Here is a 43,752-nt window from a genome sequence, read left to right as displayed (position 1 = left end):
GGTGGACACGGCCGCGGCGCCGCACCGTCCGCAGGACAGCCGGCCCGCGCAAGCTGCGGACAGGCCCGTCGACGCAGCGCCCGAGCCCACCCCAAGGCGGCCCCCTGCCCCGCCGCCCGCTGCGGCCGTGACCGAAGCGCCGCCACCGGCCGGCGTGGCCACCCCGGCCATCACCGGCCCCACGACCCGGCCCGCCCCTGCCGCCTCGCCCGGCGAGAACGCACTGCTGCCGATGGCGGGCCGCTACCGCCTGCGCCTGCCGGCCAGCGCACGCCTGAGCTTCACCTCGCCGGGACGGGCGGACGGCCAGGCCTACCTCGACTGGCGCAGCGACGACAGCGGCTACAGCCTGGAATTCGACGGCATCCTCGGCCGCCTGTCCAGCCGCGGCATCAGCGGCGATACCGGCATCGCGCCGGCCCTCGCCACCGAAATCCGGGCGGATGGCAGCACAAGCACCAGCTTCGATGCGACAACGGGCGAGGTCCGCTTCCAGGGCGCCGGCAATCCCGCGCCGGGCGCGGTCGGCATGCAGGACCGCGCTTCCGTGCTGGTGCAGCTGGCCGCCATCGCGCTGGGACGGCCCGAGCAGCTGCAGAACGAGATCAGGATCGTGGTGGCCGGCGCATCGCAGGTGGGGGTCGAACGCTACCAGGTACTCGGCCAGGAAGAGGTCGACACCGGCATCGGCAGCATGCCGGCCTGGCATCTGGCGCGGCTGGCGGCGCCCGGCGAAGCCCGGCTCGAACTGTGGCTGGCGCCTTCGCAGGACTGGCTGCCGGTGCAACTGCGCCTGAGCGGTACTGACGGCAGGGTCGAGACCCAGACCCTCAGCGGGGCCGTGCGCGCGGCCCCTGCTCCCTGATCCGCAAGTCCAGCCGATGCCTTAGTTGCGCACCCGGCGCCAGCCGGCGCGGTGGGCCTCGACGTCGCTGGCGCGCGCCACGCTCGAGGTGATGGTATTGCCGTCCGCGGTGGTGGTGACCATCTTCAGGGCGCCCGAGGGCAGGCGCACGATGATGAAGCCGACCGCCGCCGAATTGCCCGACAGGGACTGGCCCGCGATCGCGCCGATGCCCTGCTGGGTGTTGACCGGCGCCGCCGTGCAGACGTTCAGCTGGTAGACGTTGCTGCTGCCGCCGACCTTGCACGAGGACGAGGACGAAGGAATATTCGACACCACGGTCAGGGTACCGGCCGCCACCTTCGGGTCGAGGTTGACGCGTTCGCCGGCGTTCTGGTCGAGATCGAAGAACCAGCCGGCCTGGCTGCCGAGGTTCACGGCCGGGCCGCTGATCGTGTAGGCCTGGGTGCCGGCCGGACGCGCCAGCGACTGCTTGGCCATCGAGGTCGAATTGCGCCAGCTGGCGGCGCCGATGCCGGTGCCGCTGTCCTTCAGCACGTAGACGCTCTGCTTGCTGGTATCCGCGATATCGGGCAAGTCGAGCAGGCGGCCGGTGCCGAACACCACGACCTTCTGCGCGCCCACCGTGGTTTGGCCGGAGGCGTCGGTCGAAGTCACCTGGCACAGGGTGACCTCGGGGCGACTGGTGACGGGCTGGCCGGTGCCGGCGTCGCCCATCTGCAGCACCGTCGGGTTGCCGCCGGCGGTAAAGTCGAAGCGCCACATCTTGCCCTGGTTGTCGCCGCCGTAGACATAGGTCACCAGCGGGTCTGTGAGCGGATTGTTGGTGATCGCGGTGATCTTGGCCAGGCCCGAGGGCGTGGTGGTGTCGCCGACATTGGTGCTGGTCTTGCTCAGCACCTGGCCGCTGGCCACGTCGACCACGTACAGGTAGCCCTTGCCGTTGCCGCCGAAGCCGGTGGACGGCACGTTGTTGTAGCCGGAGGTCAGGAACACCACCCAATGCTCGGTGCCGGAGGCATCCTTCCAGGTGCCGAACTGCGGGTTGCCGAAGCTCAGGCCGATGTCGGCGTCGAAGCGGTTGCCGGTGCAGACTTCCGCGTCGGCGCAGAGCTCCCACAGCGCGGACGGATTGGCGGGGTCGGTGACGTCGACCGCATAGTAACCGCGACCGCCTCCGTTCAAGCCGGCCACCACCACCGAACGCCAGATGCCATTGATCTTGACGTCGCCGAGTTCGGGCGAACCGTCGGTGGTGAACTGGTGGTTGGTACTGTAGGTCGTGCCGGCCTGCTGGTACAGCTTCTTCATGGTGATGCGCGGGACGTAGGCCCACAGCTCGCTGCCGTTGGCGGCATCGAAGGTGTGCAGCATGCCGTCGTTGGCGGCAACGAACACCACCGGCTTACGCGCCGCATTGTCGACCTTGAACTTGCTGTAGCCGGTGGCCGTGTAGTTCTTGCGCGGCTCGCGCTGGTAGGCCGGCTTGGACGAGGCAATGTCGCCGAGCACGATCGGCAGCACCTGCGTGACGCCGTCGTCCTTGGGGTTCGACAGCGTGTAGGCGCGCAGGCGGGTGTCGTCCGCATACTGCTGCTGCCCGCGCAGCCAGGCGACGATATTGCTGCCGTTGTTGACGACCAGGCGGTCGGCGGCCGACAGGTTGGAGCACTGCGCGAGCGCGCCGCACTTGTTGTCGAACCAGGCTTTCTCGGTGGCGTTCATCCCCGCGTACAGGAAGTCCTTGAGGCCGCCGTTGTCGACGTCCAGCATCTTGATGCTGCGGGTATCGGTAGATGCCGCCACCTTGGCGCCGACCGTATTGCTCGAGTGCCAGGCGATGGTCTTGATGACTTCCCCGCTGACCGGATCGAGCTTGCGGTCGGTGAGCACGCCGAACCATTTGACGGTGGTGAAGGTGGCCGAGAAGATGTCGTTGTCCTCGAGCGTGATGTTGGGGGTCGAGGTGGCCGATGCCGCGGCCGCGCCGACGTGCACTTCGATGTTCGCCAGTGCCTTGCCGAGGCCGGTCACGACTTCGGCCGGGTCATTGGCGCTGAAGTACTTGCCGTGGCCGTTGATCGCCGCGTGCCACAGGTCGTCGACCCGCTCCTGGTAGGCCGCGCCGCCGCTGGCATCGCCGGTGTTCGGGTCCGGCCACACATAGGCGCCCTTGTTGTTCCAGGGGCAGCCGGTGGTGACGCCTGTGACCAGCTTGTAGAAGTCCGATCCTTCGGTGGCGCCGGTGTCGTACTTCGGGTCGAAGGCCATGATCCCGTCCACGCCCAGGCCGAGCGCGTAGGTGTTCATATGCAGGTGCTGGTTGTCGCCGGCGGCGGCCGGCACCACGCCGTCCTTGCTCATGTCGTCGATATCGGGGCGCAACGAGGTGGTACTGGTGCTGGAGCCGCCGTTGTACCAGTGCAGTGCGACGTCGGCCAGCGAGGCCGCGGTCTGGGCGCGCGGGTCGACGCAGCCGAGACGCTTGCTGCAGAAGCGAGCCAGGTTTTCCACGTTGTCGCTGCTGGAGACGCTGGTGGCAGCGCCGCCGTTCCAGTAGCCGTCGGTCGTGACGAAGGCGAAGTTCTGCTGGCAGGGATACTCGATCACTTCCGAGCCGGCCGGCCGCTGGAACTTGCCGAGGTTCGCATACATCCTGCCGACCGCGTTCAGGGCCAGGCGCATCGGGGTCGAGCCGGATGCGCTCATCTTGTACAGGGCGTTGTACCAGGCGGTACGGTTGGCGCCGGTGAATTCGGCGGGATAGGTGAAGCCGTTGGCGGTCTCCGGCTGGGCCGCCGCGTTCGACAGCGAGACGATGCCGACCTTGTAGTTGCCGTTCAGCGCCTGGAAGGCCTGGCCGACCGCCGTCTTCATCATCTGGTTGCGCGTCTTGTAATAGGCGTACCAGTTGGCGAAGTTGGTCATCTCCTCGTCGTAGGTGCAGGTGCTGCCGGCGCAGTCGGTGCGCGCCGGCGCCTTCGGATAGCTGTTGTTGGTCGAGACGATGTCGGTGCGGACGAACACCGGCGCACCGGCGCCGATGGCGCTGGCGGTGGTCGGGATCACATCGCTTTGCTTGCTGGTGATGGTCTTGGTCTGGGCGCTGACGCTGACCGCCCAGCCGTTGCGGCTGCCGTCCGCCACCACCGTGCAGTCCGGGCTGTCCTTGGTGGCGCCGCTCGGGCAGACGATCGGCACGATCGCGACCACGTTGCTGGTGCCGAGGTTGATGCCGTAGGTCGAGCAGGCCGGCACCGAGGAACTGGTCGGCGCCTGCACACAGGCCAGGTACTGGTTCTTCAGGCCGGTCTTCGCGATGATCGAGGCGGCCAGCGCGGTGGCCAGGCTGGCCTGCTTGGACAGGGTGGTGGTGCCGCCGACCGCGGTGATCGCGCCGCCGGTGATGACGACGGTGCCGCCGGACTCCGCCACCGAAATGCTGTTGATGACCAGGTCGCTGGTGGTGCTGGAGGCGCCGATGGTGACGGTGCCGTAGGCCGCGGTCACCGTGCTGGCCGAAGTCGAAAAGCGTGGATAGATGTATTTGTCGACCTTCGTGTTGACGTACTTCGCCTGGCAGTCGCTCATGCTGGTGCTGTTGCACCAGCGGACCTTGGCTGGATAGGGATAGCCTGCCGGCGCCGGCGAACCGACCGCGACGCCCTTGCAGTTGATCAGGCCCGCTTCCTTGCAGTACTCGGCCACGTTGATGGTGTAGTAGTACGGCGCCGTGGTGTAAGGCGTCGAGGTCTTGTAGGTGCCGTCCGGATAGGCGTAGTTGGGATTGCCGTACAGGCAGGTCTTCGAGTTGCACCAGCCGAGGTCCGGGAAGCCGCTGGCCAGGTTCGACTTGCTCTCGCCCTGCATCGAGATATTGCTGTTGTTGATGCCAAAGCCGTCGGTCGGCACCGAGGTCCAGTTCGTGGTCTGGGTACGCGTCATCGACGCATAGGAGTTGCCGAGGTCGTCGACCGGCGGCGTGTAGCGGATCGCCGGGTTGTAGTACTGGCGGTTGAAATCGGCGCTGTTGAACGGCGGGTAGCCGGGCGTGCAGTTGGTGGTGCCGCTCGCCAGCGTGGACCCGGTGCGGCAGCTGGTCGAATCGACGATGTAGTCCGGCGTATAGGTATAGGTCATCGAGCCCGAGTTATCGTACAACAGCATCAAATTGGGCTTGACGTTGCCGCTGCCCGAGATATTCAGCAGCGGCAGTTGGGCGATATTGGTCGGGGCCGCGGACGCGCCGAGGGCGAGCACGAGCAGGAACAGGAAGGCGAAGAGTCTTTTCATGGGAGGCCTGAGCTTAAACGCCGATCAGCACGATCATCTGGTTGATCACATTGCTGCCGCGCGGACCGTTGATACGCGAGGCGATCACATAATGAAGTTGCGGCGCGCCGTCGTAGCTGGGGGCATCGGCGGCCAGGCTCTCGCCCAGCGCCACGGCGTTGCCAAGGCTGCCCTTCACCGACGAAGTCTGCACGCAGCGGTTGTCCTTGCCGTCGTAGCGGCCGTCGCGCGCGCACAGGCGGTGCACCACGTAGTCGATCTTGTTGCCGTCGGCATCGGTGACGGTCTTGGCCGAGTCCCAGAAACCAGCGTCGCGCGGGGTCACCTTGGTGTCCAGCGAGGAGTGGTAGCCGTCGGCGAGGTCGTCGGCTTCGAGCGCGGTCTTGTTGCTGGCGGCGGTCGTGCTCAGCCACTGGAAGCCCTGGTGGAGGCCGAGGTCGGCGGCGCGGTTGAGGGTGGCGTCATAGGCCAGGTTACCGGTCGCCAGCGCGGTCGAGTGGCTGGACCTGAGCAGGTACACGCTACCCAGCAGCATGACGGCGAGGATGATCAGCATCACCGGCAGTGCCGCACCCTGCTCGCGCGCGCCCCCAAGCAGGCGGTACGTCTTCTTCATTACGGCCTCCACACGAAGTTACGCAGCGGGACCACGGTCTCGAACACGCGGTAGCGGTAGCAGCGCCAGTCGACGCTGTCGCCCGGCACCGCCAGGCTGACCTTGACCGGCGCCGCGGCGGCGCTGCCGGTGGCGTTGGCGAACACCTGCAGCGGCGCCGGCGTGGCGGTGCAGCTGGCGCCGGCCGCCGGCGACTCGGGCGACTTGCTGCGCGCGACCACGGCCAGGCGCACCGCGGCGATACGCAGGTAGTCGCCGGCGCCGCCGGTCACGCCGTCGCCGTCGGCGTCGATCATGGATGCCGACCACTGCTTCACCTGCATGCCGGCGTCCGGCGTGAAGTTCATGCCGGCGCGGTTGTCGAAGCCGTATTGCGCCTTGATCGAGACGATGTCGCCGGCGACGGCTGCAGCATTGGTGCCGGCCCCATCGAGGTCGGTCGAACGCAGCTGCAGGAAGCCGTCCGCGACCGACCAGGTATGGAAGGACAGGGATTCCGGCGGGCCGAGGTTGAACACGCGCGAGACGCCGGCGCCGAAGCTGGCGCCCAGCGCCCCGCTGTTGTAGCGGTAAGCGTCGTCCTGGTTGACGTCGATCGATTGCTGGGCCGGCAGCGCCGGCAGCGCGTCGGGATCGGACGACACCTGGGCCAGCGAGCACTTGCCGCCCAGCTGCTCGGGTACGACCACGATCACGTCGCCCTGGCGGAAGCCGTAGGGCCGGCGGTCGACCACGATGCGGGTGCCGTTGGTGTAGCCGGACAGCAGGCGCAGGGTGCCGGTGCCGGTGATCGAGCTGCCGGCGTAGAAGCTGATGCGGTCGGGATTCTCGCCGTTGGTGGCGGCGTTGGCGTTGGCGCCGGCCGCCTGCGGCTCGATGATGATGGGTGCCAGCGGCTGCACGGCGGCGCCGCCGACGTTCACCGAGGCCAGCGTGTAGCCGCCGGTGTCCTTGAAAATGGTGTTGCAGCCCGCGATCAGCGGGTCGTTCAGGCCATAGCCGGCCTGGGCGGCGTCGCCGCTCATCGAGAACAGCGCCAGCATCCCGTTCTGCATCGCGTCCGAGCCGCCGACCGCATGCCGCTGGGTGCTGTCGGCGCTGGTCACCAGGCGCACCGCGAACAGCAGCGCCAGCATGCCGATCACGATGCTGACCATCAGCTCGACCAGCGAGAAACCGCCCTGCGGTGAGCGCATGTGCTTCCTCATTGCTTGCTGCCCGAGACGTAGGAGGTGACGCGGTACTGGTTGGCCTTGGCGCCCCCTTTACGGGTCCAGGCGATCGCGATATCGATCCGGCTGCCGGAGGCGTCGGTGGCCGGCGTCACCGTCACGCTGATGACGGCCGACGGAATCCGTTTGACGGTCGCGTCGAACCAGGGCTTCAGCTGGGTGCTCGGCGCGGCCCTCTCGACCACCGCATAGGACGTCAGGTTGGCCTGGTCGGTGGCCATGGTGCCAAGCAGCGATTCGGCGGCCAGCGTGGCTTCCGTGCGCATCGCCGAATCCTCCAGTGCCGAATAGGACCGGGCCTGCAGGCCCAAGGTGCCGATCAGGCCGATGGCGAGGATGACCACCGCGACCAGGGCTTCGATCAGGGCGAAGCCGCGCTGCGCGCCCGGCTTCGGCATGCGCGGGCGGCTCATCGCGGGCACCTGCGGCGGTCGGGCGCGGCCACGCCCGGGTCGCAGCGCGAGGCCACGCCGGCCAGGGTCAGCGACACCGCCATCGGCGTGAAGCTGACCGAACCGCCGGCCGTGGGCGACAAGGTGATGCGTGCGATCTGCGGCGAGATCCGGGTGTCGACCCAGCCGAGGGCAGTGAAATAGGCGGCGTTGGCGCCGGAAGGGCCGACCACCAGCGCGACCGCGCTCGACGAAGGCAGGCCGTCGGCACTGCGCACCACCGACTTGTCGCCCTGGGCCCCGCGCGGATCGCCGGCCGCCGCCGCGGTCGGGGTGGACCAACCGGTGCTGGCGTCGTCGCAGAGGTCGTCGCTGCTCGGGTAGCAGAGATCGACCCGCCACTGCAGCTGGCCGGAGGCCGGATGGTCGTCCAGCACCAGCCGGCTGGCGGTGTTGTGACTGATGGCCTGGTTGCGCGCGAAGGCGAAGCCGTCGGCGTAATAGCCGGTGGCGGCCATGGCCTTGCGTCCCACCAGCCAGCTGGACATGCTGGGAATGCCGACGCCGGCCAGGATCCCGATGATCGCGACCACGACGGCCGCCTCGACCAGGGTGAAGCCGCTGGCGCGCGGCGCTGCGGGGCTTATTGCACGCACCGGCCGTCCTTGCGGTCGATCCAGCAGGTGGTGCTGGTCGACCAGCCGGTGGGCGCCTTCGGCGTGGCCCGGTTGCCGTTCTGGTCGATGGTGAAGGAGAAACCGGTGGCCGGGCCCTTGCCCGCCGCGGTGACCACATAGCTCGAGGCGTCGCCGCTGGTCAGGACGTAGCCGAAGTTGGCGCTGTCCGGCGGCAGGCGGTCGAAACTGGCGTAGGTGTGGTTGTTCGACCAGAATTCCTCGGCATTGGTCTGCACGGTGCCGAGGCCGGAATACGCTTCCGCCAGACGCGCGCGCATCACGTGATTGTTGTAGGCGGGGATCGCGACGGCGCTCAGGATGCCGACGATGGCCACCACGATCATCAGTTCGATAAGGGTGAATCCGCGCGCCCGCGCAGTCGTACGGATGGTGCTCGACATAGGAATTCCCGGAAAAAACTTGCCCACCGACAATATTAGCGTAAGCGGGGCAATTTTGGGCTCGTCTGGCGACAAAAAACAACGAATTACGCAGGAAGATATGGAACAGACATCGCTATCCGGCATGCAGGGCGCGCGCCATGTAGAGCGCACCGTCCGGATAGCTCAGCAGCGCCCGCGCCCCCTGCCCGCCAGGCGCCAGGCCGTGGGCGGCAAAACCCAGTCCTTCCCAGAAGCGGCGCGAATCCTGCACCGCCACCAGGGCCGACCAGGCCAGGCCGCGCGACCGTCCGCGTTCCAGCAGGCCGCCGGCCAGCCGCCGCGCCAGTCCCTGGCCGAGCGCACGCGGCGCCACCGCCATGTCGTGGATGTACAGGGTGTCGGCATCGGCGGCCGACTGGAAGGCGGCATCCAGCGGCGTGACCGCGCCGCGCCGCGACGCATAGGCGAACACATAGGCGCAAACGCCCTCGGCGTCGCAGGCGACCAGGCAACTGTCCCGCGCCGCCCGAAGGCGCGCCAGCACGATATCGGCCGGCTCCTGCATGGACGGCGGGTAGCAGGCGGCCTGCACGGCCAGTACGGCGTCCAGGTCGTCTTCGGTCATCCACCGCGGCGTGGCCGGCGGCGTTGGCTTTGTCGTGATATCTCGGCGGTTCGGCATGGCCCGGCATTATGCCCGATCGGGCGCTTCACGGCAGCTCCCGGCGCCGGGCACCCGACTAAACAAACAGGGTAACGCGTCGCCGTCCGGCTTCCCCTTCGCCTTCTCTGCTCCATGCGTACTGGGTAAGCGGGACCGTGGCATGGCGTCTGCACGACATTTGTTTAGTAAACGCTATAAACAGGAGGTCCGGGATCGTGCGCTTGTTGCTGACCGAAAAAAATCGGGCTATGTTTCCGGAATAACAGCAAGGAGACACGATGGGCAAGCGCATTTCTCTCTCCGCCATTTCACTGGCGGCCGGCCTGCTATGCGCCGGCGTCGCGGGGGCCGCGGCGCCCGGCAGCCGGGTGGCGGAGGTCAACGTCTTCGTCGGCACCGGCGGCGACGGCCACACCTTCCCCGGCGCCACGCGGCCGTTCGGCATGATCCAGTTGAGCCCCGACACCCAGGTCCGCCACTTCAAGCAGAGCTATCCCTGGGCCGCCGGCTACCGCTACGAAGACGACTCCATCCTCGGCTTCTCGCATACCCACTTTTCCGGCGCCGGCCACTCCGACCTCGGCGACGTACTGCTGATGCCCACCAGCGGCGAGCTGAAACTGGAGCCCGGCTATCCGGAACGCCCCTTCAGCGGCTACCGCTCGCGCTTCTCGCACAAGGACGAGCATGCAGAGCCGGGCTACTACGCGGTCAAACTGCTCGACAACGAGGTCGGCGTCGAACTCACGGCCAGCGAGCGGGTCGGTCTGCACCGCTACCGCTTCAAGCCGGGATCCGAGGCCCGGGTCGTGCTCGACCTGCGCAGCAGCATCTACGACTGGTACGGCAAGAACCTGTGGTCGCGCCTGCGCCTGCGCGGGCAGGACACGATCACCGGCATGCGCGAGACGCGCGGCTGGGCACCGGGCCGCCAGCTGTATTTCGCGATCCGCTTCTCGCGCCCGCTCCAGTCGCACCAACTGATGAACCGCGAGGAAGGCGTCGAGTACCGCGGCTTCGCTTCGCCCGGCAAGACCCCGCTTGACAAAATCCTGGTCGAGGGCAAGGCGCTCGAGGCGGCGCTCGACTTCGGCAAGCTCGGCGACGCTCCGCTGCTGGTGAAGGTGGCCGTCTCCGCCGTCAGCGAGGATGGCGCCCTGGCCAACCTGGACGAGATGCCGGGCTGGGACTTCGACAAGGAACGCGCGAACGCCAGCGCAGCCTGGGAGCAGGCCCTCGGCGCCGTCGACATCGAGGCGCCGCAGCCGATGAAGCGCATGGTCTATACGAGCCTGTATCACAGCCTGCTGGCGCCGAGCCTCTTCATGGACCGCAGCGGAGCCTACCGCGGGCCGGACAACCAGGTCCACCAGGCGGACGGTTTCCGCTTCCACTCCACCTTCTCGCTGTGGGACACCTACCGCGCCCTGCATCCGCTGCTGACCCTGATCCAGCCGGAACAGCGCAACGCCGACTTCGTGCGCTCCCTGATCGCCTCCCAGCAGGCCAGCCCCTACGGGATCCTGCCGGTGTGGCAGTTCGCCGGACTCGAAACCTGGTGCATGATCGGCTACCACGCGGTGCCGGTGATCGCCGACGCCTACATGAAGGGCATCCGCGGCTTCGATCCGGAACAGGCGCTGCGGGCGATGACCGCCAGCGCGGAATACGGTCCCTACGGCGGCCTGCAGCACTACATGAAATACGGCTACGTGCCGATCGACCTCGAACCGGAGGCGGCCTCGAAGACCGTCGAATACGCCTTCGACGACTGGACCATCGCGCGCATGGCCGAGAAGATGGGCAAGAAGGACGTGGCCGAACGCTATTACAAGCGGGCCCAGAACTGGCGCAATGTGTTCGATCCGAAGACCGGCTTCGTCCGCGCCCGCAAGTCGACCGGCGAGTTCCGCACCCCCTTCGATCCGGTGCAGTCGAACTTCGGCAGCGACTATACCGAGGGCAGCGCCTGGCAGTATTCCTGGTACATGCCCCACGATAACGCGGGCCTGGTGAAGTTCCTCGGCGGCGACGCCGGCCTGGTCAGCAAGATCGACCAGGTCTTCGACGCCAGGGTCGATGCCAACGTCTACGCCCACATGGAAGACATCTCCGGCCTGATCGGCCACTACGCCCACGGCAACGAGCCTTCGCACCACGTGGCCTACCTGTACAACTATGCCGGCGCACCGTGGAAGACCCAGGGGCGCCTGGCCCAGATCGTGGCCAGCCAGTACAAGGATGCGCCGGATGGCCTGGCCGGCAACGACGACCTGGGCCAGACCTCGGCCTGGCTGGCCTTCACGGCGATGGGCTTCTATCCGGTGGCGCCGGGGACCAACGAGTACGTGATCGGCCGTCCCTTCGTCGAGAAGGCCACGCTGAACCTGCCGAACGGCAGGCAGTTCACGGTGCGCGCCGTGAACCTGTCGGACGCCAACGGCTACGTCGGCAGCGTCACCCTGAACGGCAAGGCGCTGGCGCGCAGCTATCTGCGCCACGAAGACATCCTGGCGGGCGGCGAGCTGGTATTCACCATGCAGCCGACCCCGAACACCAACTGGGGCAAGGACAAAACCGCCCGCCCCTACACGCAAACGGCCTACCAATGAAACCGACTCTCTTCGCCGCCGCACTCGGCCTGGCTGCCATCGCCAGCTTCCACGTCCAGGCCGCCCCGCTCGACCATGTGAACCCGCTGATGGGCACCGACAGCAAGCCCGAACTCTCGAACGGGAATACCTATCCCTCGGTCGGCATCCCCTGGGGCATGAACTACTGGACGCCGCAGACCGGCAAGATGGGCAATGGCTGGGCCTATACCTATACGGCCGACCGCATCCGCGGCTTCAAGCAGACCCACCAGCCTTCGCCCTGGATGAACGACTACGGCCAGTTCGCCATCATGCCGGTGACCGGCGCCAAGCGCTTCAAGGAAGACGACCGCGCCAGCTGGTTCTCGCACAAGGCGGAGCTGGCCAAGCCGGACTACTACCGCGTCTACCTGGCCGACAGCGACGTCACCGCCGAGCTCACGCCCACCGAGCGCGCCGCCCAGTTCCGCTTCACCTTCCCGAAGACCGAGCAGGCCTGGGTGGTGATCGACGCCCTCGACAAGGGCTCCTACGTAAAACTGATCCCCGGCGAGCGCAAGATCGTCGGCTACTCGACCCGCCACGCGGGCAAGCCGCTCACCAACTTCCGCAACTGGTTCGTGATCCAGTTCGACAAACCCTTCAAGAGCGGCGAAGTATGGGACGGCGACAAGATCCTCGCCGGCGCCCAGGAAGCGAAGGTCGACCATGCCGGCGCCATCGTCGGCTTTGCGACCGCCGACGGCGAAAAGGTCGGCATGCGCGTGGCTTCCTCCTTCATCAGCCTGGAACAGGCCGAGCGCAACCTGGCGCGCGAGATCGGCAGCGACGATTTCGACGCCACCCGCGCCAAGGCCGCGAAGCGCTGGAACGAGGTGCTGGGCCGGGTCGAGATCAAGGGCGCCAGCATCGACCAGCAGCGCACCTTCTATTCGAGCCTGTACCGCATGGTGCAGTTCCCGAACAAGCTGTACGAACTCGACGAAGCCGGCAAGCCGGTCCACTGGAGTCCCTACAACGGCCAGGTGCTGCCGGGCCGGATGTTCGCCGGCACCGGATTCTGGGACACCTTCCGCGCCCTCTACCCCTTCCTCAACCTGATGTACCCGTCGGTCAACCGCGAGATGCAGGAAGGCCTGGCGAACGACTTCAAGGAAGGCGGCTGGCTGCCAGAATGGTCGAGCCCCGGCTATGCCAACGTCATGGTCGGCAATAACTCGGCCTCGGTGGTGGCGGAAGCCTGGCTCAAGGGCCTGCGCGGCTACGACATCGAGACCCTGTGGCAGGCCCTGGTCCACGGCGCCAACAACGCCGGACCGATGGAAGCCGTCGGCCGCGCCGGCGTCGAGGACTACAAGCGCCTCGGCTACGTGCCCTACGATTCCGGCATCAAGGAAAACGCCGCCCGCACCCTCGAATACGCCTACGACGACTTCGCCATCTACCAGCTCGGCAAGGCGCTCGGCAAGCCGCAGTCCGAGATCGGCGTGTATGCCGAACGGGCCCGCAACTACCGCAAGCTCTTCGATCCGGAAACCGGCCTGATGCGCGGCAAGAACAAGGACGGCAGCTTCCAGGCGCCCTTCAATCCCTTCAAGTGGGGCGATGCCTTCACCGAGGGGAACAGCTGGCATTACACCTGGTCGGTGTTCCACGACGTCGTCGGCCTGATCGAACTGATGGGCGGACGCCAGGCCTTCGTCAACAAGCTCGATGCTGTGTGGACCATGCCGCCCGTGTTCGATGACAGCTATTATGGCCAGGTGATCCACGAAATCCGCGAGATGCAGATTGCCGGCATGGGCCAGTACGCCCACGGCAACCAGCCGATCCAGCACATGATCTACCTGTACGACTATGCCGGCGCCCCCTGGAAGACCCAGTACTGGGCGCGCGAAGTGATGAACCGCCTGTACCGCGCGACGCCGGACGGCTATTGCGGCGACGAAGACAATGGCCAGACCTCGGCCTGGTACGTGTTCTCCGCCCTTGGCTTCTATCCGGTCACGCCGAGCAGCCCCCAGTACGCGCTGGGCGCGCCGCTGTTCCCGGAAGCCGTGCTGCACCTGGAGAACGGCCGCAAGGTGAGCATCAAGGCGCCCGGCAACAGCGACACGAAACGCTACGTGGATGCCCTCAGCATCGACGGCAAGCCGGTCAGCCGCAACTGGATCGGCCACGATGAGCTGATGCACGGCGCCCAGCTGGAGTTCCGCATGTCGGACAAGCCGAACCAGCGCCGCGGCACGGCCGCCGCCGACGCGCCCTACTCCTTCTCGCAGGATCCTTCGGAGAAACGCTGATGACCGTCACCGTCCGCGATCTGGCGCACCTCACCGGCTGCTCGATCGGCACGGTGTCGCGCGCCCTGAAGAACCAGCCCGGCCTGGGCGAACCGACTCGCGCGCGGATCCTGTCCGCCGCGCGCGAGCTGGGCTACGACTTCAACCGCCTGCGCCTGGGCGCGATCCGGCGCATCGCCTTTTTACTACACGAGCAGCACAACACCCTGTCGTCCAGCCCCTTCTACTCGCCGGTGCTGCAGGGCGCCGAACAGGCTTGCCGGCGCGCCGGCGTGGCCTTGTCCTTCTACGTCGTGCACCCGGGCGAAGCGGTGGCCGAGCTGGTGCGCGCCCAGCAGCCGGACGCCATCCTGTGCGCCGGCTACTTCGAACCGGAGCTGGTGGCGGTGCTGCGCGACAGCGGAAAGCCCCTGGTGCTGGTCGACATGCACCTGCCCGGCTTCACTTCCGTCAATCCCGACCACCACCTGGGCGGCTACCTGGCCACCCGCCACCTGATCCGCACCGGCCGCCGCCGCATCGCCATGATCGCCGGCTCGCTGGCCCACTACAGCATCCACCAGCGCGAGCGCGGCTACCGCAAGGCCCTGTTCGAGGCCCGCATGCTGGCCGATCCGGAACTCGAAGTCCACGTGCCCGGCTGCGCCGACCCGGCCGAGGGCGTGCGCCAGGCCATGCTGAAGCTGCTGGCCATGAAGCCGCGCCCCGACGCCCTGTTCTGCTACAACGACAGCGCGGCCCTGACGGCGATGCAGACCTGCCTGGACGCCGGCCTAAAGGTCCCATCCGACATCGCCATCGTCGGCTTCGACGACATCAGCGCCGCCGCCCAGGCGATCCCGCCGCTGTCCAGCATCGCAATCGACAAGGAAGCCCTGGGCGCCGCCGGGGTCGCCCTGCTGCTGGACAAGCAGAACGCCGAACAGACCCTGCCCGTGCAGCTGATCGTGCGCGAGAGCAGTTACGACGACTGAGGCCGCCCGGCCAGCTTCGGCAGGGAGCCCAGCTTGTCCGGGTTGCGCACCACGTAGATGCCGGCGATGCGGCCCTCGCGGATCTCCAGTGAGGTGACCGAATCCGGCTGGCCGTCGCGCCAGGTCAGCAGCCCCGGGGCGCCGTTCACTTCGATCAGCTGGTGGTGGCCGCGGTCCGTCCACTTGCGTTCGATGCCCACCACCAGGCGCGCCACGCGGTCGGCGCCCAGCACGGCGCGCACCGTGGTCTTGGCCTTGCCGCCGCCGTCGCCCATATAGCTCACATCCTCGGTCAGCAGTTCCTGCACGCGCGCCGCCTCGCCCGAGCGCGAGGCCTCGACGAACCTGGCCAGCAGCGCCAGGTGCTGCTCGCGCCCGACCGCGAAGCGCGGGCGCTCCGCCCGCACTCGCTCGCGCGCCCGCTGCAGGATCTTGCGGCAGGCCGCCTCGGTCTTGCCGACCATCGCCGCCACCTCGTCATAGCCGAAGTCGAATACCTGGTGCAGCAGGAACACGGCGCGCTCCTCGGGGCCGAGGCGCTCCAGCATCAGCAGGAAGGCGGTCGAGATATCGCCGGCCGCTTCCAGCGCGGCCTCGGGCGACTCGGCGCTGTCTTCGACCAGCGGTTCCGGCAGCCAGGGGCCGACATAGCGCTCACGCTCGAGCATGGCGCCGCGCAGGCGGTCGATGGCCATGCGGGTCACCACCGTCACCAGCCAGGCTTCCGGAATCCGGGCGGCGTCGATGCCGCCGTGCTGCCAGCGCAGCCAGGCTTCCTGCACGATGTCCTCGGCGTCCGCGCGCACGCCCAGCATGCGGTAGGCGATGCCGAACAGGCGCGGGCGCAGGCCCTGGAAAATGTCGATTGTCGTGTCCATGATCATTAGACGGTACGGGCCGCAGGTTTGTGACAGCAAAAAAACTGTCACAAACGGCGCGACCGCTTCGACTAAGGAGTGTAAGCCAACCAAACTGAAGGAGTACACCATGCAACGCCTCGATTTTTACAAAGCCTCGCCGTCCGCCTACAAAGCCCTGCTGGGCGTCGAGAACTATGTCCGCGAGTCCGGGCTCGAACACAGCCTGCTCGAACTGGTCAAGCTGCGCGCTTCCCAGATCAACGGTTGCGGATACTGCGTCGACATGCATGCCGCCGATGCGCGCAAGGCCGGCGAAAGCGAACGCCGCCTGTACGCGGTGGCCGTGTGGCGCGAGACGCCCTTCTTCAGTCCGCGCGAACGCGCCGCCCTGGCCTGGACCGAAGCCCTGACCCGGTTGTCGGAACAGCCGGCGCTGGATGCGGATTATGCGGCGCTGCGGGAACAGTTCAGCGAGCGCGAGATGGTCGACCTGAGCCTTGCCATCGGGGCCATCAACAGCTGGAACCGCCTGGCGATCGGCTTTGGCGCGCAGCCGGCGGCATAAAGGGGGAGAATGCGGGTGGCTCAGCTGCCCGCGATCGGGCTGCCGAAGATGCCGACCGCGAGTTCGGCCCAGACCAGCATCAGGGTCAGCAGCAGGCCGCCGCCGATGGCGCGGCGTTGCGTGGCGGTGCGAAGCTTACGGGTCAGCAGGACGTAGAGGCTGCCGATGCCGGCCAGCAGCACGCCGGCGACGGCGAAGTCCAGCACGTCCCAGTTCACCTCTGCGGTGAAGCGCATCGCCACCAGCGGCACCAGCAGGATCGCGCCGGTGCCCAGCAGCACCCGGCGCAGGTCTCTTGCCACAATGCCCTCGTCCCGGGTGCCGAATTTTCCGTTGCGTGCGCGCATGTCCGCTTCCCCGTAATGTTGTTGTGGCATGGTTCTGTCAGAGCGGCGCGGATTGGACCAGGCCGAGGCCCGACTTGGCCAGGGCCATGGCTACCGGGAGGGCGCACAGCACCAGCACCACGCCGATGCGGACCCGGCGGGCGCGCTGTTTCTGCTGCGAAAGACGGGAGAGGCGGAAGCCTTTATCGGTGGTCATGGAATCCCTTTCATGTGCGTTTGAGTATCCTTAATGATAATACGCGCGCTCCGGAACCCGCGACACGAATGGATTGCTATATCCATATGCATTGTTTCAGCGCATACAGCCCTGTCTCCCCGTCACAACAGCGATTTCGTGCAGGATCGCTCAACCGAACCTTGCCCTCAATCATCCTGCGCTAGAATGCATTTCTTTTAACGCGTCGGCGCCTCATCGACGCGAGTGCCGGAGCGACGATGGGCAATACGCAGGACCGCTTGAACCTCGAAAGCGTGAAGGACGTGCTGGCCCTCGCCGTCCGCGGCGCCCCGTTCGACAGCCTGCTCGCCAGCCTGCTGCAGGCGGCCTGCCGGCTGACCGGCGAAGCGACCATGGCGACGATCCATGTGGCCGAACCAGGCAGCGGTGAACTGACGCTGGGGGCGTCGATCGGCATGGACGCAGCCCTCAGCGCCGCCCTCGCGCTCATCCCGATCGGTATCCAGGAAGCCACCTGCGGCCGCGCCGCCCACCTGCGCGAGTCCGTGATCGTGCCCGACATCGCGGCCGAGCCGCGCATGGCGCCCTGGCTTCCGCTGGCAAATGCCCACGGCATCCGGGCCTGCTGGTCCTACCCGCTGCACGCGCCCGGCGGCGGGGTGATCGGCACGATCGCCCTCTATCACCGTGCGCCCTGCTCGCCCGCCCGCGCCCTTGGCGACGACATCGCCTATTTCGCCGACCTGGCGGCGCTGATCGTGCAGCGCCACCTGCGCGAACGCGACAACGATCGCCGCGGCCGCCTGTACGAGGCGATCCTGTCCGCCACGCCCGACCTGGTCTATGTGTTCGACCTGCAGCACCGCTTCGTGTATGCCAACGCGGTGCTGCTGCAGATGTGGGGCAGGTCCTGGGATGAGGCGATCGGCAAGAATTGCCTCGAGCTGGGCTACCCGGACTGGCACGCCGCCATGCACGACCGCGAGATCGAAGAGGTCAAGGCCACCAGGCGCCCGATCCGCGGCGAAGTGCCCTTCAACGGTACTTTCGGGCGCCGCATGTACGACTACATCTTCGTGCCGGTGCTGGGTCCGGACGGCGAGGTCGAGGCGGTGGCCGGCACCACCCGCGACGTCACCGAGCGCAAGCAGTTCGAGGACGAGCTGCTGGCAAGCGAGCAGCGCGCGCTTGAAGCGGCGCGCGAGGCCGAAGAGGAAAGGCAGCGCTTCCGCACCATCACCAACGCGATGCCGCAGATGGTCTGGACCGCCCTGCCGGACGGCAGCATCGATTACCACAACGACCGGTTCTACGACTTCGTCGGCCTGCGCCGGGGCGACGCCGAAGGCGCGATGTGGGCCGACGCGGCACTGCACCCGGACGACCGCCAGGCCGGCCGCGAGATCTGGGCCCGCAGCGTGGCGCGGGGCGAGCCCTACGAGATGACCTACCGGCTGCGCCACCACAGCGGCGAATTCCGCTGGATCCTGGCGCGCGCGCTGCCGCTGCGCGGCGCCGGCGGCGGCATCGTCAAGTGGCTGGGCACCGATACCGACATCCACGAAAAGAAGCTGGCCGAGGATGCCCTGCAAGACGCCAACCGGCGCAAGGACGAATTCCTGGCGATGCTGGCCCACGAGCTGCGCAATCCGCTGGCGCCGATCAGCGCCGCCGCCCAGGTGCTGCGCATCGCCCCCGCCGATCCGGCCAAGGTACGCAACTTCGCCGAGGTGATCGGGCGCCAGGTCAACCACATGACCTCACTGGTGAACGACTTGCTGGACGTCTCGCGGGTCACCCGCGGCATGGTGCAGTACGAAAAAGCGGAAATCGACCTGCGCAGCGCGATCCTGAGCGCGGCCGAACAGGCGAATCCGCTGATCGAAGCGCGCCGCCACGACCTGTCGCTGGCGCTCGGCGCGGACGGCGCCCCGGTGCTGGTGCTCGGCGACCGCGCGCGCCTGATCCAGGTGTTCGCCAACCTGCTGGCCAACGCCGCCAAGTACACGGCGGCCGGCGGCCGCATCGGCGTGACGCTCGAGGTGAGCGGCGGCCACGCGCGGGTCCTGGTGAGCGACAACGGCAGCGGCATCGACGCGGCCCTGCTGCCGCAGGTGTTCGACCTGTTCACCCAGGGCACGCGTACGCCCGACCGCGCCCAGGGCGGCCTCGGCCTGGGCCTGGCGCTGGCGCGCACCATCGTGCTGGCCCACGGCGGCCGGATCCACGCCCACAGCGGCGGCCCGGGCCAGGGCAGCTGCTTCACGGTCGAAGTGCCGCTGGCGGCCAGCGCCGCCGCCGGCCACGACGGCGGCCAGCGCCGCCGCCGGCCACGACGGCGGCGAGGATGGCGCGGCGTCGGCCGCCGGCGCACCGCTGTCGCTGATGCTGGTGGACGACAACGTCGATGCCGTCACCATGCTGGCCGCCCTGCTGGCGGCCGCGGGCCACCGGGTCGAGAGCTTCAGCGATCCCCGCAGCGCGCTGGCGGCGGCGCCGGCGGCCGCCCCGGACGCCTTCATCCTCGACATCGGCATGCCGGGCATGGACGGTTACGAGCTGGCGCGGCGCCTGCGCGCCCAGCCGGGCTGCAGCGGCGCCCTTTATGTCGCCCTGACCGGCTACGGCCAGCAGGGCGACCGCGAACTCTCGCGCGAGGCCGGCTTCGACCACCATTTCGTCAAGCCGGTGGACGCCGGCCGGCTGCTGGCGGTACTGCGCCAGCGCGCGCCGCGCACCGGCTAGCGCAACCCGGCGGGTCAGCTGCGGTCGACGATCCTGGCGATGCCGGACGCGCCGAAGGCAAACTCGGAGCGGCCCTTCATTTCGAGCAGGGTGCCGGCGGGCGGACCGCCGGGAACGTCGGCCGCCAGCCGGCCGCGCCAGGCGATCTCCACCACCAGCAGCTCGCCCACGCGCACCATGCCGGTCACGCGCTGCTCGCGTTCCGAAAACAGCCCTTTCGACTGCTCGGCGAGCTGGCGGAAGGCCGCGATGCCGCTGCTCTCGGCGGTGAGCTGGCCGCCCGAAAAATTCTCGAAGCGGATGCCGGGCTCGAGCTGGGCCAGCATGGCCTCGATGTCGAAGGCGTTATATGCCGCCAGGTAGCGTTCGATCAGTTCCTGCTGCCCTGCTTCACTCATGGCTTCCTCCTCGTTGAAAAGACGATCAGCAACGCCAGGCCACGGCCGAGGCGTCGTCGGCCTGCTTGACCGCCAGCCCGGTGCCGGCGCCGCCGCTGCGCTCGTGGGCACGCAATTCGGCCAGCAGCGTCTCGAGGCCGTCGCGCGCGCAGGCGCGGGCCAGGCCGGCGTCGGTGTACAGCGCATAGGTGTCGGACAGGCGGTAGAAACCGTCGGTCATGGCCAGCAGCATGGACCCCGGTTCGGCGCGCAGCGCATGGCGGCGCGCGGCAAACGGTCCGGCGGGTTCCAGGCACAGTCCGGGCGGCTGCAAGGCCGTGTTCTGTTCCTCGCGGCGGCGCCTGAGCATGGGCAGCAGGCGCTCGCGCCGCGCCGCCGGGTCCTGCACGCCTTCGCGCGCCAGCGCGGCGACGGCATCCTGGACCACCGCCTCCTGCGGGTTCACATAGGGATCGAGGTCCTGCACGCCGCCGTCCGGGCGCAACAGCAGGGTCTTGCAGTCGCCCAGGCAGTAGAGGATCAGTTCGGAGGCGCCGCGTCCCGGCATGATGCGGATCCAGGTCATGGCCGCGATCGGCCAGGCATACACCGGCACCGCCACGCCGTCGGTACGCGCATGAAATTCGGCGCGGACCTCGTCCAGCGCCGCGCGCACCACCTGCTCCTGCGACCCGCTCCCCGTCAACGCCCTGCCGAAGGCCGCGCCGAAGCGGCGCACGAACCAGGCGACGTCGCCGTTCTCACTGTCGATATAGTCTTGCTGCGCCACCGAACTGGCGCCGTCCAGCACCACGATATCGGTCACCTCGTCCCGCTCGAATACCGCCACATGATCCTCGTTGCCATGGCCGTCGGCCGCCGAGGACACTGATGTCCACCTCATCCATCTCTCCACCGGATACATTGCCTCAACTATAACTCAGCCGCCCAGCACGGTCACCACCACCCGGCGGCGGTGATGTCGCGGGTGCCGCGTCCGGCGGTCTTGAATTCGAGGGTGGTTTGCCAGGTCATGGGGCCTCCGGTCGTCAGTCGCGCCGCAGCGCCGCCAGCAGCCCGCGCACCTGCGCGGCCTGGGCGAAGCGCATGTCGCCGGCCGCCAGCGCTTCCAGCTCCTTGCGCGCGCCGGCACGGTCGCCGTTCTTCGCCAGGGCCGCCGCCAGATGGTAGCGGACGTCGCGGGCCTTCGGCGCAAGCAGGTGGGCCTTGCGCAGCAGCGCCAGGCCGCGCTCACGCTCCGCGCTGCCGGCGCCGTTCTCGACCAGGATCCAGGCCAGGGTGTCCATCACGTCCGGCTGTTCGCCGGCGCGCAGGTAGGCCGCTTCGGCGGTGGCCTGGGCGCGGGTGTCGCCCAGTTCCTGGTAGGCCAGCGCCAGGTTGTTGAGGACGACCGGGTTGTCCGGCTGGCGCTTCAGCACCGCCTCCAGCTGGCCGGCCGCCTGCCGGAACTCGCCCGCGGCCATCAGGGTCTGGGCCTTGTAGGCCAGCGCGCGCACGTCGTCCGGGTGGGCCGCCAGCCAGCGTTCGAGTCGGCCGCCGGCTTCCGGGACGCGGCCGGACTGGCGCAGCGCATCGTCGATCTTGATCGCCAGCTCGGTGCCCGGCTTGAGCTGGAAGGCGCGTTCGTACAGCGCCAGCGCCTCGGCAGACTGGCGCTTGGACATCAGGATGTCGCCCTGCAGCTGGTAGCCGGCCGCGGCTTCCGGATGGCGGCGCTGGAGCTGGTCGGCGACCAGCAGCGCAAGGTCGCGCGAGCCCTTGCGCACATAGATTTCGGCCAGCGCGACCTGGGCCGACGGAAAGTCGGGCTGGATCGCCAGCACACCCTTCAGCGCGTCCTCGGCCTGCGCCGGCAGGTTCTGCACCAGCGACAGGGCCGCCACCTGCATCAGCGCCTGGGCCGAACGCGGCAGCGCCAAGGACAGCTTGCGGTAGGTCTCCAGCGCCTCGCTTCGTTCGCCGTTCGCGAGCTGGCTCTTGCCCAGCAGGTCGAGCAGGTCGGGATTGTCCGGGTGTCCGACCTGCAGCGTGCGCGCCAGGTTCAGTGCCTTCTCCTGGCGGCCGGTACGCAGGTACTGGCCGATCAGGTTGACGGCCGGGCCGACCGCGTTGGGGTCGACGGCGGCGGCCTGCTCCAGCCAGCGCGTCGCCTCGTCCTGCCTGCCGGTGGCGTCGGCCAGCGAGGCGAGCATGGTCAGCGCCGGCACGCTGGCCGGGTTCCTGGCCTGGAAGTCGAGCATGAGGGTGCGCGCCAGGCCGGGGTGCTTCTCGTCCAGCGCCAGCTGGGCCAGGTCGGCCGCGGCCGCAAAATATGCCGGGTCGAGAACCAGCGCGCGCTGCAGCGAGGCGCGCGCCGCGCCGGGGTCATGGCGGGCGATCGCCACCAATCCCTTGAGTTCCTGGACGACCGGTTCGTTCGGCTTCACCCTTTCGAGGGCCTGCACCGCCTGGCCGGCGGCGTCGAACTGGCGCAGCCGCAGTTCGGTGCGGATCAGGGTCACCGCCGCGTCGAGCGAGGCGCGGTCCAGCTCGACCGCGGCCTGCAGCTCGCGCAGGGCGCGCGCGGTGTCGCCTTTCTCCAGCCTGGACAGGCCGAGCGAGGTGCGCAGGCTGCTCGAACCCGGATCGAGTTCGCTCGCCTTCTCGAACATGTCGGCGGCCCTGGCGAAGTCGCGCGCGCGCATCGACGATTCGCCGGCCAGCGCCAGCAGCTGGGCGTCGCCGAAGCCGCTGGCCTGGGGCGTGAGCAGCATCGGTTCCAGCGCTTCGCGCGCTTCCTGGCTATGGCCGCTGCCGAGCAGGCTCGATGCCAGCATCTTGCGCGCGTACAGATTGTCGGGATTGCGCTCCAGGTAGTGGCGGAAGTGGTGCTCGGCCAGGTAGTAGGAGCCGAGCCGGTAATTCACGACGCCGGCCAGCAGCACGCTGGGCATGTGTTCCGGCGCGACCCGCAACACCTTCAGCAGCGCATCGTGGGCGGCCTGCGTGCGCCCCCGCGAATAGTCGAGCAGGCCCTGGGTATAGGCCACCAGCACGCTGCCCGGCGCCAGCTTGAGCGCGGCGTCCAGCTCGGCCTGGGCCATGTCGTAGCGTCCCAGGCCGATGGCGGTATAGGCCTTCTCGACGTGGGCCGAACGATGCTGGGGCTGCAGCTTCAACACCTGGTCGTAGATGTCGAGCGCCCGCCGCCCCTGGTCCCCGGCGCGCAACAGCTCGGCCTTGAACATCAGGGCGTCGATCTGCGCGGGTTCGCGCGCCAGGATGCGTTCGGCCCAGGCGCCGGCGCCGTCCGGATCGCCGTTCAGGTAGGCCAGCCGGCCCATGCCGATCATGGCGGCGGCATCGAAGGGCCGCGCCTGCAGCGCCCTTTCGTAGAGCGCTCGCGCACGATCCTGCTTGTCGAGGGCCAGCCAGGCGTCGGCGCGCGCCGCCAGCAGCCCGCCGGCGGCGTCACCGTCCTTGCCGGTGTCGTCCAGCGCCCTCTGGAATTCGGCCTGCAGCGTGAGCGACTTCGCCAGCAGCGCCAGCGCCGCCTCCTTGGCATAGCCCAGGTTCAAGGCCTGGCGCGCCTCCTTCTCCGCCGTCATGCCGTCGCCCGTCTCGAGATAGGTGGCGGCAAGCAGGTAGCGGGTCTCGGCGTTGCCGGGTTCCGCCGCCACCGCGTTCTTCAGCGTGATCACTGCGCTGCGCTGGTCGCCGTGCTGGCGGAACTGCCTGGCCCTGGCGCGCAGCTCGGCGCCCGACTCGCTCTGGCAGGCGGCCAGCAGGATGGGCAGCACCAAGGTGCACAGCAGTCTGGAAGTGCTGAGGAAAGCAGGCATCGTCGACACCGTTCGAGATCAAAAACGTATTGTCGCGGTGCCATCAACGGGCAGGCAAGAAAAATTTCCTAATCGAACTCCTTTCAGCGAGGCGCTGGTGACGGGAAGTTTTACAGTTGCGTAGATCGCACAAACCGACCCAAAGTTAAATGCCTGATTTACAATGCATGTTTATTTGTGGCATGATTTCTGCTTAAAAAATAGTGACAACAAGACCACTGGGGGATCCGTGAAAAGCCTGCTCAAGCTCGTCCTCGGCGCTATCGCGCTCGCCGCTGCCATGAACGCCCACGCCGGCGGCATCAGCGATACCGGCGTCAACGCCTATTGGGGATCGGACAGCCACGGCTACGGCGACGTCATCGGCGGCAGCACCTACGACATCCAGGGCGCCACTATTTCCCGGGTGGGGAATGTGCTGACCATCGCGATCGCGACCAGCTTCGCCGGCCACGCCGGCATGGACTCGAACATCGTCCCCGGCGGCATCGGCTACGGCGACCTGTTCCTGGCCCAGACCTGGAACCCCTACGGCAGCGACGCCAACCACGTCAAGGACAACGACAATAACGGCACCCTGTGGTCCTACGGCTTCGCGCTGGACGACCGCTTCAGCAACAGCGGCGGGAGCTTCAAGCTGTACCAGTTGAACGGCAAGACCAACGACGCCAACGTGCTCGACTCCGACTACTTCATGAACTGCTACCGGGGCAGCAACTGCGTCTACCGCAACGGCCAGGCGACCGCCGTCAACACCAAGAGCAACCCGAACGTGTCCTACACCGGCATGACCGGCAACTGGACCGTGACCGCGAACAAGGAACTCAAGTTCACCATCACCCTCGCCTCCTCGTCCGACCTGCTGAAGTACTCCTCGCTGGCCATGCACTGGGGCGAGACCTGCCAGAACGACGTCATCGAAGGCCAGGTCAGCCTGGTGCCGCTACCAGGCGCGCTGCCGCTGACAGGCCTCGGCCTGCTGATGCTCGGCCTGTCGCGCCGGCGCCGTTTCAAGCGCCCCTGACATAGTCCAGCAGGCCCTCGGCCAGGGCGTCGAAGGCGGCCTTGCAGCGTGGACTGCCGCGCAAATCCTCGTGCATCGCCACCCAGGTGTCCAGCGGCAGCGCCAGCGCGTCCGGCAACAGCCGCACCAGCGAGGGAGTACGCCTCGCCAGCGGCGCCTGGCAGACGCCGATGCCGGCCCCGGCCCGGATCAGCGCCAGCTGGGCCAGGTCGCTGTCGGTGCGCAGCGAGAACAGCTCGCGCCCGATGCCGGGCAGCCGCGCGAGCGCCTGCCGCACGAAGGGCGTCATCCGGTCGAAGCCGATCACCGTATGGCCGGCAAGATCGTCCAGGTTTAACGGGCTGCCGTGCCGCGCCAGGTAGGCAGGACTGGCGTGCAGACCCAGCTCGATCGTGCCGATGCGCCGCGCCACCAGCTGGTCCTGGTGCGGCGGCGCCATGCGGATGGCGATGTCGGCTTCGCGCTGCAGCAGGTCCTGCATCTCGTTGGACAACACCAGCTCCACCTTCAGCGCCGGATAGCGCTCGCGCAAGGCGCCGAGGATCGGCGGCAGCACCTCGACACCGATCACTTCGCTGGCCGTCACCCGCACCACGCCGCGTACGCCGTCGCCGAAGCCGGCCGCCGCCCGCTCCAGCGCGGCGGCCGTGCTCTGCATCGCTTCGGCATGCGGGCGCAGGGCCTGGGCGGCGTCGGTTGCCAGCAACCCGGTCTGCGAGCGGGTGAACAGGACCAGGCCGAGCGCCGCCTCGAGCGCCGCGATGTGGCGGCCCACGGTCGGCTGCGCCACGCCCAACAGACGCGCGGCGCCGGACAGCGAGCCGGTGCGCAACACGCCGAGGAAGGAGCGGTAGAGCTCCCATTCGATGGTCGGAGTCATGCATAAATGTATACCGGATATGCCATCTCATGCAATTCCATTTATCCCGGCGATCGCGCACACTGTGCCGCATCTTCAAGCGAAAGGCACGACGGGAGGGCATATGGAAGGCGGAAAGACGGCATTGGTACTGGGGGCTGGCGGCGGCATCGGCGGAGAAGCGGCGCGCCAGCTGCGCGCGGAAGGCTGGACGGTCAAGGCGCTGAAACGCGGCCTGGCCCGGGAAGGGCGCGGCGCCGATGGCCTGGACTGGATCGGTGGCGATGCGCTGAAGGCGGCGGACGTGTTGCGCGCTGCGGCCGGCTGCGCCGTCATCGTCCATGCCGTCAATCCGCCCGGCTACCGCGACTGGGACAAGCTGGTGCTGCCCATGCTGGCGAATACGATCGCCGCGGCGCAAGCCGGCGGCGCGCTGGTCGTGCTCCCGGGGACGGTCTACAACTACGGTGAAGACGCGTTTCCGCTGCTGACGGAAGACGCGCCCCAGCACCCGGCCACGCGCAAGGGCGCGATCCGGGTGCGGATGGAGGCGGAGCTGCGCGATTTCTGCGCCCGCGGCGGACGGGCGCTGGTGCTGCGCGCCGGCGATTACTTCGGCCCACGCGCCGGCAACAACTGGTTCGCGCAAGGCATGGTCTCAGCCGGCCGCCCCGTCACCCGCATCCTGAATCCGGCGCGGTTCGGCGCAGGCCACCAGTGGGCCTACCTGCCGGATGTGGCCGCGGCGATGGTGGAACTGATCGGCCGGCGTGAACGCCTTGAATCCTTCGCGTCCTTCCACATGGGCGGGCATTGGGATGAAGACGGCACCGGCATGGCGCAGGCAGTGGTGCGCGCGGTCGTGCGCGCGGGAGGAAGGCCGCCGCGCATCGCCGCATTCCCGTGGTGGCTGGCGCATATCGCCGCGCCCTTCCACGCCACCATGCGCGAGCTGCTGGAGATGCGCTACCTGTGGCAACAGCCGGTCAGGATGGACAATGCGAAGCTGCTGGCGGTGCTTGGCAAGGAAGCGCACACGCCGCTGGACCAGGCGGTGGAGGCGACGCTGGCGGGACTGGGCTGCCTGCCGGCGCCGCCACTGGCCGAACGTCCCGCCTGATCGGCTTACTGGAGCAGGCGCGGCGCCGCCGACTTGCGGAATTCCGCCAGGTGGGAGGACGGGATCAGGTTGATCTCGGCCGAATGGAAATGCTCGCACAGCGGCCGCACGGCGCCGCCTTCCGGCTTCCAGCAGGCGGCCTGCTCGCCGTCTTCGTAGATGTCGACGGTCCAGCCGGAGCCGCCGATGGATTGCACGATGCCGCTCACGCCCGACTCGTAGCCGGCCGGCAGGTCGAAGGCGATCCGCAGCACGGTGGCATCCGGCAGGCGCGGATACGGCGTCGTGTAGAAATCGTAGAGTTCGGCCACCGGCCAGAACAGGGCCAGCACCTGCTGCAGCACGGTCTGGGAATTCGCGCTGCCACGTCCGGTGACGACGATGCGCACGCCCAGGCGCAGCCATTCGTCGGCCGCCGCTTCGGGACGTTCCAGGGTTTCGACTGTCAGCATGGCATTCGGGCTCCGGTAGGTTGACGCTCGTCATACTACTACCGCTACCCCTAAAGAAGCTCTCCAAAAATCACAGGATCGCGATTCTCCCTTCTGCCGGTTGCAGCTACGCCACGGAAGGCAATTTCGGCAACAGCTTGTCGAGGGTGACAGGATAATCACGTACCCGCACCCCGGTGGCGTTGTAGATCGCATTGGCGACCGCCGCGCCGACCCCGCAGATCCCTAGTTCGCCCACGCCCTTGGCCTTCATCGGCGAGGAAACCGGATCGGTCTCGTCGAGGAAGACGACATCCTGGTGCGGGATGTCGGCATGCACCGGCACCTCGTACATGGCGAGGTCGTGGTTGATGAAACAACCGATGCGCTGGTCGACCACCAGTTCTTCCATCAGGGCCGCGCCCACGCCCATCGTCATCGCACCGATCACCTGGCTGCGCGCCGACTTCGGATTCAGGATGCGGCCGGCCGCGCACACGGCCAGCATGCGCCGCACCCGCGTCTCGCCGGTGACGGCGTCGACCCCGACCTCGACAAAGTGGGCGCCGAAGGTGGATTGCTGGTATTTCTTGTCGAGCTCACCATACTCCATCTTGTCCTCGGCATTCAGCTCGCCGCCCTCGGCCGCCTGGCGCAGCGGGAAGCGTTTTCCGCCGGCCGACACCATGCCGTCGGCAAATTCGGCGCTGGCCGGATCCAGCCCCAGCTTCTGCGCCACCAGCTCGCGTAGGCGCACGCAGGCCGCGTAGACGCCGGCGGTCGAGCTGTTGCCGCCCCACTGCCCGCCCGAACCGGCGGACACCGGGTAGTTCGAGTCGCCCAGCCGCACCACCACCTGCTCCAGCGGAAGGCCCATCATCTCGGCCGCGGTCTGGGCGATGATGGTGTAGCTGCCGGTGCCGATGTCGGTCATGTCGGTTTCCACGGTCACCTGGCCGTCGCGCTCCAGGCGCACCCGCGCCGCCGAGCGCATCACCAGGTTGTTGCGGAAGGCCGCGGCCATGCCATGGCCGACCAGCCAGCGGCCGTCGCGCACCTGGCCCGGCACCGGATTGCGCTTGTTCCAGCCGAAGCGTTCGGCGCCCTGGCGCAGGCAGTCGACCAGCCGGCGCTGCGAGAATTTGCGCTCGCGCTTTTCCGGATCGACGCCGGTGTCGTTGATGATCCTGAAGGTCACCGGATCCATCTTCAGCTTTTCCGCCATCTCGTCGATCGCGATCTCGAGCGCCATCATGCCCGGCGCCTCGCCCGGCGCGCGCATCGCGTTCGCTTCCGGCAGGTCCAGGGTCGCCAGGCGCAAGGCCGTGTAGCGGTTCGGGCCCGCATACAGCAGGCGGGTCTGCTGCACCGCGGTTTCCGGCTTCCCGTCCGGCAGGTCGCCCGACCAGCTCTCGTGGGCGATGGCCGTGATGCGCCCTTCGCGCGTGCAGCCGATGCGGATGCGCTGGATGGTGGCCGGCCGGTGGGTCGTATTGTTGAACATGATGGCGCGCTGCAGGGTCACCTTCACCGGCCGCTTCGCCGCCTTCGCGCCGAGCGCCGCCAGCAGGGCTTCGGAACGCAGGAACAGCTTGCCGCCGAAGCCACCGCCCACGTAGGGCGAGACCAGGTGCACGTTCTCCTCGGCGATGCCGAGGGTCCTGGCCATGTCCTTCATGCCCCAGTTGACCATCTGGTTCGAGGTGAAGATGGTCAGCTTGTCGCCTTCCCATTTCGCGATCGAGGCATGCGGCTCCATCATCGCGTGCGACTGGTCGGGGGTGGTGTAGATGGCGTCCAGCTTGACCGGGGCCGCGGCCCAGGCGCCCTTGAAGTCGCCGGTGCGGGTCTCGGGCTTGTCTTCCTTCTTTGCGAGGCCGGCGCCGTCCTTGGCCCTGGCCAGGTCGTACTCGCCCTTGGTCTTCGCATACTCGACCCTCACCAGGGCGGCGGCGGCGCGCGCCTGCTCGAAGGTCTCGGCCACCACCAGCGCCACCGCCTGGTGGTAGTGCTCGATCTGCGGCCCGCCCAGCAGGACCGCGGTGTTGAACTTGCCCTTGCCCAGCTTGCCGGCATTCTCTGCCGTGACGATGGCGATCACGCCCGGGGCGCGCTTCGCCGCCGACAGGTCCATGGCCACGATGCGGCCCTTGGCGATGCCGGCGCCCACCACATAGCCGTAGGCGGCATCCGGAATCGCCTTGTTCTGTTCATAGGCATAGGGCGCGGTGCCGGTCGTCTTCAGCGGACCGTCGATACGGTCGGTCGGGCGGCCGACCACCTTCAGGCGGTCGATCGGATTGGTCCCGGCTGGCGTCGTGAATTTCATGCTTCATGCCCTCCTTGCTTCGAGCAGGACCCCGTCGATCGTGCGCTGCACGAGGGGCACCTTGAATGCGTTGTCCTGGGTGGTGCGGGCGCCGGCCAGCAGCTGCTCCGTCACCGCCCTGCCGCCGCGCGCCAGCTGCTGTTCGGCGCCGGGGATGCGCCAGGGCTTGTGGGCGACGCCGCCCAGCGCCACCCTGCCGCTGCCGTCCGCCTGCACCACCGCCGCCACCGATACCAGCGCGAAAGCGTAGGAGGAGCGGTCGCGCACCTTCTGGTAGAAATGGCGCCCGCCCAGCGGCTTCGGCAAGGTCACCGCCGTGATCAGCTCTCCCGGCGCCAGCACGTGCTCGAGGTGCGGCGTGTCGCCCGGCAGCCGGTGGAAGTCGGCGATCGGGATCACGCGCCTGGCGCCGTCCGCGCGCACCGTCTCGACCTGCGCATCCAGCAGCCGCATCGCCACCGCCATATCGCTCGGATGGGTGGCGATGCAGGCTTCGCTGGTGCCGACGATGGCGTGGTGGCGGTTGAAGCCGCCGATCGCCGAGCAACCGCTGCCGGGATGGCGCTTGTTGCAGGGCTGGGCGGTATCGTAGAAATAGGGACAGCGGGTGCGCTGCAGCAGGTTGCCGGCAGTGGTCGCCTTGTTGCGCAACTGCGGGGAGGCGCCGGCCAGCAGGGCCCGCGACAGCACGGCGTAGTCGCGCCGCACGCGCGGATCGGCCGCCAGGTCGGTGTTGCGCACCAGGGCGCCGACCCGCAGGCCGCCGTCGCCGGTCGGCTCGATGCGGTCCATGCCGGCGCCGTTCACGTCGATCAGGTGGACCGGCGTCTCGATCTCCAGCTTCATCAGGTCGAGCAGGTTGGTGCCGCCGGCGATGAAGCGCGCCCCTTGCGCCGCGGCGGCCGCCTGCGCGGCCTCCACCGGAGTGCCAACGCGCTGGTAGGTGAAGGCTCTCATGCTTTGGCTCCCACGCCGGCGACTTCCGAAATCGCCTCGATGATGTTGGAGTAGGCGCCGCAGCGGCAGATATTCCCGCTCATGCGCTCGCGCATCTCCATCGGCGAAAGCAGCGGGCGGGCGTCCAGGTCGGCCGTGACGTGGCTCGGAATGCCCTGCCTCACCTCGTCCAGCATCGCCGTGGCCGAGCAGATCTGGCCGGGCGTGCAATAGCCGCACTGGTAGCCGTCGTGCTTCACGAAAGCCGCCTGCAGCGGATGCAGCTGGCCCGGGCTGCCCAGTCCCTCGATCGTGACGATCTCGGCGCCCTCGTGCATCAGCGCCAGGCTGAGGCAGGAATTGATGCGTCGGCCGTCGGCGATCACGGTGCAGGCGCCGCACTGGCCCTGGTCGCAGCCCTTCTTGGTGCCGGTCAGCTGCAGGTGTTCGCGCAGCAGGTCGAGCAAGGTGGTGCGCGTATCGACTTCCTTCTCGTAGCGCTGGCCGTTGACGCGCAGCGCCACTCTGGACAGCACCGGCGCCGGGGTCGATGCCTCGGTCGCCTTCGCCACCGCCGGCGCCTGGGCAGCGGCGCCGGCCGGCAGCGCCGCCGCGGTGGCCGACAGCGCCCCCGCGATCAGCAGTTCGCGCCGCCCGCTGTCGATACCGGCGCCCTCGATCCTGAAATGTTCGTTCATGCCTGCTTCCTTTCCGGAGATTCGCGTCGCCATCTTAAGTCGATTCCCGCCCTGCACCGCACACTGTTCGGCCTGGACGAATTTGCACCAGATCGATGCAAGCCGAATCGCTGCATTTCCCGAAGCAAGTCGTGCCCTGAAGCATCACCAACCCCGGGCCCGCGGCCGAGGCGTGCGGGCGGCGCCAGCAATACTTCGGTACAATCCTTCGTTTGACCCGACCGGATCCGCCCACGATGAACCACCGCGATGCTTTCCTCGCCAACGGCGGCGACGCCGGTGCGCGCACCCTTGCACGCGACTGGAACGCCCATCCGCTCGGACCGCTAGACGGCTGGCCGGCCTCGCTGCGCATGTCGCTGGGCATGGTGCTGGGCTCCTCCTTCCCGACCTTCCTGGCCTGGGGCGAGGAGCTGTTCGTCTTCCACAACGACGCCTATGCGCCCATGCTGGGCAACAAGGTCGAGGGCGCGATCGGCACTCCGCTGCCAAGGCTGTGGTCCGAAGTCTGGGACACCATGGCCCCGCTGGCGCGCCGCGTACTGGAAGGCGAGGCCCTGTTCTTCGAGAACTTCAAGCTGACGGTGGGGCGCAATGGCTACCCGGAACAGGCCTGGTTCACCTTCTCCTACAGCCCCCTGCGGGACGACAGCGGCGTGGTGCGCGGCCTGCTGTGCACCGTGGTCGAAGTCACCGACAAGGTCCTGGCTCTGGCGCGCCACAAGGAAGCCGAGGAACGCTACGCCCTGTGTATCGAGGCGTCCGGCAATATCGGCACCTGGGCGTATGAACTCGATACCGGCGCCACCTTCGTCGACGAGCAATTCGCGCGCCTGTTCCAGGTCGATGCGGCGCTGGCGCGCGCCGGCACCGAGCTCGAACGCTTCACCGATATGATCCATCCGGACGACCGCCCGCGCGTGGTCGCCGCGATCCAGCACGCGATCGCCACCGATACACCGTACAACATCGACTACCGCATCCCGCAGCTGTCGCGGCCGGATGCCTGGGTCAACGCCCGCGGCAAGGTCTTCCACGACCTCGTCACCGGCAAGCGCCGCTTCGCCGGTGTCGCCGTCGACATCACCGAACGCAAGAACGCCGAACTGGCGCGCGACGAGAGCGAGCGGGTCGCCTCGAAGGCGCTGCTGCGCGAGCTGGAAAACCGGCGCCGCCTGGACGTGCTGCTGGACGCGGCCCCGGTCGGCATCGTCTACGTCGACGCGGCCGGCGACCTGATGGCGGCGAACGCCACCAACCGCGAGATCTGGGGCAGCCATCCGGCGCCCGGCGAGACCGAGGGTTACGAAGAGTGGAAAGGCTGGTGGCCGGCCGGCGATCCGCGTGCCGGCCAACGCATCCGCGCCGACGAATGGCCGATTTCGCGCGTGCTGCGCGGCGAAGATGTCAGCGGCGGCATCGCCGAGATCGAACCTTTCGGCGCACCCGGCACCCGGCGCACGATCCTGATCCGCACCGCCGCCATCCGTAACGAACGCAACGAGATCGTCGGCGCGGTGGCCGCCAACCTCGACATCACGGCGCGGATCGCGGCCGAGCGCGCGATGAAGGACAGCGAAGCCCGCTTCCGTTCGATCGCCGACCTGATCCCGCAGCTGGTCTGGTCGGCCGACGCCAGCGGCACCAACGACTACCTGAACATGCGCTGGCGCGAGTTCACCGGCATGCCGGAGGAAGAGCTGGGCGGCCATGGCTGGGGCAAGATCGTCCATCCCGACGACCTGCCCGGCCTGCGCGAGGCCTGGGCCCTCAGCCTGGCGGCGGGGTCGCCCTACGAGGTCGAGCATCGCCTCTACCACCACAGCGGCGAATGGCGCTGGGTGCTGAACCGCGCCCTGCCCGTCACCGGCGAGGACGGCGCCATCGTGCGCTGGATGGGCGCCCTGGCCGACATCCACGACAAGAAGCGCAACGAGGAAGAACTGAAGGCGGCGGCGCGCCGCAAGGACGAATTCCTGGCGATGCTGGCGCACGAGCTGCGCAACCCGCTGGCGCCGATCAGCAGCGCCGCCCAGCTGCTGGTGCGCGCCGCCGCCGACGAGAAGCGGGTACGCCAGTCGAGCGAGATCATCATCCGCCAGGTGCGCCACCTGACCGGGCTGGTGGACGACCTGCTGGACGTCTCTCGCGTCACGCGCGGCCTGGTCGAGCTGCAGCACGAACGGGTCGACCTGAAGGCGGTCGTGGCCAGCGCGGTCGAGCAGGCGCGCCCGCTGATCGAAGCGCGCCGCCATCGCCTCGACCAGGCCATGGACGCCGCCCCGGCCTGGGTCGACGGCGACCGCATCCGCCTGGTGCAGGTGGTGGCGAACCTGCTCAACAACGCCGCCAAGTACACGCCCCAGGGCGGCGCGATTGCACTGTCGCTGGAAGTCGGCGAAGGCAGCGCGGCGATCTCGGTGCGCGACAACGGCATCGGCATCGGGCCCGAGCTCCTGCCCCAGGTGTTCGACCTCTTCACCCAGGCCGAACGCACGCCCGACCGCGCCCAGGGCGGGCTGGGCCTGGGCCTGGCGCTGGTGAAAAGCCTGGCGGTCCTGCATGGCGGTAGCGTCGAGGCCGACAGCGCGGGCGCCGGCCAGGGCAGCCTATTTCGCATCGTGCTGCCGCTGGCGGAGGCGGGACGCAATCGCGCAGCCGGCGACGGCCGCCCGGTGGCGCCGGAGGAGCTGCCCGACCTGTCGATCCTGATCGTCGACGACAATCACGATGCGGCCCAGTCCCTGGCCGAGATCCTGCACGCCCTCGGCCACCAGGTCGCGGTCGCGCACGAACCACAGGTCGCGCTGGCGCTGGCGGAACAGGACTGGCCCCAGGTCTTCATCCTCGACATCGGCCTGCCGGACATCGACGGTTATGCGCTGGCGCGGCGCCTGCGCGCGATGGCGGAACAGAAGCCGCACGAGCGCCGTGCGGTGTACCTGGCGCTGACCGGCTACGGCCAGGCCCACGACAAGGTGCTGTCGAAAGCGGCCGGCTTCGACCGCCACTTCGTCAAGCCGGTCGACCTCGAGGCCCTGCTGGCGGCGCTGGGGGAAGCGCCCGCGGCGAAAAGCTAGCGCGGCGCCAGCGCCCTGAGCGCCTTCAGCACGTCTTCGCGGGCGGCGGTCCAGCCCTTTTCCGCCAGCAGCGGCGCGCACTGGGCGCAGGGCTCGAAGGGATTGCAGGCGTGGTCGATCTCGACATAGCGGCTGCCGGTCACCAGCTTGGCGGCGCGGGCATCGCGGTCGGATGGCGGCTCACCCTCCTTCGGCATCCAGCGGGCGAAGGCGTCGAGGGCGACGCCGGGCGGCACATACCAGCGCTTGCGGCTGGGATTCCAACGTGCGCCGAGTTCGCGGGCCTGGTCTTTTTCCGCGTAGGGAACATTCAGAAACGTCATGCCGCCATCATACCATCGGCGCCGCCAGGCCGGGCCTCAGCCCAGCCGCTCCAGCACGCCCTCGAGGTCTTCCAGCCGGTAGGGCTTGGCGACGATCCAGAACGGGAAGCCGACCTCGTCGCGGTCCGGCGCGCCGTAGCCGGACGCGAACGCCACCCGCAGCGCCGGCTGGCGCTCCACCGCGATCCGCGCCAGCTCGACCCCAGACGCGCCGGCCAGGTCGATGTCGGTGAACAGCAGGTCGAAGCGGATTTCCTCCAGCAGGCTGGTGGCCGCGCCGAAGGTGCCGGCGCCCTTGACGTCGTGGCCGAGGGCGTCGAACAGGCTGCAGGTGGTCCGCATCAGGTCCGGATTGTCTTCGGCCACCAGGATCCGGCGCCGCGCCGCGGACGGCGCCGCGCTGCCGGGTACCGGCGCCGCCGGGATGGCGCGGTTGGCCAGCAGGTGGCGTACCTTGCGCGCCAGCTGCTCGCGGCCGTAGGGCTTGGACAGCAGCTCGACACCGGGATCGAGGCGGCCGCCGTGCACGATCGCGTTCTGCGTATAGCCGGAGGTAAACAGCACCGCCAGGCCGGGCAGCAGTTCCTTGGCCTGGCGCGCCAGCTCGGGGCTGCGCAGCGGTCCGGGCATGACGACGTCGGTGAACAGCAGGTCGATCGGCATGCCGCTCTTGACGATGCACAGCGCGGCGGTGGCGTTGTCGGCCTTCAGCACGCTGTAGCCCAGGCTGCCCAGCATCTCGACCACGGTGCGCTGCACCGCCGGATCGTCCTCGACCACCAGCACGGTCTCGCTGCCGCCTTCCACCGGGCCGCCGGTCAGGCGGGTGGCCGTGTTCTCGGCCTCGAAGCTGCGCGGGAAATACATCTTCACCGTGGTGCCTTCACCGGGCTCGCTGTAGATCTTGAAGTGGCCGCCGGTCTGCTTGACGAAGCCGTAGGCCATCGACAGGCCGAGGCCGGTGCCGACGCCTTCCGGCTTGGTCGTGAAGAAGGGTTCGCAGGCGCGCTCCAGCACTTCGCGGCCCATGCCGCTGCCGGTATCGGACACCGCGATCATCACGTACTGGCCGGGCGTGATGTCCGGCTCGGCCGCCACGTAGGAATCGTCCAGCAGGGCGTTGCCGATCTCGATGGTAAGGCGGCCGCCGCCCGGCATGGCGTCGCGCGCATTGATCGCCAGGTTGAGGATCACGTTCTCGAGCTGGTTGGGGTCGACCACCGTATTCCACAGGCCGCCGCCGCGCACGGTCTCGATCTGGATGGTTTCGCCCAGCGCGCGCCGCAGCAGGTCGTCCATGCCGCCGACGATGCGGCCGGGGTTCACCACCACCGGCTGCAGCGGCTGGCGGCGGGCGAAGGCCAGCAGCTGCGCGGACAGCTTGCCGCCCCGCTCCACCGCCTGCAGGGCGGAGCCCAGCAACTGCCGGCCCTCGCCGTCCGGCAGGCGGCGCTGCAACAGTTCGAGGTTGCCGCCGACCACCTGCAGGATATTGTTGAAGTCATGGGCCACGCCGCCGGTCAGCTTGCCGATCGCTTCCAGCTTTTGCGAGCGCTGCAGCGCATGCTGGGCCGCGGACAACTCCTCGGTGCGGGCGCTGACCAGGGACTCCAGTTCGAGCTGGTGCCGCGCCAGTTCGTCCTGCGCCAGCTTTTGCTCGGTGACGTCGCTGCCCTGCACGAAGATGCCGATCACGGCGCCCATCGGATCCAGCACCGGCTGGTAGATGAAGTCCAGGTGGCGGGTCTCGCTGCCGCCGTCCGGGCCGTTGTCCAGCACCACCGGCACCGAACGCCCGATGAAGGGCTTGCCGCTGCGGTAGACCTGGTCGAGCAGGTCGCCGAAGCCCTGGGCCACCACTTCAGGCAGGGCCGCGCGGATGGTCTTGCCGATCAGTTCGCGGCCGCCGGTGAGGCTGCGGTAGGCGGCGTTCGCCAGTTCGTACACATGCTCGGGCCCGCGCAGCACGCAAATGAAGCCGGGTGCCTGCTCGAACAGGCGCTGCAGGTGCATCTTGTCGCCCTGCAGCTCGTTGGCCAGCTTGAGGGCGGCATGGGCCTCGGCCAGGGCCGCGGTGCGCTGCTCCACCATGCGCTCGAGTTCTTCCTGCTTGCGGCGCAAGCCTTCCTCGGCCAGCACCCGCTCGGTCACGTCGTTCCCCTGCGAGAAGATGCCGACCACGCTGCCGCCGTCGTCGACGATGGGCTGGTAGACGAAGTCGATGTAGCGCAGGGTCGCCTCGCCGCCGCCGGCGGGAATCACGCCCAGCGGCAGCGCGGTGCCGACGAAGGCCTGGCCGCTGGCGAACACCTGGTCGAGCAGCTCGAAGAACTGCTGGCCCTCGAGTTCCGGCAGCGCTACCCTGACCGGCTTGCCGATGATGTCCTTGAAGCCGGCCAGTCGGTGATGGGCATGGTTCTGCAGCTCGTACACATGCTCCGGCCCGCGGAAGAAGCAGACGAAGCCGGGTGCCTGCTCGAACAGGCGCAACAGCTCGCGGTAGGGGCGGCTGATCTTGGCCTGTTCGAGCGCGGATTCGGTGGCGAGGGCGGGCGGGTGCTGGGCGATGGTGTTGACGGGCTGGCTGGTCGGCGAAGGGCTCATGTCGCGGAGGATACCTCAAGCAGGGGCCGCTTCAGGAAGAATGCAAACGGCAATTTCCTCAATTTTAACTTTTTGCCGTCACCCCGACAAGAAGATGTCTTCAAATTAACACATTCAGCCCTGCATGCCCCAGCGCCTGACCGTCAGGCGTTCCACCGCGTCGAACACGATATGCTCGAACAGCAGGCCGATCACGATCACGGTGGCGAGTCCGGCAAACACCTTGTCGGTGAACAGCTCGTTGCGGCTCTGGAAAATGTACCAGCCGAGGCCGCCCTTGCCCGAGGTGGTGCCGAACACCAGCTCGGCCGCGATCAGGGTGCGCCAGGCGAAGGCCCAGCCGATCTTCAGGCCGGACAGGATGGCCGGCAGCGCCGCCGGCACCAGGATCTGGGTGACGATCCGGAGCCCGCCCAGGCCGTAGTTGCGGCCGGCCATGCGCAGGGTCTGCGGCACCGCACGGAAGCCGGCGTAGGCGTTCAGCGACAGCGGCCACATCACGGAGTGCACCAGCACGAACACCAGGCTGCCCTTGCCCAGCCCGAACCAGAGCAGGGCCAGCGGCAGCAAGGCGATCGCCGGCAGCGGGTTGAACATGGCGGTCAGGGTCTCCAGCAGGTCGCGGCCGATGCGGCTGCTCATCGCCACGGACGTCAGCAGGAAGGCACCCGCCACGCCGGCCAGGTAGCCCTGCAGCAGCACGCCCAGCGACACCCCCACGTAGCGTGGCAGCTCGCCTGACACCACGCCGTCCACGAACGCGCGCGCGGTCTGCAGGAAACCCGGCAGCAGCAGGTCGTTGCCGGCCACGTGGGCCGCCCATTCCCACAGCGCGGCCAGCAAGGCCAGCAGCACGGCCTTGCGCAGCCAGCCGGCTTGCAGCAGGGTCCGGCCCAGGCGTTCGCGGGCCGTGGCGGGCCGCGCTGCCGCCTCGAGCGGCGGCGGTGGCAGCAGCGGCAGCTCGTATTCCGGCCGCACCGGCGGTTCAACGCGGGCGTTCATGAGCGCACCGCCAGGGTCGGCACGGCCACGGTGACGTCCTCGTCGGGCCGGGACGGATCAAGGCTCTGTTCGCCGAACAGCAGGCGGTGGATGCGCTGGGCCGCGGCCTGGAATTCGGCGCTGCCGCTGCTGGCCAGGCCGAACTGGTGGCTGTCGATCTCGGCCCGCACCCGGCCCGGATGCGGCGACAGCAGCAGGATGCGGTTGCCGACCACCAGCGCTTCCTCGATCGAATGGGTGACGAACAGCATGGTGAAGCGGGCCTCTTCCCACAGCGCCTGCAGCTCTTCCTGCATGCGGCGGCGGGTGAGCGCGTCCAGCGCCGCGAAGGGTTCGTCCATCAGCAGGATGTCGGGCTGCATCGCCAGCGCGCGCGCGATCGCCACCCTCGCCTTCATCCCGCCCGACAGGGTGTGCGGATAGCTGTCGGCAAAGCGCGCCAGCCCGACCGTCCCGATCCAGTGCAGGGCGCGGGCCTCGGCCTCCCTGCGCTTCACGCCGCCCGCCAGCAGCGGGAACATCACGTTCTGCCTGACCGTCTTCCACGGCGGCAGCTGGTCGAATTCCTGGAACACGACGATGCGGTCGCGGCCCGGCCCAACGATGCGGCGGCCGCGCAGCAGCAGGCCGCCGGAGGTCGGCTGGACGAAGCCGGCGGCAGCCTTCAGCAGGGTCGACTTGCCGCAGCCGGAAGGCCCGAGCAGCACGAAGCGGTCGCCCTCATGAACGTCGAAACTGACCTCGTGGGTGGCGCGCACCCGGGCGCCGCCGCTCGTGTAGTCGATGCTGAGGTCCTGGGCCCGCAACAGGGGCGCCGGCGCCTGGAAAGGATAGATGTTCATGCTGCGCCCTCCCCTTCAGCTGCCCGACGCCAGCGCCGGATGCTCGAAGAAGTAGTCGCGCCACGACGCCGGCTGCTTCCTGATCGCGCCGGCCTGGTGCAGGAACCGGGCCAGGCCCAGGGTATTCTGCGGCGCCACCTTGAACTGGATCTGCGGATTGCCGATCACCTTCAGGAGGAAAGCGCGGTCGGTCCTGGCCTTGGTCACGCGCAGGTAGGCGTCGGCGGCCAGCTCGCGGTTGGCGCTGATCAGCTGGGCCGCTTCGTTCAGTGCGTCGATGAAGGCGCGGTAGGTCTTCGGGTTTTCCTTCACCCATTTTTCGGTGGCGTAGAGCACCGTGGACGACGCCGGGCCGCCCAGCACCTCATATGAATTCAGCACAATGTGGGCCTTCGGATTGCCGGCCAGTTCCTGTTCCTGGAAAGGTGGCTTTGCAGAACGAAATTATGTCCACAAGGGGTGGGTGGGTGGCACAGGAACCAGTTAAATCAACGAATGGATGCAAATCTGGCCCGAACAGCAGGACATAAAGTGTCCACAATTATCGTCCATAAGGATCCAAGAGTCACTCCCGGGGGCTCCGCCCCCTACGATACCTCGCGAACGACTGCGTTCGATCCTCGGGCGGCAAGGGTAAAACCACACCCCTGCCACCACTCGGTGAGCGTGGGCCGCTACGCCAGCGTCAAGGGTGAGCTGCGCGGGTGCTCGCCAGTCCCAGCGCCGAAGGCGCTGGGACTGGGGATACAGGCGGCGCTGACTGGACAGGTCATGGCCCAGGTCTCGTCGCTATTGGCCGCGGGGCTGATCCGTGCCGGCCGACTCGTACCCGTGCTAATTTGGCATGTGGCGAGTCACCAGATGTCCGCAAGGTACGCCAACCGTAGTGTGGCGTACTCAGCATGCGCGTGAACTTGAAGTACGTCGACGGACCGCTGACGGTCACAGGATCCGCTCTGTGATTTAAATTCGACTAACGACAGCCTCGTTATGAGGCTAAATGAGAGCTGCGGTAGGTGCACAAACCCATTACGAAATTTCCAAATTATAGGAAGTATGAGTGGACGAACACGATTAAGGGTCTCATACACTCGATGTGACCGTCGAATCATTGATTGTTAAATCCTTCGAGCCTTTTGAAACTTAATTCGCCGATCTGGCTACCTCGCGAGTGCGCCCGGTAGTCCAAGCGGGCGCGCATCATCTAGAGTAATTAGATGATGCCAAATAGCAATCCTCTCAGGGTCGGAATCGTCGGCGCTGGCACTGCCGGCTTGGCAGCCGCTATTGCGCTTCCCCGTGCCGGGCACCACGTCACAGTTTTTGAAAAGCACGCCGGTATGGCGTCGCTCGGCGCCGGCGTGTTGATACAACCGCAGGGCATTGCCGCATTTGAAATGCTCGGCGTTGGCAAAGCCTTCCATGACGCCAGTGTTCCTGTTACAGGCCTGCTAGGGACCTGTCATCGCAACTAGACCCTGGTCGATTTCACGTATGAGGAAGTACCAGCGCGGAGCGTGAGTCGCCTGGCCCTGTCGCAAGTGCTGCTCGACGCTGCACTTGCCCTTGGCGTTCGCATCAGTTATTGCAACATCTAACGCCATACGGCTTTCTTTATGAGTAATCGAAACCGCGTGCTTTACTTACGGTCACAGCGATCGCTAAGTTCGAGCCATTTTTGTCGATCGCTTGTCATCAGGTTTCTGCTCGCTGTCACATCTCGCAAGACGCTACATTCATCTGGCGAACTATGTTTGAGTTCGGAGTACTGCACATCCGTGCGGTTGTACGCTGATTTTGGTCGCGAGGCCGGGGTAAACACTGACGAACTTGACGACTCGTTATCACTTCCAATTTTTTTCATGGCGTTAAGCGAAGTGTACAAGTCATTGGTCAACGCTTGGTGATAACGAGAGAGCTCGTCAAGGGAGCTTTTCTGTATTTTAGCTATCACGGGATTAGAAGCCACAGAGCCAGTGGCTCCGGTCTGAAGATATCGATATAGTTCTTCACCCAAGTCAGCGCGCACCTCGCCGCTGTCTCGTTTAAACAACATTTTTGAAAGCGGTGAATTTGGTTTCAGCGCTTCGGTAAAGAATTTCGTCGGGTTTGACCATATTTCCTTTGCGGTCGAGAACTGTTCGGTCCAGTCATTTGCTTTTTTTAGTCGCTCCGCGATGCGACGATTTTCTTCTGATTCGTTTTTGTCTTGCCGCTCGCGATTGACGCGTGACGCCGCCGCCGCTGTACACTGCTGCCTTCGTTCAAACATCAAATTGCGTAACATATTTGCCCGCGCATCCAGCGCGCAGCATTGAGTCCATGCTGTCATACCCGAATTAGCGCAGCGACCAAAGTGTGGTGGCTGACGCATACATTGCATCGTCTCGTCCGATGCTTTTGAAACGATCTTTGTCATTTCTTCTGACGCGCCGGCACAATCTAAATAAGTTGGGTTAATTGGAACGTCCGGAAGAGTCTCTGCCGCAGTTTGGCTGGCTAGCGAAATTGAACAAAGGATCGCCATGGCGACCGTGCATCGTTTCAAGAACACCATGATCCTCACCTTTCTCAATCACTTGGTAGAGCAAAATTGCTATGAGTCGCGCACATCGAATGACGTCATCCACCGGTAGAGCATTTTTGTAAAAGTCATCTTTCGCGCTGCGCCATACATGAAACGATGATCGCCATTTCCCTCATCGCCACAGCGCCGTAATACATGTTAACGTAGCTCGCAGCACAGCTATCGGCAATACCCCGTCCGGTAAAACGATATGTCCCGTTTTCCAATGCTGCGCGCATCTGGTCCGCATTATTGGTAACGGTACGCATACATTGCATGGCAACAACTCGTTGCTTTTCCGATTCGTTAGCATTTTTCAAGAAAGTCCGTGCGGCAGCACCCGGCGAAATTTGTTGCGAAAGCAACCTCTGATAGTCCGCTTCCACATCCTCAATCAAAATTTGATTTCGAACCGCTGTGAGCTCGGAGTGTGAATACTCTGGCAGTTGAGGTGCGAGATGCGCTAGGGTGGTCGGGCATTCTCCCGACGCACTAGGATTGCTTAAGGTATTTGCCTTTTGGCGCGTAATCTCCTCAGATTGAGCCGCTGAATGAGAAGATGCCGCCATGCGGATTGCTAAACGAGAATTGACATCGCTACCCGCTGTAGTTGGACGATCGTTGGACCCGAAAGGATTGTCGAGCGATTCGCGGTACTTAGCTTCATTAGCTTGCCGAATTTTTTCGCTCGCATCGGCAAGCGTTCGAGAACGCTGTTCCTTCAGCGCAGCTTGCCGTTGCTCCTCCCTGGCCACAGCTGCAGCCTGGGCTTCTGCACGAAGCGCGCGCTGTTGGGCTAACGAACTATCGTCATCGTCAGACGACGTCGAGGAAGTTAAGATCTGCTGTATTAAAGTTGCCGCTTGCTGAGCCGCTGCTGCCCGTGAGTTGCTTGATGAGCCAGTACCACTTTGGACAGGCGCGCCGGTTTGTCCAGTCCCGTTTGATCGTAAACGCGTTTGACGAATAATTCTGGGCGCTTCTGCTGCCATTCCTTGAGTGCGAGGATAGGCGTTTTATTGTCGATGGCGCGTTGTGGAATGTGGTGGTTGTACAGCTTCAAGTAGTTCAGCAATGTGGTCTGCAGATCGGCCCTGCTGTCGAAGCGGGTTTGCTGTAGCAGTTCGTTGATCCGGCCGTTGAAACGCTCGACCATGCCATTCGTTTGAGGATGACGCGGCGGTGCTAGTCGATGCTCGGCAGGTAGGGCTGCGCAAGCGACGTCGAAGGCGTGCTTGCCGCTGGGCTTCTTGTCTTTGGTGACGAAACGGTCGGTGAACTGTGAGCCGTTGTCGGTCAGGATCTTGCTGATCTTGATGGGCGAAGCCAGCTTGAGCCGACGCAGGAAGTCGACGCTGCTCGCTTCGGTCATGTCGCTGTAGATGTGCATGAAAACCCAGCGCGTGGCGCGGTCGATGGCGACGAACAGATAGCGCCGCGAGGTCTCGTCGGGCATCTGCGGCAGGTACTTGATGTCGATGTGGATGAAGCCTGGCTCATAGTCCTTGAAGGTTTTCTTCGGTACGATCGTTTCGCCCTCGGCCTTCGGAATTACATCCTCCAGGCGCGCCATGCCTTCGCGCTTGAGAAGACGGGCGATACCGGAGCGGGACACATCGGCATTGATGTACTGCTGGGTGATGAACAGCAGATCGTCGAGCGGCAGGTAGAGCGACTGACGTAGAGCCAGGACGATGGCCTCCTGGGCCGTGCTCAAGGTTGTGTGCAGTGTGTGGGCACGATGGGAGCGATCCTGCACATCGTCTCGCCCCAGCCACTTCTGTGCGGTGGCCCGTGTGACGTTGAACACTCTGGCCGCTTCCCTGGACGACAGGCCGGAATCCTTGATTTCCTGGCGGATTTTCGGCGTGGTTCGGGCTTGCGGATGGATGCGTGAACTCATGCTGCAAACTGCTCCTGGTGGGATTGATCACTGGGACTGCTGAACCCAGCAATCAAGTCAGCCAGCATAGCCTTTGCACGAAACAAAGGCCAGCTACGACGCGGAACATGATCACACGAAACTAAACA

35 protein-coding genes and 2 pseudogenes are annotated in these 43,752 nt (G+C 67.1%); 11 read left to right on the top strand and 26 right to left on the bottom strand.

Annotated features, from left to right (window positions below; all coding sequences use genetic code 11):
- Nucleotides 1-865, top strand: an 865-nt coding sequence (locus AB4Z32_RS25055) for a DUF3108 domain-containing protein (RefSeq protein ID WP_442124574.1), incomplete at its 5' end; no start/stop codon positions are given.
- A gap of 21 nt (nucleotides 866-886) precedes the next feature.
- Here AB4Z32_RS25055 and AB4Z32_RS25050 read toward each other — a convergent pair.
- The 7 genes from AB4Z32_RS25050 to AB4Z32_RS25020 form a co-directional block, all read right to left on the bottom strand.
- Nucleotides 887-5,158: a pilus assembly protein gene (locus AB4Z32_RS25050; RefSeq protein ID WP_442124573.1), complete on the bottom strand. Its 4,272-nt coding sequence runs from the start codon at nucleotides 5,156-5,158 to the stop codon at nucleotides 887-889.
- A 13-nt stretch (nucleotides 5,159-5,171) separates the two neighbouring features.
- Entirely contained in the window at nucleotides 5,172-5,774 is a 603-nt protein-coding gene (locus AB4Z32_RS25045) for a pilus assembly PilX family protein (protein WP_442124572.1), read from the bottom strand.
- Nucleotides 5,774-6,970, bottom strand: a complete 1,197-nt coding sequence (locus AB4Z32_RS25040) for a PilW family protein (protein ID WP_442124571.1) — start codon at nucleotides 6,968-6,970, stop codon at nucleotides 5,774-5,776. Before AB4Z32_RS25040 ends, AB4Z32_RS25045 begins: the two co-directional genes overlap by 1 nt.
- 8 nt (nucleotides 6,971-6,978) lie before the next feature.
- A complete protein-coding gene (locus tag AB4Z32_RS25035) occupies nucleotides 6,979-7,419 on the bottom strand; it encodes a type IV pilus modification PilV family protein (protein WP_442124570.1) in 441 nt (146 codons plus the stop codon).
- A complete protein-coding gene (locus AB4Z32_RS25030) occupies nucleotides 7,416-8,054 on the bottom strand; it encodes a pilus assembly FimT family protein (protein WP_442124569.1) in 639 nt (212 codons plus the stop codon). Before AB4Z32_RS25030 ends, AB4Z32_RS25035 begins: the two co-directional genes overlap by 4 nt.
- On the bottom strand, nucleotides 8,042-8,476 hold the full coding sequence (locus tag AB4Z32_RS25025) for a type IV pilin protein (RefSeq protein WP_442124568.1): 435 nt from the start codon (nucleotides 8,474-8,476) through the stop codon (nucleotides 8,042-8,044). Before AB4Z32_RS25025 ends, AB4Z32_RS25030 begins: the two co-directional genes overlap by 13 nt.
- Nucleotides 8,477-8,591: 115 nt before the next feature.
- The gene (locus tag AB4Z32_RS25020) at nucleotides 8,592-9,083 is read right to left on the bottom strand and encodes a GNAT family N-acetyltransferase (protein WP_442124567.1); all 492 of its coding nucleotides are present in this window, start codon (nucleotides 9,081-9,083) and stop codon (nucleotides 8,592-8,594) included.
- Between the two features lie 317 nt (nucleotides 9,084-9,400).
- Between AB4Z32_RS25020 and AB4Z32_RS25015 the strand changes: the two genes are divergently transcribed.
- The 3 genes from AB4Z32_RS25015 to AB4Z32_RS25005 are packed head-to-tail and all read left to right on the top strand — an operon-like array spanning nucleotide 9,401 to nucleotide 14,993.
- Nucleotides 9,401-11,734, top strand: coding sequence for a GH92 family glycosyl hydrolase (locus tag AB4Z32_RS25015; protein WP_442124566.1), 2,334 nt, complete (start codon nucleotides 9,401-9,403; stop codon nucleotides 11,732-11,734).
- Complete coding sequence (locus AB4Z32_RS25010; RefSeq protein WP_442124565.1) at nucleotides 11,731-14,019, top strand: GH92 family glycosyl hydrolase; 2,289 nt, start codon at nucleotides 11,731-11,733, stop codon at nucleotides 14,017-14,019. Before AB4Z32_RS25015 ends, AB4Z32_RS25010 begins: the two co-directional genes overlap by 4 nt.
- The gene (locus AB4Z32_RS25005; RefSeq protein WP_442124564.1) at nucleotides 14,019-14,993 is read left to right on the top strand and encodes a LacI family DNA-binding transcriptional regulator; all 975 of its coding nucleotides are present in this window, start codon (nucleotides 14,019-14,021) and stop codon (nucleotides 14,991-14,993) included. Before AB4Z32_RS25010 ends, AB4Z32_RS25005 begins: the two co-directional genes overlap by 1 nt.
- Here AB4Z32_RS25005 and sigJ read toward each other — a convergent pair.
- The gene (gene sigJ, locus AB4Z32_RS25000; RefSeq protein WP_442124563.1) at nucleotides 14,981-15,871 is read right to left on the bottom strand and encodes an RNA polymerase sigma factor SigJ; all 891 of its coding nucleotides are present in this window, start codon (nucleotides 15,869-15,871) and stop codon (nucleotides 14,981-14,983) included. The two genes, AB4Z32_RS25005 and sigJ, sit on opposite strands and share 13 nt — an antisense overlap.
- A gap of 109 nt (nucleotides 15,872-15,980) precedes the next feature.
- Here sigJ and AB4Z32_RS24995 point away from each other — a divergent pair, with 109 nt between their 5' ends.
- On the top strand, nucleotides 15,981-16,418 hold the full coding sequence (locus AB4Z32_RS24995) for a carboxymuconolactone decarboxylase family protein (RefSeq protein ID WP_442124562.1): 438 nt from the start codon (nucleotides 15,981-15,983) through the stop codon (nucleotides 16,416-16,418).
- A 20-nt stretch (nucleotides 16,419-16,438) separates the two neighbouring features.
- On the opposite strand, the gene AB4Z32_RS24990 is transcribed toward AB4Z32_RS24995, so the two are convergent.
- Together AB4Z32_RS24990 and AB4Z32_RS24985 are read right to left on the bottom strand one after the other, a co-directional pair.
- Entirely contained in the window at nucleotides 16,439-16,765 is a 327-nt protein-coding gene (locus AB4Z32_RS24990) for a hypothetical protein (protein WP_442124561.1), read from the bottom strand.
- 37 nt (nucleotides 16,766-16,802) lie between these two features.
- Nucleotides 16,803-16,961 carry a hypothetical protein gene (locus tag AB4Z32_RS24985; protein ID WP_442124560.1) on the bottom strand — a complete coding sequence of 53 codons (159 nt, stop codon included), beginning with the start codon at nucleotides 16,959-16,961 and terminating at the stop codon, nucleotides 16,803-16,805.
- Nucleotides 16,962-17,200: 239 nt separating this feature from the next.
- On the opposite strand from AB4Z32_RS24985, the pseudogene AB4Z32_RS24980 reads away from it, so the two are divergent.
- A pseudogene (locus AB4Z32_RS24980) lies at nucleotides 17,201-19,216 on the top strand (sensor histidine kinase); the annotation flags it as partial.
- Nucleotides 19,217-19,328: 112 nt separating this feature from the next.
- Nucleotides 19,329-19,688 (top strand): response regulator, encoded by a 360-nt coding sequence (locus AB4Z32_RS24975; RefSeq protein ID WP_442124576.1) that lies wholly within the window; start codon nucleotides 19,329-19,331, stop codon nucleotides 19,686-19,688.
- 14 nt (nucleotides 19,689-19,702) lie between these two features.
- Here AB4Z32_RS24975 and AB4Z32_RS24970 read toward each other — a convergent pair whose 3' ends face one another.
- The 3 genes from AB4Z32_RS24970 to prsT form a co-directional block, all read right to left on the bottom strand.
- Entirely contained in the window at nucleotides 19,703-20,014 is a 312-nt protein-coding gene (locus tag AB4Z32_RS24970; protein WP_442124575.1) for a nuclear transport factor 2 family protein, read from the bottom strand.
- Nucleotides 20,015-20,111: 97 nt separating this feature from the next.
- Nucleotides 20,112-20,969 (bottom strand): protein phosphatase 2C domain-containing protein, encoded by an 858-nt coding sequence (locus tag AB4Z32_RS24965; protein WP_442124559.1) that lies wholly within the window; start codon nucleotides 20,967-20,969, stop codon nucleotides 20,112-20,114.
- Nucleotides 20,970-21,114: 145 nt separating this feature from the next.
- Complete coding sequence (gene prsT, locus AB4Z32_RS24960) at nucleotides 21,115-23,907, bottom strand: XrtA/PEP-CTERM system TPR-repeat protein PrsT (RefSeq protein ID WP_442124558.1); 2,793 nt, start codon at nucleotides 23,905-23,907, stop codon at nucleotides 21,115-21,117.
- A 229-nt stretch (nucleotides 23,908-24,136) separates the two neighbouring features.
- On the opposite strand from prsT, the gene AB4Z32_RS24955 reads away from it, so the two are divergent.
- Nucleotides 24,137-24,931, top strand: a complete 795-nt coding sequence (locus AB4Z32_RS24955; RefSeq protein WP_442124557.1) for a hypothetical protein — start codon at nucleotides 24,137-24,139, stop codon at nucleotides 24,929-24,931.
- Here the strand turns inward: AB4Z32_RS24955 and AB4Z32_RS24950 are convergent.
- Nucleotides 24,918-25,811 (bottom strand): LysR family transcriptional regulator, encoded by an 894-nt coding sequence (locus tag AB4Z32_RS24950; protein ID WP_442124556.1) that lies wholly within the window; start codon nucleotides 25,809-25,811, stop codon nucleotides 24,918-24,920. The genes AB4Z32_RS24955 and AB4Z32_RS24950 overlap by 14 nt on opposite strands.
- A 103-nt stretch (nucleotides 25,812-25,914) precedes the next feature.
- Between AB4Z32_RS24950 and AB4Z32_RS24945 the strand changes: the two genes are divergently transcribed.
- Entirely contained in the window at nucleotides 25,915-26,910 is a 996-nt protein-coding gene (locus AB4Z32_RS24945) for an NAD-dependent epimerase/dehydratase family protein (protein WP_442124555.1), read from the top strand.
- Nucleotides 26,911-26,915: 5 nt separating this feature from the next.
- Here the strand turns inward: AB4Z32_RS24945 and AB4Z32_RS24940 are convergent, their stop codons facing one another.
- The 4 genes from AB4Z32_RS24940 to paoA all read right to left on the bottom strand — a co-directional run bounded on the left by AB4Z32_RS24940 (nucleotide 26,916) and on the right by paoA (nucleotide 31,304).
- Nucleotides 26,916-27,362, bottom strand: a complete 447-nt coding sequence (locus AB4Z32_RS24940) for a hypothetical protein (RefSeq protein WP_442124554.1) — start codon at nucleotides 27,360-27,362, stop codon at nucleotides 26,916-26,918.
- A gap of 106 nt (nucleotides 27,363-27,468) precedes the next feature.
- Nucleotides 27,469-29,670, bottom strand: coding sequence for an aldehyde oxidoreductase molybdenum-binding subunit PaoC (paoC, locus tag AB4Z32_RS24935; RefSeq protein ID WP_442124553.1), 2,202 nt, complete (start codon nucleotides 29,668-29,670; stop codon nucleotides 27,469-27,471).
- A 3-nt stretch (nucleotides 29,671-29,673) separates the two neighbouring features.
- Nucleotides 29,674-30,627: an FAD binding domain-containing protein gene (locus AB4Z32_RS24930; protein ID WP_442124552.1), complete on the bottom strand. Its 954-nt coding sequence runs from the start codon at nucleotides 30,625-30,627 to the stop codon at nucleotides 29,674-29,676.
- A complete protein-coding gene (gene paoA / locus AB4Z32_RS24925; RefSeq protein WP_442124551.1) occupies nucleotides 30,624-31,304 on the bottom strand; it encodes an aldehyde dehydrogenase iron-sulfur subunit PaoA in 681 nt (226 codons plus the stop codon). Before paoA ends, AB4Z32_RS24930 begins: the two co-directional genes overlap by 4 nt.
- A gap of 236 nt (nucleotides 31,305-31,540) precedes the next feature.
- Between paoA and AB4Z32_RS24920 the strand changes: the two genes are divergently transcribed.
- The gene (locus AB4Z32_RS24920; protein ID WP_442124550.1) at nucleotides 31,541-34,384 is read left to right on the top strand and encodes a hybrid sensor histidine kinase/response regulator; all 2,844 of its coding nucleotides are present in this window, start codon (nucleotides 31,541-31,543) and stop codon (nucleotides 34,382-34,384) included.
- On the opposite strand, the gene AB4Z32_RS24915 is transcribed toward AB4Z32_RS24920, so the two are convergent.
- The 5 genes and pseudogenes from AB4Z32_RS24915 to AB4Z32_RS24895 all read right to left on the bottom strand — a co-directional run.
- Nucleotides 34,381-34,707: a DUF5710 domain-containing protein gene (locus AB4Z32_RS24915; RefSeq protein WP_442124549.1), complete on the bottom strand. Its 327-nt coding sequence runs from the start codon at nucleotides 34,705-34,707 to the stop codon at nucleotides 34,381-34,383. The genes AB4Z32_RS24920 and AB4Z32_RS24915 overlap by 4 nt on opposite strands.
- A 36-nt stretch (nucleotides 34,708-34,743) precedes the next feature.
- Nucleotides 34,744-37,311 (bottom strand): response regulator, encoded by a 2,568-nt coding sequence (locus AB4Z32_RS24910; RefSeq protein ID WP_442124548.1) that lies wholly within the window; start codon nucleotides 37,309-37,311, stop codon nucleotides 34,744-34,746.
- 114 nt (nucleotides 37,312-37,425) lie between these two features.
- Nucleotides 37,426-38,313, bottom strand: coding sequence for an ABC transporter permease (locus AB4Z32_RS24905; protein ID WP_442124547.1), 888 nt, complete (start codon nucleotides 38,311-38,313; stop codon nucleotides 37,426-37,428).
- A complete protein-coding gene (locus tag AB4Z32_RS24900; RefSeq protein WP_442124546.1) occupies nucleotides 38,310-39,155 on the bottom strand; it encodes an ABC transporter ATP-binding protein in 846 nt (281 codons plus the stop codon). The genes AB4Z32_RS24905 and AB4Z32_RS24900 overlap by 4 nt, the downstream gene beginning before the upstream one ends.
- Before the next feature lie 15 nt (nucleotides 39,156-39,170).
- Nucleotides 39,171-39,584 (bottom strand): annotated as a pseudogene (locus AB4Z32_RS24895) (ABC transporter substrate-binding protein); the annotation flags it as partial.
- Nucleotides 39,585-40,372: 788 nt separating this feature from the next.
- On the opposite strand from AB4Z32_RS24895, the gene AB4Z32_RS24890 reads away from it, so the two are divergent.
- Nucleotides 40,373-40,630, top strand: a complete 258-nt coding sequence (locus tag AB4Z32_RS24890; RefSeq protein WP_442124545.1) for an FAD-dependent oxidoreductase — start codon at nucleotides 40,373-40,375, stop codon at nucleotides 40,628-40,630.
- A 164-nt stretch (nucleotides 40,631-40,794) separates the two neighbouring features.
- On the opposite strand, the gene AB4Z32_RS24885 is transcribed toward AB4Z32_RS24890, so the two are convergent.
- The 3 genes from AB4Z32_RS24885 to AB4Z32_RS24875 form a co-directional block, all read right to left on the bottom strand.
- Nucleotides 40,795-41,712 (bottom strand): hypothetical protein, encoded by a 918-nt coding sequence (locus AB4Z32_RS24885; protein WP_442124544.1) that lies wholly within the window; start codon nucleotides 41,710-41,712, stop codon nucleotides 40,795-40,797.
- 95 nt (nucleotides 41,713-41,807) lie between these two features.
- On the bottom strand, nucleotides 41,808-42,476 hold the full coding sequence (locus AB4Z32_RS24880) for a hypothetical protein (protein ID WP_442124543.1): 669 nt from the start codon (nucleotides 42,474-42,476) through the stop codon (nucleotides 41,808-41,810).
- 95 nt (nucleotides 42,477-42,571) lie between these two features.
- The gene (locus tag AB4Z32_RS24875; protein ID WP_442124542.1) at nucleotides 42,572-43,624 is read right to left on the bottom strand and encodes an IS481 family transposase; all 1,053 of its coding nucleotides are present in this window, start codon (nucleotides 43,622-43,624) and stop codon (nucleotides 42,572-42,574) included.
- Between the last annotated feature and the right edge of the window lie 128 nt (nucleotides 43,625-43,752).

This window comes from Massilia sp. 2TAF26 (assembly GCF_052115005.1).
Classification (GTDB): domain Bacteria; phylum Pseudomonadota; class Gammaproteobacteria; order Burkholderiales; family Burkholderiaceae_D; genus Telluria.
Note: the sequence above shows the minus strand (reverse complement) of the source record. Positions and strands in the feature narration are given on the sequence as shown.

Coding starts and splice junctions, on each gene's coding strand:
- AB4Z32_RS24890 (WP_442124545.1), top strand. CDS start 40,373: ATGATGCCAAATAGCAATCCTCTCAGGGTCGGAATCGTCGGCGCTGGC.
- AB4Z32_RS24965 (WP_442124559.1), bottom strand. CDS start 20,969: ATGAGGTGGACATCAGTGTCCTCGGCGGCCGACGGCCATGGCAACGAG.
- AB4Z32_RS24990 (WP_442124561.1), bottom strand. CDS start 16,765: ATGCGCGCACGCAACGGAAAATTCGGCACCCGGGACGAGGGCATTGTG.
- AB4Z32_RS24910 (WP_442124548.1), bottom strand. CDS start 37,311: ATGAGCCCTTCGCCGACCAGCCAGCCCGTCAACACCATCGCCCAGCAC.
- AB4Z32_RS24905 (WP_442124547.1), bottom strand. CDS start 38,313: ATGAACGCCCGCGTTGAACCGCCGGTGCGGCCGGAATACGAGCTGCCG.
- AB4Z32_RS24915 (WP_442124549.1), bottom strand. CDS start 34,707: ATGACGTTTCTGAATGTTCCCTACGCGGAAAAAGACCAGGCCCGCGAA.
- paoA (WP_442124551.1), bottom strand. CDS start 31,304: ATGAACGAACATTTCAGGATCGAGGGCGCCGGTATCGACAGCGGGCGG.
- AB4Z32_RS25010 (WP_442124565.1), top strand. CDS start 11,731: ATGAAACCGACTCTCTTCGCCGCCGCACTCGGCCTGGCTGCCATCGCC.
- AB4Z32_RS25020 (WP_442124567.1), bottom strand. CDS start 9,083: ATGACCGAAGACGACCTGGACGCCGTACTGGCCGTGCAGGCCGCCTGC.
- AB4Z32_RS24945 (WP_442124555.1), top strand. CDS start 25,915: ATGGAAGGCGGAAAGACGGCATTGGTACTGGGGGCTGGCGGCGGCATC.
- paoC (WP_442124553.1), bottom strand. CDS start 29,670: ATGAAATTCACGACGCCAGCCGGGACCAATCCGATCGACCGCCTGAAG.
- AB4Z32_RS25040 (WP_442124571.1), bottom strand. CDS start 6,970: ATGCGCTCACCGCAGGGCGGTTTCTCGCTGGTCGAGCTGATGGTCAGC.
- AB4Z32_RS24950 (WP_442124556.1), bottom strand. CDS start 25,811: ATGACTCCGACCATCGAATGGGAGCTCTACCGCTCCTTCCTCGGCGTG.
- AB4Z32_RS25005 (WP_442124564.1), top strand. CDS start 14,019: ATGACCGTCACCGTCCGCGATCTGGCGCACCTCACCGGCTGCTCGATC.
- AB4Z32_RS24940 (WP_442124554.1), bottom strand. CDS start 27,362: ATGCTGACAGTCGAAACCCTGGAACGTCCCGAAGCGGCGGCCGACGAA.
- AB4Z32_RS24920 (WP_442124550.1), top strand. CDS start 31,541: ATGAACCACCGCGATGCTTTCCTCGCCAACGGCGGCGACGCCGGTGCG.
- AB4Z32_RS24985 (WP_442124560.1), bottom strand. CDS start 16,961: ATGACCACCGATAAAGGCTTCCGCCTCTCCCGTCTTTCGCAGCAGAAA.
- AB4Z32_RS24930 (WP_442124552.1), bottom strand. CDS start 30,627: ATGAGAGCCTTCACCTACCAGCGCGTTGGCACTCCGGTGGAGGCCGCG.
- AB4Z32_RS24995 (WP_442124562.1), top strand. CDS start 15,981: ATGCAACGCCTCGATTTTTACAAAGCCTCGCCGTCCGCCTACAAAGCC.
- AB4Z32_RS25045 (WP_442124572.1), bottom strand. CDS start 5,774: ATGAAGAAGACGTACCGCCTGCTTGGGGGCGCGCGCGAGCAGGGTGCG.
- AB4Z32_RS24975 (WP_442124576.1), top strand. CDS start 19,329: ATGCTGGTGGACGACAACGTCGATGCCGTCACCATGCTGGCCGCCCTG.
- AB4Z32_RS24885 (WP_442124544.1), bottom strand. CDS start 41,712: ATGGTGTTCTTGAAACGATGCACGGTCGCCATGGCGATCCTTTGTTCA.
- AB4Z32_RS25025 (WP_442124568.1), bottom strand. CDS start 8,476: ATGTCGAGCACCATCCGTACGACTGCGCGGGCGCGCGGATTCACCCTT.
- AB4Z32_RS24875 (WP_442124542.1), bottom strand. CDS start 43,624: ATGAGTTCACGCATCCATCCGCAAGCCCGAACCACGCCGAAAATCCGC.
- sigJ (WP_442124563.1), bottom strand. CDS start 15,871: ATGGACACGACAATCGACATTTTCCAGGGCCTGCGCCCGCGCCTGTTC.
- AB4Z32_RS24970 (WP_442124575.1), bottom strand. CDS start 20,014: ATGCTGGCCCAGCTCGAGCCCGGCATCCGCTTCGAGAATTTTTCGGGC.
- AB4Z32_RS24900 (WP_442124546.1), bottom strand. CDS start 39,155: ATGAACATCTATCCTTTCCAGGCGCCGGCGCCCCTGTTGCGGGCCCAG.
- AB4Z32_RS25015 (WP_442124566.1), top strand. CDS start 9,401: ATGGGCAAGCGCATTTCTCTCTCCGCCATTTCACTGGCGGCCGGCCTG.
- AB4Z32_RS25035 (WP_442124570.1), bottom strand. CDS start 7,419: ATGAGCCGCCCGCGCATGCCGAAGCCGGGCGCGCAGCGCGGCTTCGCC.
- AB4Z32_RS25050 (WP_442124573.1), bottom strand. CDS start 5,158: ATGAAAAGACTCTTCGCCTTCCTGTTCCTGCTCGTGCTCGCCCTCGGC.
- prsT (WP_442124558.1), bottom strand. CDS start 23,907: ATGCCTGCTTTCCTCAGCACTTCCAGACTGCTGTGCACCTTGGTGCTG.